General features: G+C 66.7%; 38 protein-coding genes (1 of these 38 running past the window's edge). 17 read left to right on the top strand and 21 right to left on the bottom strand.

Going from position 1 to position 57671, the window contains the following annotated elements:
* The 10 genes from DIE03_RS06345 to DIE03_RS06300 form a co-directional block, all read right to left on the bottom strand.
* Positions 1-1232: the 5' portion of a GMC family oxidoreductase gene (locus tag DIE03_RS06345; RefSeq protein WP_124448564.1), read on the bottom strand. 475 nt of this gene lie to the left of the window's left edge; 1232 of the gene's 1707 nt are visible here — the first part of the coding sequence; its start codon is at positions 1230-1232; its stop codon lies beyond the left edge, outside the window.
* A 72-nt stretch (positions 1233-1304) separates the two neighbouring features.
* Positions 1305-2069, bottom strand: coding sequence for an SDR family oxidoreductase (locus DIE03_RS06340; RefSeq protein WP_311767296.1), 765 nt, complete (start codon positions 2067-2069; stop codon positions 1305-1307).
* Between the two features lie 68 nt (positions 2070-2137).
* Positions 2138-2896 (bottom strand): cupin domain-containing protein, encoded by a 759-nt coding sequence (locus DIE03_RS06335; protein ID WP_124448560.1) that lies wholly within the window; start codon positions 2894-2896, stop codon positions 2138-2140.
* Between the two features lie 31 nt (positions 2897-2927).
* Positions 2928-4727, bottom strand: coding sequence for an FAD-dependent monooxygenase (locus tag DIE03_RS06330; RefSeq protein ID WP_124448558.1), 1800 nt, complete (start codon positions 4725-4727; stop codon positions 2928-2930).
* 13 nt (positions 4728-4740) lie between these two features.
* Positions 4741-5460, bottom strand: coding sequence for a class I SAM-dependent methyltransferase (locus tag DIE03_RS06325; RefSeq protein WP_185658114.1), 720 nt, complete (start codon positions 5458-5460; stop codon positions 4741-4743).
* 19 nt (positions 5461-5479) lie between these two features.
* Positions 5480-7900, bottom strand: a complete 2421-nt coding sequence (locus DIE03_RS06320; RefSeq protein WP_185658113.1) for an AMP-binding protein — start codon at positions 7898-7900, stop codon at positions 5480-5482.
* Between the two features lie 55 nt (positions 7901-7955).
* Positions 7956-8756, bottom strand: coding sequence for a class I fructose-bisphosphate aldolase (locus DIE03_RS06315; protein ID WP_124448552.1), 801 nt, complete (start codon positions 8754-8756; stop codon positions 7956-7958).
* A gap of 9 nt (positions 8757-8765) precedes the next feature.
* Positions 8766-10091, bottom strand: coding sequence for a 3-dehydroquinate synthase II (locus tag DIE03_RS06310; RefSeq protein WP_124448550.1), 1326 nt, complete (start codon positions 10089-10091; stop codon positions 8766-8768).
* Between the two features lie 72 nt (positions 10092-10163).
* Positions 10164-10433 (bottom strand): hypothetical protein, encoded by a 270-nt coding sequence (locus DIE03_RS06305; RefSeq protein WP_124448548.1) that lies wholly within the window; start codon positions 10431-10433, stop codon positions 10164-10166.
* Positions 10434-11526: 1093 nt separating this feature from the next.
* Positions 11527-11784: a DUF4148 domain-containing protein gene (locus tag DIE03_RS06300; RefSeq protein WP_124448546.1), complete on the bottom strand. Its 258-nt coding sequence runs from the start codon at positions 11782-11784 to the stop codon at positions 11527-11529.
* A 200-nt stretch (positions 11785-11984) separates the two neighbouring features.
* Here DIE03_RS06300 and DIE03_RS06295 point away from each other — a divergent pair, with 200 nt between their 5' ends.
* Entirely contained in the window at positions 11985-12662 is a 678-nt protein-coding gene (locus DIE03_RS06295) for a heavy metal response regulator transcription factor (RefSeq protein ID WP_124448544.1), read from the top strand.
* The gene (locus tag DIE03_RS06290; RefSeq protein ID WP_124448542.1) at positions 12659-14140 is read left to right on the top strand and encodes a heavy metal sensor histidine kinase; all 1482 of its coding nucleotides are present in this window, start codon (positions 12659-12661) and stop codon (positions 14138-14140) included. Before DIE03_RS06295 ends, DIE03_RS06290 begins: the two co-directional genes overlap by 4 nt.
* Here the strand turns inward: DIE03_RS06290 and DIE03_RS06285 are convergent.
* Genes DIE03_RS06285 through DIE03_RS06275 form a run of 3 tightly spaced genes read right to left on the bottom strand, consistent with a single transcriptional unit; the run spans position 14121 to position 20297 of the window.
* On the bottom strand, positions 14121-15653 hold the full coding sequence (locus DIE03_RS06285) for an efflux transporter outer membrane subunit (RefSeq protein WP_124448540.1): 1533 nt from the start codon (positions 15651-15653) through the stop codon (positions 14121-14123). The two genes, DIE03_RS06290 and DIE03_RS06285, sit on opposite strands and share 20 nt — an antisense overlap.
* Positions 15654-15688: 35 nt before the next feature.
* Positions 15689-17017 carry an efflux RND transporter periplasmic adaptor subunit gene (locus DIE03_RS06280; protein WP_124448538.1) on the bottom strand — a complete coding sequence of 443 codons (1329 nt, stop codon included), beginning with the start codon at positions 17015-17017 and terminating at the stop codon, positions 15689-15691.
* A gap of 49 nt (positions 17018-17066) precedes the next feature.
* Complete coding sequence (locus DIE03_RS06275; protein WP_124448536.1) at positions 17067-20297, bottom strand: efflux RND transporter permease subunit; 3231 nt, start codon at positions 20295-20297, stop codon at positions 17067-17069.
* A 269-nt stretch (positions 20298-20566) separates the two neighbouring features.
* On the opposite strand from DIE03_RS06275, the gene DIE03_RS06270 reads away from it, so the two are divergent.
* The 7 genes from DIE03_RS06270 to DIE03_RS06240 all read left to right on the top strand — a co-directional run bounded on the left by DIE03_RS06270 (position 20567) and on the right by DIE03_RS06240 (position 26380).
* Entirely contained in the window at positions 20567-20842 is a 276-nt protein-coding gene (locus DIE03_RS06270) for a DUF4148 domain-containing protein (RefSeq protein WP_124448534.1), read from the top strand.
* Between the two features lie 14 nt (positions 20843-20856).
* Entirely contained in the window at positions 20857-21084 is a 228-nt protein-coding gene (locus DIE03_RS06265) for a hypothetical protein (protein WP_124448532.1), read from the top strand.
* Positions 21085-21417: 333 nt separating this feature from the next.
* The gene (locus DIE03_RS06260; protein ID WP_124448530.1) at positions 21418-22380 is read left to right on the top strand and encodes an ABC transporter substrate-binding protein; all 963 of its coding nucleotides are present in this window, start codon (positions 21418-21420) and stop codon (positions 22378-22380) included.
* A gap of 60 nt (positions 22381-22440) precedes the next feature.
* Entirely contained in the window at positions 22441-23955 is a 1515-nt protein-coding gene (locus DIE03_RS06255; protein ID WP_124448528.1) for a sugar ABC transporter ATP-binding protein, read from the top strand.
* Complete coding sequence (locus tag DIE03_RS06250; protein WP_124448526.1) at positions 23952-24992, top strand: ABC transporter permease; 1041 nt, start codon at positions 23952-23954, stop codon at positions 24990-24992. The genes DIE03_RS06255 and DIE03_RS06250 overlap by 4 nt, the downstream gene beginning before the upstream one ends.
* Positions 24989-26092, top strand: a complete 1104-nt coding sequence (yjfF, locus tag DIE03_RS06245; protein ID WP_124448524.1) for a galactofuranose ABC transporter, permease protein YjfF — start codon at positions 24989-24991, stop codon at positions 26090-26092. The genes DIE03_RS06250 and yjfF overlap by 4 nt, the downstream gene beginning before the upstream one ends.
* An 18-nt stretch (positions 26093-26110) precedes the next feature.
* Positions 26111-26380, top strand: coding sequence for a hypothetical protein (locus DIE03_RS06240; RefSeq protein WP_124448522.1), 270 nt, complete (start codon positions 26111-26113; stop codon positions 26378-26380).
* 42 nt (positions 26381-26422) lie between these two features.
* Here the strand turns inward: DIE03_RS06240 and DIE03_RS06235 are convergent, their stop codons facing one another.
* Together DIE03_RS06235 and DIE03_RS06230 are read right to left on the bottom strand one after the other, a co-directional pair.
* Entirely contained in the window at positions 26423-28771 is a 2349-nt protein-coding gene (locus tag DIE03_RS06235; protein ID WP_124448520.1) for a sensor histidine kinase, read from the bottom strand.
* Positions 28764-29594 (bottom strand): response regulator, encoded by an 831-nt coding sequence (locus DIE03_RS06230; protein ID WP_124448518.1) that lies wholly within the window; start codon positions 29592-29594, stop codon positions 28764-28766. Before DIE03_RS06230 ends, DIE03_RS06235 begins: the two co-directional genes overlap by 8 nt.
* 1448 nt (positions 29595-31042) lie before the next feature.
* On the opposite strand from DIE03_RS06230, the gene DIE03_RS06225 reads away from it, so the two are divergent.
* Positions 31043-35599: a YadA-like family protein gene (locus DIE03_RS06225; protein ID WP_124448516.1), complete on the top strand. Its 4557-nt coding sequence runs from the start codon at positions 31043-31045 to the stop codon at positions 35597-35599.
* A 121-nt stretch (positions 35600-35720) separates the two neighbouring features.
* Entirely contained in the window at positions 35721-36383 is a 663-nt protein-coding gene (locus tag DIE03_RS06220) for an OmpA family protein (RefSeq protein ID WP_124448514.1), read from the top strand.
* A gap of 290 nt (positions 36384-36673) precedes the next feature.
* On the opposite strand, the gene DIE03_RS06215 is transcribed toward DIE03_RS06220, so the two are convergent.
* Both DIE03_RS06215 and DIE03_RS06210 read right to left on the bottom strand, forming a co-directional pair.
* Complete coding sequence (locus tag DIE03_RS06215; protein ID WP_124448513.1) at positions 36674-37144, bottom strand: MaoC family dehydratase; 471 nt, start codon at positions 37142-37144, stop codon at positions 36674-36676.
* Between the two features lie 55 nt (positions 37145-37199).
* Positions 37200-38288, bottom strand: coding sequence for a carboxymuconolactone decarboxylase family protein (locus DIE03_RS06210; protein WP_124448511.1), 1089 nt, complete (start codon positions 38286-38288; stop codon positions 37200-37202).
* Positions 38289-38543: 255 nt separating this feature from the next.
* On the opposite strand from DIE03_RS06210, the gene DIE03_RS06205 reads away from it, so the two are divergent.
* The 5 genes from DIE03_RS06205 to DIE03_RS06185 all read left to right on the top strand — a co-directional run bounded on the left by DIE03_RS06205 (position 38544) and on the right by DIE03_RS06185 (position 46020).
* Complete coding sequence (locus DIE03_RS06205) at positions 38544-39302, top strand: SDR family NAD(P)-dependent oxidoreductase (RefSeq protein ID WP_124448509.1); 759 nt, start codon at positions 38544-38546, stop codon at positions 39300-39302.
* A 74-nt stretch (positions 39303-39376) separates the two neighbouring features.
* Positions 39377-40654: a crotonyl-CoA carboxylase/reductase gene (ccrA, locus tag DIE03_RS06200; protein ID WP_124448507.1), complete on the top strand. Its 1278-nt coding sequence runs from the start codon at positions 39377-39379 to the stop codon at positions 40652-40654.
* A gap of 5 nt (positions 40655-40659) precedes the next feature.
* Positions 40660-44550, top strand: a complete 3891-nt coding sequence (locus DIE03_RS06195) for a type I polyketide synthase (protein ID WP_260434820.1) — start codon at positions 40660-40662, stop codon at positions 44548-44550.
* A gap of 80 nt (positions 44551-44630) precedes the next feature.
* Positions 44631-44960, top strand: coding sequence for an acyl carrier protein (locus DIE03_RS06190; RefSeq protein ID WP_124448504.1), 330 nt, complete (start codon positions 44631-44633; stop codon positions 44958-44960).
* Positions 44961-45027: 67 nt separating this feature from the next.
* A complete protein-coding gene (locus tag DIE03_RS06185) occupies positions 45028-46020 on the top strand; it encodes a beta-ketoacyl-ACP synthase III (protein WP_124448502.1) in 993 nt (330 codons plus the stop codon).
* A gap of 327 nt (positions 46021-46347) precedes the next feature.
* Here DIE03_RS06185 and DIE03_RS06180 read toward each other — a convergent pair whose 3' ends face one another.
* The gene (locus tag DIE03_RS06180; protein ID WP_124448500.1) at positions 46348-47151 is read right to left on the bottom strand and encodes an EAL domain-containing protein; all 804 of its coding nucleotides are present in this window, start codon (positions 47149-47151) and stop codon (positions 46348-46350) included.
* Between the two features lie 699 nt (positions 47152-47850).
* On the opposite strand from DIE03_RS06180, the gene DIE03_RS06175 reads away from it, so the two are divergent.
* The gene (locus tag DIE03_RS06175) at positions 47851-49920 is read left to right on the top strand and encodes a HAMP domain-containing sensor histidine kinase (protein ID WP_260434811.1); all 2070 of its coding nucleotides are present in this window, start codon (positions 47851-47853) and stop codon (positions 49918-49920) included.
* A 125-nt stretch (positions 49921-50045) separates the two neighbouring features.
* Here the strand turns inward: DIE03_RS06175 and DIE03_RS06170 are convergent, their stop codons facing one another.
* The 3 genes from DIE03_RS06170 to DIE03_RS06160 all read right to left on the bottom strand — a co-directional run bounded on the left by DIE03_RS06170 (position 50046) and on the right by DIE03_RS06160 (position 56976).
* Positions 50046-50855 (bottom strand): NYN domain-containing protein, encoded by an 810-nt coding sequence (locus tag DIE03_RS06170; RefSeq protein WP_185658112.1) that lies wholly within the window; start codon positions 50853-50855, stop codon positions 50046-50048.
* A 255-nt stretch (positions 50856-51110) separates the two neighbouring features.
* Entirely contained in the window at positions 51111-51905 is a 795-nt protein-coding gene (locus tag DIE03_RS06165) for an OmpA family protein (RefSeq protein WP_124448850.1), read from the bottom strand.
* Positions 51906-52011: 106 nt separating this feature from the next.
* Positions 52012-56976 (bottom strand): YadA-like family protein, encoded by a 4965-nt coding sequence (locus tag DIE03_RS06160; protein WP_124448496.1) that lies wholly within the window; start codon positions 56974-56976, stop codon positions 52012-52014.
* Positions 56977-57671 lie beyond the last annotated feature (695 nt).

The raw sequence follows: 57671 nt of genomic DNA, 5'->3' as shown, positions 1-57671 counted from the left end.
TTCGCGAGGAACGGGATCAGCGTGTAGCCTTCTCCCGCAGCCAGCGGGCCGCCGAACGGGTACTGCATGCCGGCCACCTGGATGGTCGGCGCGCTGGCCGCCGTGCCGCCGTAGTACGCCATCGTCGAGACGCCGTTCGACACCTGCGGTGCAATCGCCGTGCGCGCCTTGTACGTGACGCTCAGCAGCAGGTGGTCGTGGAAGTTGCGGCCGACGGCCGGCATGTCCTGCCGCACCTGGATATTGAGCGGCGCGAGCTGGTCGAGCGGCCCGAGGCCGGACAGCATCAGCAGTTGCGGCGACGCGGCGGTCCCGGCCGACACGATGGTCTCGCGGGTCGCGTGGATCGTCAGCGCGGACGAGCCGAGCCGCACCTCGACGCCGCGGCAGACCGTCCCCTGCAGGACCAGCTTCGAGACCACGACGTTCGACAGGATTTTCAGGTTCGGCCGGCTCAGCGCAGGCGCCAGGAAGGCCTGCGCGGGCCCGACGCGCCGCCCGTCGGCGGTCGCGTTCACGTCGGTCACGCCGGTGCCGTCGAGCCGCCGCCCGGCGTTCAGCTCGATTTGCCCGAGGCCCGTCGAGACGCCGGCCGCGAGATACGCGGCGGTGAGCGGATGCTGGTCGGCATACCGGCCGACCGTGATGCGGCCGCCGGCCGCACCGCAGGTATGCGATGCCTGCGTCACCTGCAGGTACGCACGGTTCAGCTCGGCCGGGTTCCATTCGGGCCCGACGAGCTGCTGCCACGCGCGATAGTCGCGCGGGTCGCCGCGCAGCCAGATCATCGCGTTGATGCTGCCCGAGCCGCCCCAGGTCCTGCCGGCCGGCGACGCCTGCGAGCGGCCGTCCAGTTGCGTCTGCGGCACGCTCGTGCGCGCCCAGTCGGTATCGCTGCCCAGATTGCGCAGCCAGTCGGCGACGAGCGCGACCTTCGACTGGCCGAGCTGGTTGCTGCCCGCCTCGATCAGGAGGACCGACGCCCCCGACGCGGACAGCCGGTCGGCCAGCAGGCTTCCTGCCGACCCGGCGCCGACGATCACATAGTCGTAGCTGTCGCGCAGCGCCCCGGCCTGGCCGGCTTCGGCCGTGTCGATGAAGCGGCTGAATTGGCCGACGCCGGCCGCGCCCGCGCCCAGCGCCGCCAGCTTGCCGAGAAAGGCGCGCCGGCTTCGCGGCCGGCCGTGGTCCAGATCGTTCGGTTGCGGATACTGTTCAGCCTCGTGACTCATGATGGTCCCGGCAATGGATGAAAGGAGTGGAAGGAGCGGGCGGCGCGGGCGCGCCGCCCGGTGAGCGAACGCTCAGGTGCGCGTGATCGACACGCCGCCTTCGACGAGCAACGTCGTGCCCGTGACAAAGCTGGACAGGTCGGACGCGAGATACAGCGCCGACTTCGCGATCTCTTCCGGATGGGCCATCCGCTTCAGCGCGTGAATGCTCTCGACGAACGCCTTCTGCTCCGGCGTGCTGGCCGCTTCGCGGCCCATCTCGGTGTCGGTCCCGCCCGGCATCAGCACGTTGACGCGCACGCCCGACGGGCCGTATTCGGCGGCGAGCGTCTTGGCCAGGCCGACGAGCCCGGCCTTGCTGGCGGCATACGCGGCCATCCCCGGAAAGCCGACCGTGTGACCGACGAACGACGACGTGAAGATCAGCGAGCCGCGCTTGCGCGCGAGCATGGCGGGAAGCTGATATTTCGCGCCGAGGAATGCGCTCGTCAGGTTGGTTTCGAGCGTGTCGCGCCAGCCTTCCGGCGTGATGTCGGTGACGCTGCCGAGCGCGCCCATCGTCGCCGCGTTGTTGAACGCCACGTCGAGCCCGCCGAACCGGCCGACGGCCAGCTCGACCGCTTCCTTCGCGCAGCGCTCGTCCTTCACGTCGCCGGCCAGCGCGACCGCCTTGCCGCCGAAGCTCGCGATTTCGTCGACCAGTGCATTGAGCTGTGCCGCACGGCGCGCCACCAGGACGACGCTCGCGCCTTCCTTCGCAAACAGCTTCGCGGCCTCGCGGCCGATACCCGAGCTGGCGCCGGTCACGATGGCGGTCTTGTCAGCGAGAAGATTCATGTTCTTTACCTTGATAAGCATGACGAATTGACAAGCCGTGCCGGGAAGCCCGGCGCGGCACTTTCCACTTACGAACCTTCGGCCGATTTGAACAGCTTGATCAGGCCCGGCAGGTTCTTGCCGAATGGAGCGGCACCTTCCTCGACTTTCTCGGCGTAGCTCCAGAAATCGGTGCTGAACATCATTCCGTACTCGCGCGCTTCGCTCACGGCCTTCAGCTGCACGATCGGATTGTTCAGTGCACCCTTCACGCCGGGCAGGATCGGCTTCGCGATCGACGTGAAGTAATCGAGCAGCGATTCGCCCGGTACGTCGGGCGTCCACACCAGCTGCACGACGACGGTCTTGTCCGTCACGTTCAGGAAGCCGTGGATGTGATTGCGCGGACCGAACACGAGGCTGCCCTTCTTCATCGGAATCATCCGGATCGTGTCGCGCCCGGAGACGTCGGGCGGTTGATCCAGGTCCCGGTATTTCTTCGTGCCCATCAGCATCACGATGCCGCCTTCCGGCGCGTAGAACCACTCGTCGGTCAGCGTATGCAGGTGCAGCGGCGGCCCCGATCCCGGCGGAATCTCGACCTTCGCCATCAGATACCGCTGGCCCGTGGTTGCGCCGGTGCGGACGAACTTGATCGACGCGCCTTCCGGCTCGCCGTTGACGACCAGCGGCTCGGGGTCGTCGTCGACCAGCGCGAACGCGGCCGCGTTGTCCTGTGCGTCGTCCGCCCAGTCCGATTCGACGTCGTGCTCCGCCCGGTGCTGCGGCAAGCCGGCGTGATCGGCCGGCTCGGTCGACGTTTGCGTTTCCTCCAGCATGTCACTCATGGTCGCTCCTCAGTTGAACTGCCGTGTTGAATCAGCGCGCTGCATCGGCTACCGGATGGCGGGTCGCGTGATCCGCGCCCGGTGCCCGCTGCAGGTTGCCGGCCGGTGAATCCGTCGTGCGCCCGGTCACGCGGTCGAGCAGCGCGCCCGCGTCACGCGGTACGACATCGCCGCGCCACGCGACATGCTGGTCGGGCCGGACCAGCACCAGGCGCCGCTCGTACAATGCCGGTGCCGCGTCCGACTCGATCTCGACGATCGACAGCGGAATGGCCCGCACGCGTGCTGCCTCGGCGAGCCGCTCGGCATCGTCGCCGGGGAAGGGCGGCTCGGCCGCGCTCCGCACCTGCAACAACGTGAACCCGACGCCCAGCCGGTCGAAGACCGACCGGCGCACGCCGTCGGCACCGGTCAGCCACAGATGCGGCAAGCGGCCGCCCGGCACGCTGCTCGGCCGGTAGATCAGCGGGTCGTCCTCCGGCGCCGTGCCGTCCGGCCAGACGATCGACGAGCCGTCGTAGCGTGCGCCCAGCTCCACGCCGATCGCGTCGAACTGCGCGCGAAATGCCTGCAGCGCGTCGCCGAGCCGCGCGCGCGCCGCGTCGCCGTGCGCGCCCGGCATCTCGACGTCCATCGGCACCTGCACCTCGCCCACGCGCTGCGTCAGGCGGCGCGCGGCCGCCGTGTTGCGCAGCGCGATCGGCCGGCGCTCCGCTTCATAGCTCGCGAGCAATGAAGTGCCGGCCCAGCCCTGCACCGCGCCGGCCAGCTTCCACGCGAGGTTCGCCGCATCGTCGATGCCGGTGTTCATGCCGAAGCCGCCGGTCGGCGAGAACAGGTGAATGGCGTCGCCGCACAGGAACACGCGGCCGGCCGAATAGCGCTCGGCCACCAGCGCGACGCCGCCTTGCCACGACGCATGGGCGAGCACGTCCACGTCGACCGGCCGACCCACGCCTTCGCGGATCCGGCCGATCACCGTCGCGTCGTCCGGCAGCGCCTCCCCGTCGTCCGCTTTCGACATCAGCAGGAACTCGTCCGCGCCGTCGAGGCTGATCAGCAGCATCCGCGAGCCGGGCGCCATCACGTTGTACATCCACGACTCGCGCCCCTTCAGCAACTCGCCGTGCAGCGCGGGAATCCGCACGTGGCTCGAGATCATCCGGCCGCTGAGGAAGCCGTCGCTCGCGCCGCCCGGGCCGAGATAGCGGATGCCGAGCGTACGCCGCACGAAGCTCTGCCCGCCGTCGCAGCCGACCAGGTACGCGGCCCGCCACCGCTCGGCCGTCGCGGGCTTGTCCACGGACTGGGCGTCGAGCGTGACGCCTGTTTCATCCTGTTCGAACCCGGTCACGCACCAGCCGAACCGCACATCGATGTTGGGCCGGGTGCGCGCGTGGGCGAGCAGGAACCGCTCCACATACATCTGGTTCGTGCGCAGCAGCGGTTCGGGCACCTGATCGATATCGTCGGCGGCGCGTGCCGCCCGCATCCGCTGGTACTCGGAACCCATGGCGAGCCGCGCCAGCTCCCAGTCGGCGAGCCGCGTGAAATACGCGATGTCGCGCGGATGATTGGACGGCAAACCCTGCGCGCGCACCGCATCCGAGATGCCCAGGCGGCGGTAGTGCTCCATCGTTCGGGCGTTGTGCGTGCTGCCTTTCGGATGCCAGCGGCTGTCCGGCTCGCGGTTGAACACGATCGACGCAACGCCGTGACGATCGAGGAACAGCGCGAGCAGCAGCCCCACCGGGCCACCGCCCACGATGGCCACCGGCCGCTCGTGTGTCGTGCCGGACCGGCGGCCAGCATCGGAGGCTACGTTCGACATGCCGGCTCCGGCGTCACGCCGCGCCGGCCGCGGACACCTGCCGGCCTGGCCACAGCCGCAGGATGTCGTAGCGGTGCGCGCCGGCGCCCTCGCCAAAGGCGGACGCCACGATCGTCGACGAGTAGTCGTGTTCGGCGAGCATTTCCGTCAGCGCCCGTTCGTCGCCGAGACTGCTGAAGCCGATCAGCAGTTCGCCGCCGGGCATCAGGTGCCGCGTCGCTTCGCGCAGGAACCGGCGGTGCGCGAGGTAGCCCGCGTCGCAGAACGCCTGCAGGATCGGCTGCTCGAACACGTAGTCCTCCGGAACGAAGACGAAGTTCGAATTCCAGAAGATCTGGTCGAATCGCTCGCCGGGCTGCAGGACGTCGAACAGGTCGCCGTGCCGCGTCGACACTTGCTCCGCCACGCCGTGCAGCAGCACGTTGGCCCGCGTGTTGAGCACGGCCGCCTCGCTGATGTCTGCCGCGACGACCCGCGCGCAGCCGGCGAGGGCGGCCGTCACTGCCGTCACGCCCGCGCCGCACCCGATCTCGAGGAAACTGCCGCCGCGGCGGTACGGCAGGTGCCGGGTGAAGATGCCGGTCGACTGGAAATGCGTCGGCGGAAACACCCCCGCATGCACGTCGAAGCTGCGGCCTTCGCATTCGTAGCGGACGATGCCGTCCGCCTCGGCGGCGGCCAGCCTGCGCCGCACCGATGCGAACGCGTCGGATTGATAGTCTTGTTCGTTCATGACTCGCGTTGTCTCCGGTTCAAACGCGCGCGGCAGATCCGCGCGCCACATACAGGACGTCGCGCGTGCCGGAAGCATCGTCGGCTGCACGACGCAGCAACGCCCCCGCCGAATCGCGCAACAGTCGCTTCAGCACCTTGCCGGTCGCGCCCACCGGCAGGAACGCCAGGCTGCGCACGATCGCCACGGCCACGCCGCGCTCCGGCAGCACGGCCCCGCATTCGGCGAGCAGCGCCTCGAGCACGCCTTCCGCGACGGCCGCCGGATCGGCGACGTGCCGGTCGGGCAGCACCAGCGCCAGCAGCGCCGGATCGTCGGCCGTGTCGCCGTCCACGCCGACCACGGCCACGTCGCACACGCCCGGCACCTGCTGGGCCACTTCCTCAAGCTGCAGCGTGTAGAGCCGGCCCGCGGGCGTTTCGACCACGTCGACTTCACGGTCGATCTGATAGAAGATGCCGTCCTCGCAGTACGCGACGTCGCCCGTCAGGAAATAGCCGCCTTGCCATGCGCCGGCCGTGCGTGCCGGCTGCTGCCAGTACCCGGACGTGATCGTCGGCGCGCGCACCGCGAGCAGGCCGCGTTGCCCCGGCGCGACTTCGTGGCCCGTCACCGGATCGAGGATCTTCGCGACAGCGATGTCCACCGGCCGGCCGATCGCGCGCTGCGGTGCCAGCTCGGCCGCGGTCGATTCGCAGCGGAACAGCGCCATGCCCAGTTCGGAACTGCCGAACGCGTCGATGAAGCGCGATTCCGGCGCACCGGCCAGCAGCCGGCGCGTATGGCTCTGGTGCGCCGCGTCGCCCATGCTGAACCAGCGCCGCACCGAATCGAATTCGCGCTCGCCGACACCGCCCTCGACCAATTGCATGTAGCTCTTCGGGAACGCGACGACCGTGGTCGGGCGAAACGCGCGGATCGCCGCGCGCACCGCGTCGCCTTCCTGCGTGCCCATCACATAGGTCGGAATGGCGTGCAGCACCGCGGTTTCGAGATGGCTGATCGCCGCCGAATGCGACTGGGGCAGCGCCGTCAGCAGGCGTTCGTCCGGGCCCTCGGCAAAGCGCCCGATGCGGGCGCGCTTGCCCATGAAGAACTGCCGGTGCTCGAAGCGCACCGCTTTCGGGATCCCGGTCGTGCCCGACGTATGGCTCAGCATCACCAGCGTCGAATCCTCCGGCGCCACCGGCCATCCGGCCGGCATGCGCGCGTCAGGCCGCAGCACCGCGCGCGACACGTCCACCAGCCGGTCGGGATGCGACGCGCCCCAGTGCCGCACGAACGCGCTCGCCGCCAGCGTATGCGTATCCGCCACCAGCCGGTCGAATCCGTTCTCGCTCATGTACGCCGCGCCGACTTCGGCCGGCATCGCGGGGTTGATCAGCGCGATCGCGGCGCCGAGGCTCGTCAGCGCCAGGTAATGGAGAAACGGCGCGATGCCGTCTTCCACGCACACGGCCACCACATCGCCGCGGCCCACGCCCTGGCCCAGGTACCAGTCCGCCAGCGCCGCGCGATACTGCTGCAGGGTCGCGAGACTGAAGGCCCGCACCGGCGCGCCATCGACGCCGGTCACCGGCTTGTCCAGCTGCAGGAATTCGACGTCCTTCGCCGGGTTCAGCGCGAGGCACAGATCGATGAAATTGCCGCTGCCGAGCGAGGCGTCCGCACGCAGTGCAGCCAGCCCGGCTTCCGGCAGTCGCGCCTCCGCCTCCGGCGCGTCGTTGCCCGGATACGCGAGCAGGTCGCTCAGCATCGCCATCCGGCGCCGCACCATCTCCTCGCCGACCGCGATCACGCGCGCCCGCCGGTACGGCTTCTCGGCCAGCATCCGGTCGATGATCTCGCGCATCACGATCGCATGCTGCTCGTCTTCCTCGACATGGATCTTGAAGAACCGCGTGGCCTGCTCCGGCGCATTGCGATGGCGCATGGCGGCCAGGATCGGACCGTAGACGATCGGCACGATCGCCTCCGCGCCGAGGCACAGCGCAGCCAGGCCGTCCAGCGGATCGGCGCCGCGGCAGTAATGGAACATGACGTCGATCAGCGCGCGCGTGCTCGACAGCATCGGCAGGCTGCGCGGCAACGCCGACATCGCCTCCATCGACTGCAGATACAGTTCCGCGTGCGAGACCTGATCCGTTCCGTCGCCGTGCAGCTCCTCGGTCAGGTTGTGCGACAGCGCCTTGAATTCTCCCGGCTCGGCCAGGCCGCCCATCATCGAGCACAGGTAACGTGTGAAGTACTGCGAATAATATTGGTGCTGAATAAGAAAGCCGCGCAGCTGCGCATCGCTGACCGTGCCGTCGCGACAGGCCGCGAGAAACGGGTTCGCGTTCAGTTCCTCGAGCAGCCCGGCCGGAAACATGTCCGACCAGAGCTGCGACAACTGCATGTGTCCGGGCAAGACGTGTCCCGCCACCGGTTGATGGTTCATTGCATTCATCGAATGGGTTCTCCACGGCCGCGCCCCCATGGCGCGGCGAACGGCATCACACGAGGTCGAGTTCGACCAGCTGCTCGGTCCGGCCTTTCACGCTGTCCGCCAGCCTTCGGAGCAGGGCCCGCGGCCGCGCGTGCTGGAACACGTTGCGGCCCACGCAGAGTCCGGTCGCGCCATGCCGGATCGCAGCCTGCGACATCGCCACCAGGACCTCTTCGTCCGCCTTTTCGCCGCCGGCGAAGAAGATCCGGATGTCGCGTCCATGAGCGGAAGCCAGCTGCTCGACTTCGTCCACCGACGCGTACGCGAGCTTCACGGCGTCCGAACCCAGCTCGGTCACCACTCGCACGAGATGGTGCAGGCGTGCCAGGCGCTCCGCGGCGTTGGGCGTCTGCACCTTGTCGTACAGCATCGTCAGCAGCGGCAGCCCGGCGGCGTGCGCGGCGTCCGTCACCGCGCCGAGCATCGCGAAGTTGTGCGCGAAATTGCCGGTCGTGAAGTTCACCTGGATCGACACCGCATCCGCGCCGAGCCGCAACGCCGTATCGATGTCGGCCACCATGACCTTGGTGTCCGCATCGGGCGACAGGCTCGCCATGCCGTTCAGGTGCACGATCACGCCCGTCGCAGGGTGCAGGCACTGCCGTACGATCAGGCGCTCGATCAGCCCCTTGTGACCGAGCACCGCGCTGAGGTCGGCACTTCCGACCCAGCTTTCCAGTGCCTCCGTTGCCTGGATGCCGGCGATCGGGCCGAGCGTCAGCCCGTGATCGACCGGCACGATCAGCCCGCGCTGCGAATCCGGGAACAGGATCCGGCGCTCTCTCAGTTTTCTACCGACGTAGCCCATCGACGTCTCCTACTTTTCGATGATCGTCTCGTTGATCTTGATGCCCACGTGACGCCCCGGCTCCGTCACGTAGCCCAGTACCTTGTCGCCCGGCTTCAGCTCGGAGATGTTGAGCGGCTTGGCTGCGTCGGAGAACACGCGCACGTGCCAGTCGTCCTGCATCAGGATGTTGACGCGCTCCTTGCCGGGGAACTCCACCTCGATCAGTCGCAGCGGACGCTGCTCGATCTTCATCCGGCCCACCGCCGCGCGCCGCACGCGGCCTTTCGCGTTTACGATCATCACCGGCGAGCCGGCCTTGAGCTCGCTCATGTAGTCGGTGCGGTTGCCGGTATTGAAGACATAGGAGTGCACGGCGCCGGCGTTGACGCGGAACGGGCGCAGCTCCATGTACGGCAGGAAGAACACTTCCGGGCAGGCCAGCAGGCCGCCCTGCGACGTGCTGCCGATCAGCATCCCTTCGTCCGGCGCGAACAGCGTCGACGTGTCGATGCAGGCGCGGTAGCCCATGCCCACCGGGCGGCTCTCGATCACCGTGCCGGTCTGGATCTGCAGGTTCTCGTGTTCCGCGTCCGACATCTGGTCGAGGAACGACGACATCACCCCATGGTCGCGCGGCGAGAAGATCACGCCTTCCGCGCCGTACTCCATCACGCCGTACGACACGATCGCGTCGTCGACGTTGGTCGGCTCGTTGATCTCCTTCATCAGGATCGTGCCCGTCGACTGCAGCGACGCGATCACCAGCTCCAGCGGAATGTTGGTCGGGTCGCGGAAGCGGATCCACAGATAGTCGAACGCGAGCCCGTCGTTGATGGCGCCGAGCAGGCTCTCGCGATCGTCCACGTAGCTCGTGTAGCAGGTCGTGATGCCCTCCGAGCCGAGCTGCCGCAGCGCAGCGAGATCCCGGCACGCGACGGTGCGCCGGCGCTTGCCGTCACCCTTGAACTCGGCGTACAGCGGCCCTTCGCGGAACGCCTTGACATCGGCGGCATTGCCCAGGCGCAGCACGACCTGCATCCGGTCCGGAATCGCCGGCAGCAGGTTGGCCGCGTTGTCCGGGTAGACCACCACACCGCTGTACAGCGAATTGACGACCCGCACGAACATGCTGTCGTCCGGATGCGGCCTGGCCAGTTGCGCCGTGTCGTACCACACCAGTTGCCCGTCCAGCGCCGTGCGCTTCGACTGGGCGCTCGCCGACACGTTGGTCAGCTTTACCGACGTCCGCCTGGCGACCGTCTCCTGGCTCTCGAACGGGACCGGCGTTGCCGTCGCCGGTTCCTTCGGCGCCGGCGTTTCCTTGATCTTTGCTGTCACACTCGCGTTGCTCATGCACATCCTCTTCAGGTGGATAAACAAAGGGCATGGCGCGCCTGTACGCGCCATGCAGCGGACTGTCGACGCTCAAGCCCGAATCGGCTCGCGACGCATCCCCGACGGTGATACACGGTCAATCTTGATATCTGAAATCAGTATTTCTTTCGGGGGCTCCTGTTTCAGGAAATGACGCAGCGCAGTGATTGCCGCGGCCATGCGTTCGGGAGTAAAACCAATCGGTTCACCTGGATAGCAGATGTAACTTTTACAGCAGCTGAAAAATACGTACCCGTAATTCGGAATATTCGACGAATCAAAAGATTCAACCACCCAGCGGATTTGCGGTGATTCATTCATCATTGACTCGCCAGAAAACGTACTCGATCGATACGGCGACCGAAGATTGTCCATTCGCAGTCGTCAATCCGAAGCGAACCGGATGATTCGACTGCAAACGAATCTGCGGTGATTAATTCCTCGGCAATTCCCGTCCTGGCGCGGCACCAGCACCGCCCCGACAGGCCTGCCTTTCTCGTTTCACCATGCCGGCTCTCCACGGCAGGTCATCGTCATTCGTCAAATCCTGCATGCACACATCGCTTCACGTAATGAAACAATGACTGTTGCCAGTTACTATTCGCGTGATAATCCGATTGATTCATGAAACCGGTTTTAATCAGGCGCTCCAGCGGCATTGCATAATAAAAATGCACCATTCGCATCGGTTGGTGACATTTTCAGGTTATCTGATCCGGCAAATTATTTACATTTCTTAAGCTTCGGTGGCATCGCGTCGCTAGTGTAAAGGCAAGTTGCCTCGTAGTTGAATATCAAAGCAAAAAAAATATCCGAATAAAAGAGCAAGAATGGTGTTGACGCAGGGCGGGATTATCTGTCTTTGAAAATCGCCGGTTTCGGGCGCCGCAAACCATGCTCGGACCGCGGCGGGCCTGCGGCGAAACTCGAAGACAAAAGCGTCGATGCGCGGGGGTGTGGGAACGGAACGCAGGAGGCAGGCGACGTGTGGTCAAACATCCCGGATATGACGCATTCCTAACCGAATCGAGAGAGCATCCCTGGCAGGACGTCACTCGACAGCTGGCTCGTTTGCGGTATCACTCATATCTTGCTGGCCGCGATGGGGCGTGTGGCTGGCAAGCAGCAGGCACTGTTCAAGGCGTCGGAACAAGGGCACCACGACGGTGCGGGGCGCGACCGGCCCGATGCTGGACGGAATGGGCGGCGTGTATTGCGAGGATGTCGACGTCGCGCAAGCGGTGCCGGCCGATCGCCAGCCGCGGGACGGCGTGTTGCCGCGGGCGAGCGATGCCGCGGCGGCCGAGCGGCCGAGCGTTCGCGGGTATTGAGCGAGCCGCTTACGGATAGTCGCTGAAGCGCGACGTCGGCGCGGGCAGCGCCGGCGATCGCGCCATGCGGGCCGGCCTTGGCGTCAATTTTCGGTCGACGCCGTTGCGACCGGCGCCGCATCGGGATGCTGGAGCGCGTAAAGCTGGCGGTTGCGCGCGATCTCCGCGTGCGACGGCGGATAGTCGTTGCGGTTCGACGGCAGCAGGCCGTCGGCTTCGGCGTCGATCAGTTGCTGGCGCACTTCCGCGCGCGTGATCGGCGCCTGCGTGGACTGGGCGAAGGCCTGCGTGCCGAACGGCAGGCTCAAGGTGGCAACGATGAAAGCGGCGACGAGTTTCATGGCGGACTCCTGGATGGTTGAACGAACGGGCAAGTGGGGTAGGCCCACATGTCCCATTCTGGTTTCCGCAGCCGTCACCACACTGACCGGCCGATTACAGTCTCGTAATCAGGCCTCCTCGCGCGGGCGCGGGGCGGTTGGCGCGGCCCGTTTCCCGGTAACATCGGCGCATGTCATCACCGAATGCGGCGGAGCCGATCATGCACATCCTGATAGTTGAAGACGAACCGAAGACGGGCGCGTACCTGAAGAAGGGGCTCGAGGAATCCGGCTTCAGCGTCGACCTCGCGAAGGACGGCGGCGAAGGGCTGACGCTCGCGCAGGAGGAAAGTTACGACGTGATCGTGCTCGACGTGATGCTGCCCGTGCTCGACGGCTGGAGCGTGCTGAAGCGGCTGCGCGACACGCATGAGACGCCCGTGCTGTTCCTGACCGCGCGCGACGACGTGCAGGATCGCGTGCACGGGCTCGAACTCGGCGCCGACGACTACCTCGTGAAGCCGTTCGCGTTCGTCGAGCTGCTCGCGCGGATCCGCACGCTCGCGCGCCGCGGGCCGCCGCGCGAGACGGAGCGCGTCGTCGTGGGCGACCTGGAGATCGACGTCGTGCGCCGCCGCGTGAAGCGCGGCACCGTGCGGATCGACCTGACGCCGCGCGAATTCTCGCTGCTCCAGCTGCTCGCGCGCCGGCAGGGCGAGGTGCTGAGCCGCACGCAGATTGCGTCGTACGTGTGGGACATGAATTTCGACAGCGATACCAATGTCGTCGAAGTCGCGATCCGGCGGCTGCGCGCGAAGATCGACGACGATTTCGCGGTCAAGCTGATTCATACGGTGCGCGGCGTCGGCTACGTGCTCGAATTGAAGGACGGCGCATGACGCTCGGCCGCTCGCTCGGCGCGACGCTCGCGCTCGCGTTCGGCGCGACCACTTTCGCCGCCTTTGCACTCGTCGGCACGTATGTGTACACCGGCCTCGAACGGCAGGTCAGCACGCAGGACGACCTCGACATCGTGCTCGCCGCGCGGCACACGCGCCGGCTGGCGGGCGAACTCGATTCGCTCGACGCGGTGCGCGCGCACGCGGACCGGCTGACGAGCCAGGTGCTCGGCAACGAAGCACTGTCGATGGCCGTCGTCGACGCGCAGGGCAAGGTGCTCGCACGCAAGAACGTCGAGCGGACCGGTGTCGAGGATCCACCGGAGGTCGCATCGGCCACGGCGTCGCCCGCGCTGCCCGCGCTACCGGATGCTGACCTGTTGCCGCCGCACGCGATGGCCGTGCCGGCGAGCGAACGGATCACGGCCGATCGGATCGCGACGTGGACCGCCGACGGCGGCACGCCCGTGCGCGGCGTCGTCGCCGAGGCCGAGTTGCGCGACCACGCGAAGATCCGGATCGCGGTCGCGCGCAACATGAGCGATCGCACCGCCTTGCTCGACGGCTACCGCGACAGGCTGAAGATCGCCGGCGGCGTCGGTGCGCTGTTCGCGATGCTGCTCAGCTATTGGCTGATCCGCCGGTCGCTCGCGCCGCTGCGCGAGATCGTCGCGAACACGGGCCGCATCACGGTCGACAAGCTCGATACGCGGCTCGACGCGTCGCGCGCGCCGCGCGAGTTGACGGCGCTCGTCGACGCGCAGAACGCGATGCTCGGCCGCCTTCAGCAGGCGTTCGGGCACCTGTCGCAATTCAGCGCGGATCTCGCGCACGACCTGCGCACGCCGCTGAACAACATGCGCGGCGCGACCGAGGTGGCGCTCGCGCGGCCGCGCTCCGTCGACGAATACCAGGCGCTGCTCGAATCGAATCTCGAGGAATACGACCGTCTCGCGCGGATGATCGAGAACGTGCTGTTTCTCGCGCGCGCCGAGCACCCGGGTTTCGTCACGCGGCAGCGCGCGTTCGACGTGCACGACGAGCTGGAGCGCATCGCCGGCTATTTCGAAGGGCTGGCCGACGAAGCCGGGTCGACGCTGCGGGTGGACGGGCATGGCCGGCTGACCGCCGACCTCGAACTGTTTCGCCGCGCGGTCAGCAACCTGCTCGCCAACGCGCTGCGCTACACGCCGGCAGGCGGCGTCATCGCCCTGACAGTCGACGAAACGGCGGACGCGGTGCGCGTCGTCGTCGCGAACCCGGGCGAGCCGATCGATCCTGCATTGCTGCCGCGGATCTTCGACCGCTTCGTCCGCGGCGATCCCGCGCGCAGCGGCGGCGTGCCGGGCGGCACGGCCGGGCTCGGCCTCGCGATCGTGCGCTCGGTCATGGAACTCCACGGCGGCACCGCCCGTGTCGAAAGCGACGCAGCCGGTACGCGCTTCATCCTCACGTTCATCAGGACGCCGACGGTGTAGCGGTTGCGTTCGCGTGCGCGGATTGATCCCAGCCGCCGCCGAGCGCCGTCAGCAACCCGACCGCCGCCTCCATCCGGCGGGCGGCGATCTGGTCGGCGAGGCGCCGGTTCGTCAGCGCGATCGTCTGCGCGGTCACGACATCGAGGTAGCTGACCGCGCCTGCGTTGAAGCGATTGGTCGTCAGCCGCAGCGACAGGTCGGCCGCATCGGTGGCGCGCTGCTGGCTGCCGGCTTCCGACGCGAGCGCAGCGAGCGTCGACAACCGGTCCTCGACCTGCTGGAACGCGACCAGCACCGTTTGCCGGTAGTCGGCGACCGCGCCGTCGTATTGCGCATGTGCGCCACGCAGCGATGCGCTGCGGCGGCCGCCGTCGAACAACGTGCCGACCAGTTGCGGGCCGATCGACCAGAACAGGCTCGGCGCGGTGAGCCATGGTGCGAAGAGCGAGCTTTCGAGCCCCGCGCTCGCCGACAGCACGAGATCGGGAAAGAACGCGGCGCGCGCTTCGCCGATCTGCGCGTTCGCGGCCGCGACGCGGCGCTCGGCCGCCGCGATGTCGGGCCGCCGTTCGAGCAGTTGCGACGGCACGCCGGCCGGGATCTCGGGCACGTCGAACGCCTGCACGCGCGGCGGCAGCGTGAAGGTCGACGCGCTTTCGCCGACGAGCGTCGCGAGCGCATGCCGGAGCTGCGCGCGCGACGCGTCGATGTCGGTGTCCTGCGTCTGCGTCGAATCGAGCTGCGTCTCGGCCTGCGCGACGGCCGACGCGTCGATCGCGCCGGCCGCGAGCTGCTGTTTCAGCAGCTTCAATGCATCTGCGTACGCGTGCACGGTGTCGTCGAGCAGCTGCTTCTGCGTATCGAGCGAGCGCAGCGCGAAATAGTCGGTCGCGAGCTCGGCCGTCACCGACAGCTTCACGGCCTGCAGGTCGGCCGCGCTCGCGTCGGCGTTCGCCTGCGCACCCGTCACGGCATCGCGCACGCGGCCGAACAGGTCGGGCTCCCAGCTGGCGGCCACGCCCGCTTGGTAGTCGGGCGTCGTCTTGCCGGCGAGCGACGAGCCGAGCTTGTTCTGCGACACGCGCGAGCGGCTCTGCGCGACGCCGGCCGTGACGGTCGGCAGGAACCCGGCATGCTGGTAGTCGACCATCGCGCGCGCCTGCTGGAGATCGGCAACGGCCTTCTTCACGGTCTGGTTCGAGATGTCGACACGTGCTTCGAGCGCGTTCAGCGTGGCGTCGCCGAAGACGGTCCACCATGGGCCACGCGATGCGGCATCGGCGGGCGCCGCAACGTTCCAGCCGGGGCGCGATGCGGGGGCACCCGATACCGGTATGCCCGCTGCCGGTACGCCCGATGCCGGTATGCCCGATGCCGGTATGCCCGCATAGTGCGCGGGCACCGCGACGGCGGGCGGCGAGTAGGCGGGCAGCGTCGAGCACGCGGCCAGCGCGGCGGCGATGCCGAGCGTGACGACGCGGCGGGCGAACGGAAGCGGACGGGGGAAGCGCATGGCAGGCATCTCGTGAAGGTTCGTGCGTGTTTGGATCAACCGCGGGCGGTCGTCGAGGCCGAGGCCGGCGTGGCGACCGCGGCAGGCGCCGAGGCTGCTGCGGGGCGCGCGGCCGGAGCAGCCCCGCGTGCAATCGAGATAATCTTCACGGCCTCGCCGGCGGCGATCGCATCGCCCGGGTTGTCGATCACGCGATCGCCCGCTGCGAGCCCCGACACGATCTCGACGCGCGTGCCGAAATCGCGCCCGATCTGCACGGTTTTCAGTGCGGTGGTGCCGTTCGCGGCGACGGTCGCGACCGTCACGCCGTTCGGCCGGAACAGCAGCGCGCTGACGGGCAGCTCGAACGCCGGCGCCGCGCTCGGCACGAGCAGGTGCGCCTGCGCATACGCGCCGGGCATCAGCGCACCGTTGCCGTTGTCGACGTCGATCTCGACGCGCAGCGTACGCGTGACGGGATCGATCGCGCCCGCGCTGCGTGCGACGCGCGCGGCGAAGCGCCGGCCCGGATACTGCTGCGTGGTGAGGAACACCGACGTGCCGGTCGTCACGCCTGCCGCGCTGTCCTGCGGCACGTCGACGAACACGCGCAGCGTGCCGGTCTGTTCGAGATGGAACAGCTCGCCGGAGAGCCCGGGGCTGCCGGGCGTTCCGCCCGCGGTGACGAGCGTGCCGACGTCGACGTTGCGCGCGGTGATCACGCCGTCGAACGGCGCGGCGACCGATTCGTACGACACGAGCTCGGTCAGGTGCGCGACGTTCGCCTGCGCGGATGCCAGCATCGCGCGCTTCGCGTTCATGTCGGCGACCTTCGTGTCGGTGTCCTGCTGCGATACCGATTGTGTCTTCAGCATGTCCTGCCAGCGCTGCGCGGTCGATTTCGCGTAGTCGTAGTTCGCCTGCGCGGTGGCCGCGTCGGCGCGCGCCTGCCGCAACTGTGCGTCGAGGTCGGGCGCCGTGATTTGCGCGAGCGTCTGCCCGGCCTTCACATGCGCACCGATGTCGGCGCTCCAGTGCGCGATATAGCCGCTCGTGCGCGCATAGATCGACGCCTCCGCGTACGGCATCACGGCGCCCGGCAGCGTCAACGTCTGGTCGGCAGGCGCGGTACCCGGCAGGATTACCGATACCGGCAGCGCCTGCTGTGCGGCCACCTGCACGCGCTGTGCGGCACGCGCATCGATGCGCGGCACGATGCCGATGGCCAGCAGCGCGGCCGCCGCCGCGATCGCGACGAGCGGCACGGCCAGCTTGCGGCGGCGTCGGGGCGGTGCGGCGGCGGGCGTCGCGTCGCGCGCGATGGGCGGCACGGGGGCCGCTTCGGCGGCCGGCGGCGGGGCGAGGGGTTCGGTCGTGTCGTTCATGATCGGGTCGAGGTCGGGCGAGTCGAAGGGAGTCGGGAGGGTGCTGCGCTCAGGGCAACGCCGGCGTGTCCTGTGCGCGGCGCGCGGCGGCCGCGTCGCGGCGCCGGTCGAGCCATGCATGGACGAAGCCGAACACGACGGGCACGAACAGCAACGTCGACAGCGTGCCGAACGCGAGGCCGCCGATCACCGCGCGGCCGAGCGGCGCGTTCTGCTCGCCGCCGTCGCCGAGGCCGAGCGCCATCGGCAGCATGCCGATCAGCATCGCGAGCGCGGTCATCACGACCGGGCGGAAGCGGCCGAACCCGGCATCGAGCGCGGCCTGCCACGGTGGCGCACCGCCCGCGATCAGCTCGCGCGCCGCGTTGACGACGAGAATGCTGTTCGCGGTCGCGATGCCGATGCACAGGATCGTGCCGGTCAGCGCGGGCACCGACAGCGTCGTGCGCGTGACGAACAGCATCCACGCGATGCCGGCGAGCGACGCCGGCAGGCCGCCGACGATCACGAGCGGGTCGAGCCACGACTGGAAGTTCACGACCATCAGCAGGTAGACGAGCGCGATCGCGAGCGCGAGGCCGCCGAGCAGCCCGGCAAACGATTCGTGCATCGCCTGCACCTGGCCCCGCAGCACGATCGACGAGCCGGGCGGCAACTGCGCGCGCGCATCGTCGACGAGCTTCGTCACGTCGGCCGTCACGCCGCCGAGATCGCGCCCCTGCACCGACGCGAAGATGTCGAGCACCGGCTGCACGTTGTAGTGCGATACGACGGCCTGCTGCGTCGCGCGCGAGAAGCTGCCGAGCGCGCCGAGCAGGTTCTGCGCGGGCGCACCGGCGGCCGGCCCGTCGGCCGGCGTCTGCGGCGAACGTGCGGTGCCGGCCGGCAGCGGCACGTTCGCGAGCGCCTGCAGCGAATCGACCGCGTACTGCGGCGTCTGCACCAGCAGCGGATAGCTGACGCCGTTGCGCGGGTCGAGCCAGAAGTTCGGCGTGGTCTGCGAACTGCCCGACAACGCGATCAACAGGTTCTGTGCGACGTCGCGTTGCTGGAGGCCCGCCTGGATCGCCTTGGTGCGGTCCACGTTCACGTTGATCGCCGGCTCGTCGCCGGGCTGCTGGATGCGTGCGTCGACGAGGCCGCGCACGCCGCGCAGCTTCGCGAGCAGCGCGTTGGCCACCGCGCGGTTCTGGTCGAGCTTGTTGCCGACGATCTGGATGTCGATCGGCGCGGGCAGCCCGAAGTTGAGGATCTGGCTGACGATGTCGGCCGGCAGGAACGCGAACGTCACGCCGGGGAACGACTGCGCGAGCAGGTTGCGCAGCTTCGCGACATATGCGGCCGTCGGCGCATGGTTCGGCTTCAGCGTGATCATCACGTCCGCATCCTCGGTGCCGATCGGGTCGGACGAGTCGTACGTGAGGTTGATCCCGCTCACCGGCACGCCGATGTTGTCGAGCACGCCGGCGATGTCGCTTGCCGGAATCACGTCGTGGATGCGCGCCTCCACTTCGTCGGTCAGGCGTGCGGTTTCCTCGATCCGCGTACCGGTCGGCGCGCGCAGGTGCAGGCGGATCTCGCCGGTATCGACCGCGGGGAAGAAGTCCTGGCCGGCGAACGCGAACAGCGCGGTCGATGCGGCGCACGCGAGCAGGAACGCCGCCGCGAACCGGCGCCGGCGCGCGATCGCCGCGGCAAGCAGCGCGCGATAGCGCAGCCGCACGGCTTCGAAGCGATGCTCGAATGCGGCCTGGAGCCGTGCGATCCGTGCGAACACGCCGCGCGGCGGCCGGCCCTGGCCTTTCGCGCGCATCAGCACCATCGCGAGCGTCGGCACCAGCGTGCGCGAGAAGAAATACGACGCGACCATCGCGAAGATCACCGCTTCGGCCATCGGCACGAACAGGTAGCGCGCGACGCCCGTCAGCATGAACATCGGCACGAACACGATGCAGATCGACAGCGTCGACACGAAGGTCGGCACCGCGATTTCGCCCGAGCCGGTCAGGATCGCGTCCTCCAGCGGCGCGCCGCGCTCGAGATGGTGCGTGATGTTCTCGATCGCGACGGTCGCGTCGTCGACGAGAATCCCCACCGCGAGCGCGAGCCCGCCGAGCGTCATGATGTTGATGGTCTGGCCGAGCGCGCCCAGCGCGAGCAGCGACGTGAGCACCGCGAGCGGGATCGTGATCGCGATGATCAGCGTCGCGCGCCAGCTGCCGAGGAACAGCAGGATCATCAGCGCGGTCAGGCATGCGGCGATCAGCGCCTCGCGCACGACACCCTGGATCGCCGCTTTCACGAACACCGACTGATCGCCGAGCGCCGCGATGTGCAGCGCCTTCGGCAGGCCGGCCGCGATCTTCGGCAGCATCGCCTTGACCTGGTCGATGATCGTCAGCGTCGACGCGCTGCCGGTCTTCTCGACGGTCAGCAGCGCCGCGCGCTTGCCGTTGGCGCGCACGATGTTGGTCTGCGGCGCATAGCCGTCGCGAACGTGCGCGACGTCGCGTACATAGACGACGCTGCCGCCGATCGTCTTCACGGGCAGGTTGTTCAGCGCGGCGACCGTCTGCGTGCTGCCGTTCATCTGCACGTTGTATTCGCGCGTGCCGATCTTCGCGGTGCCGCCCGGCAGGATCAGGTTCTGCGCGTTGATCGCGTTCACGACGTCGATCGGCGCGAGCCCCTTCGCCTGCAGCGCGCGCGTGTCGAGATCGACGACGATCTGGCGGATCTTGCCGCCGAACGGCAGCGGCACGGCCGCACCCTGGACGGTGGCGAGCTGCGTGCGGATGAAGCTGTTGCCGAGGTCGTACAGCTGCTGCTCGGCCAGCGTGTCGCTCGACAGCCCGAGTTGCAGGATCGGCACCGTCGACGCGTTGTACGTGATGATGTTCGGCGGCAGCGTGCCCGGCGGCAGGATCCGCAGGATCGACGCCGAGTTGCTCGCGGCCTCCGCGATCGCGCGATTGATGTCCGCGCCGGGGTGGAAGAAGATCTTCACCACCGACACGCCGTTCAGCGACTGCGATTCGATGTGCTCGATGTCGTCGACGTCGGAGGTCAGCGCGCGCTCGTAGTTCGACGTGATCCGCTTGGCCATGTCCTCGGCCGAGAAGCCGTTGTACGACCACACGATGCTGACGACGGGGATGTCGATGTTCGGAAAGATGTCGGTCGGCGTGCGCAGGATCGCGAGCGGTCCCGCAATGAAGATCAGCAGCGCGAGCACGACGAACGTATAGGGCCTGCGCAACGCCAGCCGGACGATCCACATGATGTTTTCCTCGAAGCAGGGCAGGGGCGCCGCATGCGATGCGACGAGGCTGCAGTCTGCCGGCGCGGCGTTGACCCGGCCCTGACTCGAAGATTACGAAGCTGTTATCTGCGCGCGAGGCGGCAGATTTCAGGATTGTCATCCGGGCGTCAGCGCCGTGCCGGCTGCGATGACCAGAATGAATGCGTCAGGCGGCGAATCGCATCCGCGGTTCCGCCGGCGGCGCATCGACGATGCGTCTTCATCGAACCGTTCTGGGGAGTTTCATCATGAATCGCAGACTGATCGCAGCGACCGCGCTGCTCGCCCTCGCCATCGGCACGCCGGTTGCCGCTTTCGCCCAGTCGTCGTCGGGCCCGACCCGCGCCGACGTGATCGCCGACCTCGTCCAGGCGCAGCGCGACGGCACCGTGCCGACGTCGAACTGGGACTATCCGCCGAGCACGCAGACGATCGCACGCAATCGCGAGCTCTATGCGATCGCGCACGGCGAGACGGGTACGGCGACCGCGTCGGTATCCGTACCGGCCCCCAGCGCGCAGTGAGCGGGAGCCGGGCGATGAAAAGCCTTTCCCGGCTGGCGATCGCCGCGCTGCTCGCGGCGGCGGTCGCGCCCGCGTTTGCACGCGGGCAGCCGCAATTGCCCAATGACGACGGCAGCCGCGCCAGCGTGCTGCAGGAACTGAACCCGACGCTTGCGGACGGCGACGCACGGACGCATACGGCCGGCGTCGCGCCGAAGGAGGGCCGCGAAACCGGCAGGCAGGCGGCGACTTGCCGGAGCTGAGTGTGGTCGAGCGCGGTCGCGGTCGCGGCCGGGGTCACCGGTGCGAACGGCCGCGGAGCGATCGCCTCCCGTCAGCCAGCCGAACCCCGACGCGGCCGGCGCATTCCCGCATGCGCCGGCCTTCGCGCGTTTAGGTGTTTATACGTATGCCGATTACGATATCGCCCCAATCCAATATTTCATTGGAAGGTTATCGGGCTTGTTCTTAGACTGATGCGGGGCAGGCAGACCGGGCCGGCCGCACGCGCCGGCCGGCGCAGCCCCGATCCGCGCCAGCGCCACGCAGAAACAGAACAGCGCCGCGGCACACAACGACATCATCGGAGACGGACCATGACATTCATCAGGAAGCTGGCGGCCGGCGCGATCGTCGCCGCGGCGACGGTGCTGGCAGGCGGCGCGCACGCGCAGCAAAAGCCGATCACGCTCGGGTTTTCGCAGGTCGGCGCGGAAAGCGCGTGGCGCACCGCGAACACTGTCTCGGTGAAAGGCGCGGCGAAGGACGCCGGCATCAACCTGAAGTTCTCCGATGCACAGCAGAAGCAGGAGAACCAGATCCGCGCGATCCGCTCGTTCATCGCGCAGAAGGTCGACGTGATTGCATTCTCGCCGGTCGTCGAATCGGGCTGGGAGCCGGTGCTGACCGAAGCGAAGGCCGCGCACATTCCGGTGATCCTGACCGACCGCGGCGTCGACGTGAAGGACCCGTCGCTGTACGTGACGATGATCGGCTCGGACTTCCTCGAGGAAGGGCGGCGCGCGGGCCACTGGCTCGAAGAGCGCTACAAGAACGACGCAGGCCCGATCAACATCGTCGAGCTGCAGGGCACGGTCGGCTCCGCGCCGGCCAATGATCGCCGCGCGGGCCTGCTCGAAGTGATCAAGAGCAATCCGAAATTCAAGGTGATCGCGTCGCAGAGCGGCGACTTCACGCTCGCCGGCGGCAAGCAGGTGATGGAAGCGTTCGCGAAGACCTACGGCAAGCAGATCAACGTCGTCTATGCACACAACGACGACATGGCGCTCGGCGCGATCCAGGCGATGGAGGAAGCCGGTATCAAGCCCGGCAAGGACGTGAGCGTCGTGTCGTTCGACGCGACGAAGGGCGGCTTCCAGGCGATGGTCGCCGGCAAGATCAACGTCGATGTCGAATGCAGCCCGCTGCTCGGCCCGCAGCTGATGAGCGCGGTGAAGGATGTCGTCGCCGGCAAGCAGTTGCCCAAGCGCATCGTGACCAACGAGACGGTGTTCCCGATGAACGTCGCGGCGCAGGTGCTGCCGACCCGGAAGTACTGACCTTGCCGCACGGGCGGCGGCCTGGCGGCGGCCGTCCGGCGACGCTTCGAGGGAGGAGGCATGGAGAGTCCGCCGGTGGTCGAGATGATCGGCATCGACAAGTCGTTTCCGGGTGTGAGCGCGCTGCAGCGCGTGAACTTCCGGCTGTTTCCGGGCGAGATCCACGCGCTGATGGGCCAGAACGGCGCGGGCAAGTCGACGCTGATCAACGTGCTCACCGGCGTGCATGCGCATGACGCGGGCGAGATTCGCGTCGGTGGCGCGCCGGTGAATTTCGCCGCGCCGCGCGAGGCCGAGGCGGCCGGTATCCAGACGCTTTACCAGGAAGTGAACCTGTGCGCGAACCTGTCGGTTGCCGAGAACATCTTCGCGGGCCGGCAGCCGATGCGGCGCGGCGCGATCGACTGGAACGCGATCCATGCGCGCTCGCGCGCGGCGCTGGCCGAACTCGACCTGTCGCTCGACGTCACGCGTTCGCTCGATGCGTATCCGATCGCGATCCAGCAGATGGTCGCGATCGCACGTGCGGTGTCAGTCGACGCACGCGTGCTGATTCTCGACGAGCCGACGTCGAGCCTCGACGACGGCGAGGTCGCACGGCTGTTCGACGTGCTGCGCCGGCTGAAGGCGTCGGGCATCGCGATCCTGTTCGTCACGCACTTTCTCGAGCAGACCTACGCGGTGTCCGACCGGATCACCGTGATGCGCAACGGCGAGCGCGAAGGCGAGTACCTCGCGCGCGACCTGCCGGTCGATGCGCTGGTCGCGAAGATGACCGGCCGCGAGCGCATGTCCGACACGCTGCAGGCGGGCGCCGCGGCGGTCGAGCATGACACCGCGACCACCGCGCCGTTCCTGTCGATGCAACAGGTCGGCCGGCGCGGAATGATGAGCGCGCTGGATCTGGACGTGCGCCCCGGCGAGATCGTCGGGCTGGCCGGGCTGCTCGGCTCGGGCCGCACCGAAACCGCGCAACTCGCGTTCGCCGCGGCGCGCCCCGATACCGGCGCGATCGAGATCGACGGCGCGCGCACGCGGCTCGCGTCGCCGCACGATGCGGTGCGGCACGGCATCGCGTATTGCCCGGAGGACCGCAAGAAGGAGGGCATCGTCGCCGCACTGTCGATCCGAGAGAACATCATCCTCGCACTGCAGGCGCGACGCGGCTGGTGGCGGCTGATCGGGCGCGCACGCCAGCGCGAGATCGCCGAGACGTACATCGCGCGGCTCGGCATCAAGGCGCGCGACGCGGAACAGCCGATCGGGCTGCTGTCGGGCGGCAACCAGCAGAAGGTGCTGCTCGCGCGCTGGCTCGCGACGGACCCGAAGCTGCTGATTCTCGACGAGCCGACACGCGGCATCGACGTCGCCGCGAAGTTCGACATCATGGAGCGCGTGCTGGCGCTGTGCGCGCAGGGGCTCGCGATCCTGTTCATTTCATCGGAGATCGGCGAGGTCGTGCGCGTGAGCCACCGGATCGCGGTGCTGCGCGACCGGCGCAAGGTCGCGGAACTGACGGGCGCCGATGCGTCCGAGGAGCAGGTTTACCGGTTGATCGCGGGAGGCCAGTCATGACGCGCTTGCGCACGCTGTTTCGTCATCCGCTTGCGTGGCCGGTGCTGACGCTCGCGCTGCTGTTCGCGCTGGATGTCGCGCATCGTCCGGGTTTCCTGTCGATCGCGCTGCTCGACGGCCACCTGTTCGGCGCGCCGATCGACATCCTGAACCGCGCGGCGCCGCTCGTGATCGTGTCGCTCGGGATGACGCTCGTAATCGCGACGCGCGGGATCGACATCTCGGTCGGCGCGATCGTCGCGATCGCCGGCGCGGCGGCCGCGATCGTGCTCGAGGCGGACCCGTCGCGGGTCGGCATGGCGCTGGCCGCCGCGCTCGGTGTCGGGCTGCTGGCCGGTGCATGGAACGGGCTGCTCGTCGCGTTCGTCGGGATGCAGCCGATCATCGCGACGCTGATCCTGATGGTGGCCGGGCGCGGTGTCGCGCAATTGCTGACGGGCGGCCAGATCATCCCGATCGGCGCGCCAGGCTACCTCGCGCTCGGCGGCGGCTATCTCGCGACCGTACCGTGCGCCGTGTGGATCGCGATCGCGACGATCGCCGCGATCGCGCTGCTGGTGAACCGCACGGCGCTCGGGCTGTTCATCCGCGCGATCGGCGTGAACCCGGTCGCGACCCGGCTCGTCGGGCTGCGCTCAGGCGCGGTCGTGTTCGGCGTGTATCTGTGTTCGGGCGTGATGTCGGCGCTGGCGGGCATCCTCGCGAGCTCGAACGTGCGCAGCGCCGACGGCAACAACGCGGGGCTGCTGCTCGAACTCGACGCGATCCTCGCGGTGACGCTCGGCGGCACGTCGCTGCTCGGCGGCCGTTTCAGCCTCGCCGGTTCGGTGCTCGGTGCGCTGATCATCCAGACGCTCACCTACACGACCTATTCGATCGGCGTGCCGCCGGAGGCGACGCTCGTCGTGAAGGCGGTCGTCGTGATCGTCGTGACGCTGATCCAGTCGGACGCGGCGCGCGAGCTGGTCGTCCGGCTTGCGTCGCGACTGCTGCCCGCCGCGCGTTCGCGCGCTACCTCCGGAGCGACCCCGCGATGACCCGATTCCCTGGCTGGCTCGCCGACCCGCGTACGCTGCCGATCGTCGTGACGATCGTGCTGTTCGCCGCGCTGTTCGGCTTCGGGTCCGTGATGTACACGGGCTTCTTCTCGATGCAGGTGCTGACCGGACTGCTCGTCGACAACGCATTCCTGCTGATCGTCGCGATCGGGATGACGTTCGTGATCGTGTCGGGCGGCATCGACCTGTCGGTCGGCTCGGTCGTGGCGCTGACGACGATCTTCTGCGCGGTCGGCGCCGAGCGGCTGCACTGGCCGGTGTGGGTGATCGTGCCGCTCGTGCTCGCGTTCGGCGCGCTGTACGGCGCGGCGATGGGCGCGCTGATCCACTATTTCCGGCTGCAGCCGTTCATCGTCACGCTGGCGGGGATGTTTCTCGCGCGTGGCGCGTGCTTCCTGATCACGACGCAGTCGATCACGATCAACGATCCGGCGTTCCATGCGATCGCGGGCATCAGCGTACCGGTCGGCGGCGGGACGCTGAGCGCGGGTGCGCTGATCGCGCTCGCGACGCTGGCCGTCGCGATCTACGTCGCGCATTTCACGCGATTCGGCCGCAACGTGTATGCGATCGGCGGCAACGAGCGCTCGGCGCTGCTGATGGGCTTGCCGGTCGCGCGCACGAAAGTCGGCGTCTACGCGCTGAGCGGGCTGTGCTCGGCGCTCGGCGGCGTGGTGTTCACGCTGTACGTGCTGTCGGGTTACGGGTTGCAGGCGCAGGGGATGGAACTCGACGCGATCGCCGCGACCGTGATCGGCGGCACGCTGCTGACGGGCGGCGTCGGCTACGTGGTCGGCTCGGTGTTCGGCGTCGGGATCCTCGGCACGATCCAGGTACTGATCACGTTCGACGGCACGTTGAGCTCGTGGTGGACGCGGATCGTGATCGGCGCGCTGCTGTGCGTGTTCTGCGTGCTGCAGCGGGTCATCGAACGGCACGCCGCGCGGCGGCGCACGGGCGGCACGGGGCTCGGCGAACGAAGGCCGGCGCGCGGCGTCGCGCCCGCGCGGCGCGCACCGCCGCAAGACGATCCGGCGCGGGTGGCGACGATGCGGCGGCTGCAGGGCGACCGGCCATGACGCGGCGAGGAGAACGCCATGAAACGCAATGACATGATGGCTGGTGGTGCCGAGACGCTGGCCGTCGAACCCGGCACCCGGCCGCTGCTCGATCTCGGCGATTCGCGCGACTGCCGGATCGTGGCCGATGCGCTGCGCGTGCTGCTGCGCGAGCGCTCGGAAGCGCTGGCGTTCGCGATGCGCGTGGCCGACGAGCATGGCCGCCCGCGCCCGGATGCCGGCGAATTCGGGCTGACCGACATCATTCGCCTCGCGCGCGTCGTCGAGCGGGCCGACCGTCGGCGCTAGCGTACTGCGGTTGAATGGCGCGTGCGCCGCGCCGCTGCACCGTCAGGCCGGGCCGGCCGCGCCCGTCGCGGTGTCGATCGACACCTCCGCGACACGCGAGCGCTTCAGCGAGCCGGCCAGTTTCTCGATCGCGTGCAGGTCGAGCGCATCGAGCTGTTCGCGCACGTGCTGCACGAACACGGCGTAATCCGGCACGTCGGCAACCGGACCGAGCCAGTCCTCGATATCGGTGAGCCGCCCGTCGCGGGCGAGCAGGATCAGTTCGTCGAGCGCGTCGTCGGGCGGGCCGTCCATCGCGGGCGCGACGCGTTCCGGTTCGGCCTCGTCGTCCGGATGAAACCGCCGGACGAGTTCCGACACCGGCACGAGCGCATGTCCGACGGCCGGCGCGACGACCGGGAACGAGAACGCGGTGCCGACACCCGGCTGGCTCGCGACGGCCAGTTCGCCGCCCATCGCGCCGACGATGCGCTGCGCGATGAACAGGCCGAGCCCGGTTCCGCCGTTGACGGCCTGCACCTGCTGGTACGCCCGGAAGATGTCGCGGGTGCCGCTGATGTCGATCCCGATGCCCGTATCGGCGACCTCGAACAGCAGGCGCCACGCATCGCCTTCGTGCGCGGCGTGCACCGACAGCGTGACCGTGCCGTCGCGCGTGAATTTCGACGCGTTCGACAGCAGGTTCAGCAGCACCTGCTGCAGCCGCATCCCGTCGATCGACACCGTGCGCGGCAGCGCCGTGGCCGGCCGGTATACGAACCGGTTATCCTGCTGCGAGCACAGCGCGAGTGCGTAGTGGCCGATATCGTCGAGCAGGCCGGGCAGGTCGGTCGTGTCCGGCGTCACGCCGAGCGGCTGCAGCTCGGCTTTCGTGAACGCGAGCAGTTCGTCGATCAGCGTGAGCTGGTAGCGGATGCTGCGGTCGATCGAGCGGATCAGCCGCGCCTGGCTGCGTGTCGCGCTTTGCAGCAGCAGCTTCGCATAGCCGTTGATCGTCGACAGCGGCGCGCGCAGGTCGTGGCTGACATAGCCGAGCGTTTCGACCTTCTGCTGCATGTGGGTCGTCACCTGTTGCAGCGCGTCGTTGAGCGCGACCGTGCGTCTCGCGACTTCGTCGCGCAGGCGATCCTGTTCGGTGAGCTGCCAGTGTTCGAGCCGCTTCCTGGCCTCGGTGCGCTGGCGGCCCACGTGGTGGATCCACGCGGCCAGTACCAGCAGGTGCGTGGCGAGCCCGATCATCGCGATGACGGGGTTCGGATGGATATCGGACTTGAGCCAGGACAGCACCGGCGGCAGCGCGTTCGTGCCGTCGAGCACGCGGATCAACATGTTGACGGTGGCGAACGCGACGGCAATCAGCATCACGCGGCCGGTCGGCGTCCGGCGGATCGCGAGCATCAGCGCGAGGCTGATGTTGACGATTCCCAGCACGGCGTTCAGCCGCAGGCAGAACCACGTGAAGGTCAGCAGGTCGCCGCCCGCGGCGCCGGCCACGCCGATGCATTCGAGCGCGAGGAAGGCCATGTAGACCGCACGCATCGGCAGCCTGGCCTGCTCGCGCCGCGCGACCATCAGGATGAAGACGATGAAGCAGGCGATCGCCACGTACGCGGAGATCACCTCGCCGCGCGCCGACCACTCGCGTAGTGCGGGCGGCAAGGCCATGGCCGTATAGCCGCGGTAAGCCGCCTCGAACAGCGTCGTGCCCAGCGCCAGCGCGGCCAGGACATGGAACACGCCGCTGCGCGAAAAGAACCCGATCAGCAGCGCGCACCACACGAGTGCAAGCAGGCCGCCGAAGAAACCGAAGTCCCACATCGTCGCGCGCCGCTCCAGCGCATCCCATGCCGCGCGCGTGAACGCGGCCGGCGCGAGCCGCATTTCCTTGCGCGACGTGACGCGGATCAGCACGGGGATGCTTGCGCCAGCGGGCAGCGTGACGTCGAGTACCGGGTAGCGTGATGGCTGCCGGACCGCGTCGGCGCCGGCGTCGGCGGCCGGGAAACGGCTGTCGGGCGTCCACCGGCCGTCGTGGCCGACATAGAAGTCGGCATGGTCGACGCGCGCGTCGCGAATCGCCAGCACCAGCGGACGGGCCGCGTTGCCGCGGTTGGTCAGCGTCGCACGGACCCACCAGGCCGACCGCGAGAACTCGACGTTGAACGTCGACGGGCTTGCCGCAGGCGCGCGTTGACCGGCCCCGGCGAGCCATGCCGCGACCTGTTCGGCGGTCATCGTCGTGCTGGCGTCCTCGTACACCGACACGCCGTCCAGTTGCGCGGGGTTCGGCGCCGACGCCGCGCGGGCCGTTGCGCAGGTGACGGCCAGTGCGATCAGAAGCAGCAGCACCGCGCGCCATCCGGCTGCCCACGCCGCGTCGCGCCTAGGCATCGTGACGGTGCCCGCCGGGCGTGAGCGGCGCGTGGACCTGACGCTGGCGCCGCCAGTCGGACGGCGTGATGCCGAAGCGCTCGCGGAACGCCGTCGCGAAGTTGCCGGGCGTGGAGAAACCGATCTCCTCGGCGATGTCGCCGATCCCCATCGATGTTTCGGCGAGGAAGTGCATCGCGGCGCGCAGGCGCGTATCGCGCAGGTACTCGAACACGGTCTGGCCGAGATGGTCGCGGAAGATGCGGGACAGGCGCTTTTCGTGCGTGCCGACCTGTCGCGCGAGATCCTCGAGCGCGGGCGGATGGCGCAGGTCGCGCAGCAGCACGTCGCTGGCCGCACGCACGAGGGCCGCGTCGGGGTTGTCGGGCAGTTCGGGCAGACGGGCGAACGGCTGGCTGCGGCGCGCCCGCTTCAGGTGATTGCGGATCCGCGCAATCACTTCGGCCGGTTCGAACGGCTTGACGATGTAGTCGATCGCGCCGGTTTCGAGCCCTGCGATGCGGTCCTCGAGATCGCCCGCGGCCGTCAGGATGATGACCGGGATCGATTGCGTGGACGGTGTCGACGCCAGCAGCCGGCACGCGGCGAAGCCGTCCATGCGCGGCATGCGGACGTCCATCAGGATCAGGTCGGGCGCGATCGCCTGCGCGCGATGGTAGGCCTGCAGCCCGTCGAACGCGACGCTGATCCGGCAGCGCGCGGCACGCAGGATTTCGGTCAGGAGCCGCAGGTCGTTCGGGCGATCATCGACGATAAGAATATGTGCGTCACCGAGATCCGGCGTGGTACGAGGCGGCGCCGAACTGGACGAGCGGGATGACATGGTTGCGGATGCGATGGAAGGGTGGCCTGTCAGGTTGAAAGCGTCGCTATCTGCGCGATTGTTGCGAAAAATTATATGTCGACAACACGGCTGATAGTGAGGATTCCGTGCCGCTCGTGGGGGCTTGTGCGGCAGGAGCGGCGCGTGTGCGGCAGGCGGCTCCGGCCGGAAACGCGAAAATGGAAAAATATGCCGAACTCATTGTGGAAATGTCGGTCTTTATTTCCGCATTTATAATCATTTAATCGGAATGGCCCGGATGATGAATTTATTCTTGGGGTGTCGAATGCATGATTCACATTCCGTGTAAATGGCATTTGCAGATTCGCGGTCGGCACGATCGATATCGAGGTGATGGTCGGTCAGAATTCCTCTCATTCATCAATGGTATTTCGATCGGAAATGTATGAATGTGAATGTCGTCCGCTCCGGAAAAGTATTTTTCCGCTCGGGAAAAGGTTTGTTTGGACGAATGCCAGCACACTAGCCCTGGAGCGGCTGGAATCGGTTCTGCGGAGGTGAGCGGTTCCGGGCTGATTGATAACCGCTGCTGCATCCCGATGCTCGCTACATTCAATGTGACATTGAATGATGGCATTCTCAAAATATGAACATGCGGCAGCGGGCGAATGACTGGCACGAGGGTAATGCAAACTTCATAATTCGTCGAATACGTTGATATATAAGATAAGTCGGCAAATTGCGAGGATTGTTCGGGTGTGATGCACCGGGCGAGAAAAAATCGTCAAGAAAATTCGATCGATTAATTCGGTGCAGGGGTCGTTCGGCGTGTCGGCGCTCTTCCGGAAATCCGGAAAGCGTTTGACGGCCGGACGGAAAGGGTAAGTGGCTTCGCGTTGGCAGCCTGGCGGTTCGATCCATCCGGGGCAGTCGCGTGCGGTGCGCTATCGAATCAGGCGGGCATGAAAATTATGAAATCAACAGGCGTGGCAGATCACAGCACCGGTTCGCCCGAACCGGAGTCGGCTGTCGGCGACCGCATTCCGGCGGCGCACGCTTCCATCCCGGGGACCGTACGGCGTCATCCGCCTCCCGAATGACGTGACGGATGACGGGTTGCCGGCCAGCACCCGTCCATCCCGCGTCTGAACGACGCATTTCCGTGAAATACGATGTCGCCCCTGGCACGGGGCGCCGGTGCCCGCACGCGCGCTTTCGCGGTGTGGCTGGCATCGTGCGGCCGTCTGGCCGGCGACGTCGGCTTCCTTGATTCGATCACCGGCGAGCGCCGTTGCACGTCGCGTCGGCAGGCGCGCGCAAACGGCGACCGCGTGTTCACGCGCTGTTTCGTGAGAGTCGTACAGCACCATTCCGTTATTTAGTTAGATATCCGAAGTTGTAGAGGAGCGGCGCAAGGCAACCCGTCGTCGGCGGCCAACGCGCGCGCTGTTGCGTCATCCAGCACATGAGAACCGAGGGAATACAAGATGAACAAGTCGTTCAAGTCGATCTGGAACGAAGCACTGGGGGCCTGGGTTGCGGCTTCGGAACTCGATCGGGCACGCGGCAAGCGTGTCGCGTCGTCGCGCCGCGCGTCGGAGCATGCAGCGAGCGCGGGCGGGTCGGCGCTCGCGGGCATGCCGTCGCCACGGCGGTTGGCCATGCTGATGGCGGCCACGTATCTCGCGTTGTTCCATGTGGGCGCACATGCGCAGTACGCGCCGGACGGCGGTACCGCGAACGGCGGCGTGACGTCGATCTCGATCGGCGTCGGTTCGACTGCCGCGCAGCAGAATTCCACCGCGCTGGGCAATCTCTCGACGGCACAGGGCGTGTCGGCCACGGCGCTGGGCCCGGGCGCGCATGCGATGGGCGACGCGTCGACGGCCATCGGCATCAACGCGCAGGCGACCGGCGTCAACAGCGCGTCGCTCGGCGTGCAGGCAATCGGTTCGGGCGACTACTCGGTTGCCATCGGCAACCTGTCGAGCGCGACGCAGAGCGGTGCGGTAGCGATGGGCAGTGGCGCGGCGGCGACCGGTGTTTCCGCCGTCGGGTTGGGCAACAACGCGCTGGCGTCCGGCCAGTACGCGGCGGCGGTGGGGCTCGGTGCGAGTGCGGCAGGCGCGCAGAGCGTCTCGCTCGGCTATGCGTCGCATGCCACGAACACGGGCTCCGTCGCGCTCGGCAACCAGTCGACCAGTTCGGGCGCGGCAGGCGTGGCCGTCGGCAGCGGCGCGCTGACGACCGGTAATTCAGGCGTTGCGATGGGCGTGAACAGCGGCGCGAAGGGCACGGCGTCGATTGCGATCGGCTGGGGCGGCACCGCGGGCGTACCAGGCTCGGGCACGCAGTCGCTCGGCCAGAGTTCGATCGCGATGGGCTCGAACACGACGGCCGGCGCGGACAACGCGATGGCATTCGGCGTGAACGCCAATGCGTCGGGCGTCAGTTCGGTCGCGATGGGTGTGCAGTCGACCGCGACGCAGCAGTTCGCGGTTGCGCTTGGCAATCTCTCGCTCGCGACGGGCACGTCGGCAACCGCACTGGGCGCCGGCGCGACCGCGGCGGGCGTCGGGGCGACCTCGGTCGGCATCAACAGCGTGGCGGCGGCGGACTGGACCGTCGCGATCGGCGCGAGCAACTCGGTCGCAGCCACTGCCGGCGCAGGCTCGATCGCGGGTGGCAACAACTCGAAGGTGCTGGGCGGCACGGGCGCCGTCGCGCTCGGCCTGGGGCAGACGGTGAGCGGCAACGGCGCGGTCGCGATCGGCGATCCGAGCACCGCGATCGGCACCGGCGCGGTCACGATGGGCTCGAACAACACCGCGAACGGCAACGGCGCGGTGGCGATCGGCAATACCAACAACGCGCAGGGCACGGGTTCGCTCGCGCTCGGCAATACGTCGACGGCGGCGGCGGCGGGGGCTGTCGCGTTCGGCGCGTCGGCCGTGGCCAACAACGCAAACGATGTCGCGCTCGGCTCGGGATCGACCACGGCCGCGCCGAATCCGACGGCCAGCGCGGTGATCGGCGGCGTCACGTACAACTTCAACGGTACGACGCCGACCAGCGTCGTCAGCGTCGGCGCAGCGGGCACCGAGCGCCAGATCACCAACGTCGCGGCCGGGCGCATCAGTTCGGCGAGTACGGACGCGATCAACGGCTCGCAGCTTGCCGCGACGAACACGGCGCTCGATTCGCTGTCGACGTCGACGGCGTCGAGCATCACGTCGCTGTCGACCGGGGTTTCGTCGTTGTCAACCGGTCTGAGTTCGACCAATAGTGCGGTGACGTCGCTGTCGACTTCGACGTCGACGGGCATCAGTTCGTTGTCGACCGGCTTGAGCTCGACCAATAGCGCGGTGACGTCGTTGTCCACATCGACGTCGACCGGCATCAGTTCGCTGTCGACCGGCTTGAGTTCGACCAACAGCGCGGTGACGTCGCTGTCGACCTCCACGTCGACGGGCATCAGTTCGCTGTCGACCGGCTTGAGCTCGACCAACAGCGCGGTGACGTCGCTGTCCACGTCCACGTCGACGGGCATCAGCTCGCTGTCGACCGGTCTGAGTTCGACCAATAGCGCGGTGACTTCGTTGTCGACGTCGACGTCGACCGGATTGTCGTCGGCGAACAGCGCGATCACGTCATTGTCCACGTCGACGTCCACCGGCCTGAGTTCTACGAACAGCTCGGTCGCGTCGCTGTCGACCTCGACGTCGACGGGCATCAGCTCGTTGTCGACCGGCTTGAGTTCGACCAACAGTTCGGTGACGTCGTTGTCCACCTCGACGTCGACGGTCGTCGGTTCGCTGTCCACCGGCCTGAGCTCGACCAACAGCGCGGTGACGTCGCTGTCGACGTCGACCTCGACGGGCATCAGCTCGCTGTCGACCGGCCTGAGTTCGACCAACAGTACGGTGACGTCGCTGTCGACGTCGACCTCGACGGGCATCAGCTCGTTGTCCACCGGCCTGAGTTCGACGAACAGCAACCTGACCTCGCTGTCCACGTCGACATCGACCGTCGTCGGCTCGTTGTCGACCGGCCTGAGCTCGACCAACAGCAACCTGACGTCGCTGTCCACGTCGACATCGACCGTCGTCGGTTCGCTGTCGACCGGCTTGAGCTCGACCAACAGCTCGATCACTTCGCTGTCGACGTCGACCTCGACGGTCGTCGGCTCGCTGTCCACCGGCCTGAGCTCGACGAACAGCAACCTGACCTCGCTGTCGACCGCCACGTCGACCGGGATCGGTTCGCTGTCGACGGGCCTGAGCTCGATCGCGAACAACAACACGAACCTCGGCAACAGCACGGCCGGCGCGATCGGCGGCGGGGCCACCTACGATCCGACCACCGGCACGATCTCGGCGCCGTCGTACGTGACGTACAACAGCGATGGATCGACGACGATCAACAACAACGTCGGCTCGGCGATCGACAACATCAACGCGCACGGCATCAAGTACTTCCACGCGAACTCGACCGCGCCGGACAGCCAGGCGGTGGGTGTCGACAGCGTCGCGATCGGCCCGAGCGCGATCTCGAAGGTCGATGGCAGCATCGCGCTCGGCTCGGGTTCGGTGGCCGACCGCGCCGTGGTGCCGTCGTCGGGCGTCATCCGCAACGGCACCGCGTCGATTCCGTTCAACACGACCGACCAGACGCTGCTCGGCGCGGTATCGGTGGGCGATGCAACGAACAAGACGTATCGCCAGATCACCAACGTCGCCGACGGTACCGGCCAGCAGGATGCGGTGACGGTGCGGCAGTTGACCGGCGCGCTGCAGTCGTTCGCGGTCACGGGCCAGAAGTACTTCCACGCGAATTCGACGGCGGGGGATTCGCTCGCGGTCGGCGCGGAATCGGTCGCGGTGGGCCCGACGACGGTCGTCAACGGCGACAACGGCGTGGGGATCGGCAACGGCGCAATCGTCGACCAGACGGCGCCGGGCGGGATCGCGATCGGGCAGGCGGCGAGTTCCGCGCAGGCCGACGCGATCGCGCTGGGCAGCGGCGCGACGGCAACCGGCGCGCAGTCGGTTGCGCAGGGCGCCAACGCGGTGGCGGTCAGCGTGGGCAGCGTCGCGCTCGGCTCGGCTGCGCGCAGCAATGCGACCGACGCACTTGCACTCGGCGCCGGCGCATCGGCGACGTTCGCGAACAGCGTGGCGCTCGGCGCCGGTTCGTTGACCACGGTCGGCGCGCTGACGAACTATGTCGCGTACGGCCTGGGCAGCCCGCAATCGTCGGCCGGTGAAGTGAACATCGGCAACCGGCAGATCACCGGCCTCGCCGCCGGCAAGAGCGGCACGGACGCGGTGAACGTATCGCAGCTCGATTCGGTCGCGAACCAGTTGACGACGCTGATCGACCAGCGCACGACCAACCTCGGCGGGCAGTACACGACGAACCCGAACGGCGCGAACGTGCCGCCGGGATCGACCGGCGCGAATTCGTCGGCGGGCGGTTCGGGGGCGGTGGCATCGGGTTCGAACAGCACGGCGGTCGGCAACAATGCGCTCGCATCGGGCAACGGTTCCTCTGCGATCGGCGTGGGCGCGACGGCATCGGGCAATAACTCGTCCGCGATCGGCACGGGCAGCAACGACGGCGGACGCTCGAACGTCGTCGCGGTCGGCTCGGCGGATTCGGCACGCCAGGTCGTGAACGTCGCGGCCGGCACGCAGGGCACCGATGCCGTGAACGTGAACCAGCTGAATGCGGTATCGAACCAGTTCACGCAATCGCTGAACACGGTCAACAACCAGCTCACGCAGATGCAGCAGCAGATCCAGCAGACCGATTCGATGGCCCGCGAGGGGATCGCCGCGACCGCCGCGATGGCGTCGATCCCGCACATGGACCGCGATTCGAACTTCGCGATGGGGGTCGGCACGGCGACGTTCCAGGGCCAGAAAGCCATGGCGGTCGGCGTGCAGGCGCGCGTCACGGAGAACCTGAAGGCGACGCTGAACGGCGGTTTCGCCGGCAGCCAGCGCGTGGTCGGCGCGGGCATGCTGTATCAGTGGAAGTGATCGCGCGCAGCGGTTCGTTCCGGCCCGCGTGGCCGGAGCGGACCGCGCCTAACGCAAACGCAAACGCATGCGCGTGCGGCCGCGCCGCACGCTGCGCCCATCGCATTCTCGGAGTAATCAAGTGAAAAACATCCATCTTGCACTGCTGGTGTCCGTCGTTTCCCTCGCGGCCTGTTCGAGTGCGTCGGGGCCGACGTACAACGCATACGAATTGCAGTCGCGAAACGGCGTCCGCACGTTCCAGGTCGACTGCCACGGCATCCTGTCGACCGCGAAGACCTGCATGAAGGTCGCGACGCGCATGTGCGGCAACGAGCCCGTGCTCCTGGTCGACACCACCACGCCGTACCGCGACGGCGCCGATCCGCATTCGATCGTGTTCCAGTGCGGTGCGGCGCCCGCGCCGGCCGCCGCGGCCGTAGCACCCGCACCCGCACCGGTCGAGAAGGTGAGCCTGAACGGAGATGCGTATTTCGCGACCGACTCGGCCGTGCTGACGACGGAGGCCACCACCGCGCTCGATACGCTGCTGAACCAGCAGGGTGATCGGCATTTCGCCAGCGTGGAGGTGGACGGTTATACCGACGCGACGGGCTCGAACGCGCACAACCAGGCACTGTCGAAGCGCCGGGCGGACGCCGTCGCGGGGTATCTGCGCGAGCATGGGCTGCAGGCGGATTCGTTTGCCGCGACCGGTCACGGGGAAGCCAATCCGGCGGCATCGAACGATACCGCCGAAGGGCGAGCACGCAATCGTCGCGTGGAAATCTCGCTGCGGAAGTAGGACGTTTCGGCCAGGTTGCCGCAAGCGTGGCCGTCGAAGTCGGGCGGCTCGCTTGCGGCAATGATGCTCGACGCAGACAACCGCGGCGGGAACGGCCCGTCGCTGCGTGCGCATGCGGTGTCCGTCGCATGCGCGCCGCCGCACGGCGATTCACGTGCCGCGATCGGTCACGGGGAAGGCAACTCGGCAGCGTTCCGCACCGCGACGCAGCGGGGCTTCAGCCGCCGCATCCGGTCGCGCCGCGGCATGCCGGCAACAGCTGAATCCGACACGCCGGACCCGTACGATCGTCAGGCTTCCTGATCTCGTGCGGTCGATGCTTCTTGCGACCGCGCTGCCGCGTTGGTGGGCATGACCACCGCCGTGCCTTCCACGACCACGTGCCCGTTCACGTGGCAGCAGGTTTCCAGCACGACCCGACGCCGGCTCGCGAGTATCTCCTTGACTGTCACGGTCGCGCAAACCGTTTCACCGAGCTTGACCGGGCGGCGGAACTGCAGGTCCTGCGACAGATAGATCGAGCCGGGCCCCGGCAGATGCGTTGCGATCGCCGCCGAGATCACCGACGCGGACAGCATGCCGTGCGCGATGCGACCGCCGAAGCGCGTTTGCTGTGCATAGGTTTCGTCGAGGTGCACGGGATTCCGGTCGCCGGACGCGCTCGCAAACAGGAGCACGTCGTGCTCGGACAGGGTTTTCGAGAAACATGCGTTCATGCCGGGCATCAGGTCCTCGAGGTCGTATCCGCCTTCGTCGTTCATCGTTTGCTCCTGTGTCGTTCGTGCAGCATGGTGTGGGTGGAGGGTTCGAGCGTCGTCATCCCGATGCCTCCACGTTGTCGTGCTCGCGCGCCGCATGCGGATCTGTCGATGCAAACGATCGGCTTGCCACAGCCAGCGCCCATTGCACGGCGAGCACGCCGGCATGAGGCAGTGCGCCGACGATGGCGTCGACGATCTCGTGCTGCGACGTGCCCGACAAGCGCGCGTCGACGATATGCGTGGCGAGCGCGTCGGCATCTGCATTTCGGGCAAGGCAGGTCAGGCACGCGATCGCCGTCAGGTGCCGTGCCTTCACGTGTTCGACCGATTCGACGCGTGACGCAGCGTCGGCCATCCGATCGAGACAACCTGCGATCGCCGCCGGCATCTCGGGCCGGCCGGCCGACGCTTCCGGCATACACGGATCGCGCTCCAGCGCATTCCGTCCGGTCGATGCGTCCGCTTGTCCGACCGTTGCGCCGCCCTGTGTCGCGGCGAACTCGTCGAATATGTCGAGCGCAATGCGCGACACGGGCAGGATGAGCGGCCAGCCGATATAGCCGGTGAGTTGAATCAGCACTTCAGTCAGTTCGCTGCGCGTCCAGCCGACATGCAGACATGCGTTCAAGTGGACCCGAACCTCGTCGTGACGATTTTCGCGAGCGATGACGATGGCGAGTGTGGCGAGCCGGCGCTCCTTTGGCGTCAGCGCGTCGAATGGCCGTTGCCGCCGCTCGAGCATGTGTGCGGTTGCCGATTCGTATCGTCCGAGACGATCGACGTCGCGACCGATATCGATGTCACGCTCGCGTAACAACGCCACGAGATGACGGATGCCGGCCGTGGCCACCGGCACGCCTGCATAGTAGAGCGTATCGAAGACCGTTTCGAGCACCGCTTGCGGTGCCCAGCCGGTATTCAGCATGCCGCCCGCATGGTATTTCAGCGCGGAATCGGCATTGCCCATCGTTGCGAGAACCGCGACCGTCACGAGTTCCCGATATTTCAGCGAGAGATTGGGCCGGGCAATGATGTCGGCATACGCGCCCTCGACGAGCAAGCGTTTGAAATCTGGGTCGAGGCGGTCGAGCGCCGCGCTGAGGCTGTTGAAACCTTCGTCGCCGATCGCGTGGATGACGGACATGCCAAGTTCATGCCGGGTGATCGTATTCGCACGCATAGTGAGCCCGTGGATTGGACGCGAAATGGAGTGACGTGAGCGATGATATTCGTCCGGCCGAAAATCAAATTTGAACTTTTTTCACTTTTCATCGGTACGTGCTTTTCGCCATCTAGAATCATTTCCGTTGCAAGCCGGAAATTACATTTTCCATCTGAAAAACGGGATTGCCGGACAGCGGCAACGATGCATGCATCTCAGTGCAACCGGGAGAGCACAGTGAAAAAGCTTCTTGAAAAGGTTGCCCTCGTGACCGGGGGGAGTTCCGGGATTGGACGGACGACGGCATTGCTGTTTGCCGGCGAAGGTGCGCGGGTTGCCATCGCATCGCGCCGTATCGACGAAGGTCTGGCGGTGGTCGAGGAAATCCGCAAGGCCGGCGGCGAAGCGCTGTTCGTGAGGACCGATGTGTCCAGGGCCGAAGACTGCGCCCGCATGGTCGAGGAGACCATGCGTGAATTCGGCCGGCTCGATGTCGCCTTCAATAACGCCGGCGTGGAGGCATTCGGCAAAACCGTAGCCGATACCGACGTGGAGAGCTGGGACCATGTCGTCGATATCAACCTGAAGGGCATGTTCCTTTCGATGAAGTACGAAATTCCGGCAATGCTGAAAACGGGCGGCGGTTCCATCGTCAATATGTCGTCCACTTACGGCCTCGTCGCATCGGCATTCGGCGGCTGCGGATATCACGCTTCGAAGGCGGGCATCATCGGACTGACGAAAGCGGCTGCGCTCGAATATGCGAAGCAGAATATCCGCGTCAATGCGATTTGCCCTGCGTTCGTTGCAACCGCGATGGTGGAAAAGTTTCTCGACGAGACCCGCATGACCGATCAGATCAAGCGTTTTCATCCGATCGGTCGCTTGGGGACGGAAACGGAAATTGCGGAGGCTGTCACGTTCCTCGCATGCGACGCCTCCTCTTTCATGACCGGTACCGCGTTGTCGGTGGACGGCGGAATGGCCGCGGCGTGATGCGGATGGCGTCGTCACGGGCGCCCTAGCACGAGTGCACTGTTTATCGAATCAACTCTTACAGGAATATTGATATGGATACCAAAATATTTGAATTGGTTGTCGAGGCGAGAAGCAACCAGCCGGAGTTGTTCGAGATCGGTGAGCCGATTCCGTTGGGTGTGGTGCCGAAGCGAATGCACGCGTGGACGATTCGCCGCGAGAACCATGGGGAGCCGCAGCGGGCATTCACAAACGAGATCGTCGACGTGCCGTCACTCGGCCCCGACGACGTTCTGGTCCTCGTGATGGCAGCCGGCGTCAACTACAACGGCGTGTGGGCCGCCCTCGGTCAGCCGTTCTCGGTGCTGGACCTGCATGACGATCCCTATCACATCACGGGCTCGGACGCCGCGGGCATCGTCTGGGCCGTCGGGTCGAACGTGAAGAAGTGGAGAGTCGGCGACGAGGTGGTCGCGCACTGTTCGCAGGTCGACGGCGACGACGAGGAATGCAACGGCGGCGATCCGATGTTGTCGCCGTCGCAACGGATCTGGGGTTACGAAACGTCTCATGGCTCGTTCGCGCAGTTCGCGCGCGTCCAGTCGACTCAACTGATGCCGCGCCCGAAACACCTCACATGGGCTGCCAGCGCCTGCTATACGCTCACGCTCGCTACCGCGTATCGGATGCTGTTCGGCCACAAGCCGCACGTGCTTTCGGCGGGGCAATCGGTACTCGTATGGGGGGCGGCGGGCGGGCTCGGAACGATGGCGATCCAGCTCGCGGCGCTGGTTGGGGCGCGCCCCGTCGCCGTGGTCTCCGACGATTCGAAGATCGAGTTCGTCAAGCGTCTCGGCGCGGTGGGCGCGATCAATCGCTCGAATTTTTCGTGCTGGGGCGCGCCACCGCCGGTCGATGCGCAGACCGCGTACGCGGCCTATGTCGATGCGGTCAAGAAGTTCGGAAAAGCGATCTGGGACGCGCTCGGCGAGAAGCGCGACGTCGACATGGTGTTCGAACACCCGGGCCGGAATACGTTCGCACCGTCCTGCTATGTCGTGAAGCGCGGAGGCATGGTCGTGTTCTGCGCGGCGACGAGCGGCTACGACCTGACCTGCGATGCGCGCTACGTGTGGATGCGACAGAAGCGCATCCAGGGCAGTCACTTCGCGAGCCTCAAGGAAGCCGCACAGGCGAACCGTCTCGTGATGAGCGGCAAGATCGATCCGTGCCTGTCGGAAGTGTTTCCGTGGAGCCGCTTGCCGGAGGCGCACGCGAAGATTCGCGCGAACCGGCACCTGCCGGGCAACATGGCCGTGCTCGTCCAGGCGAGCAGCAGCGACGATCTCGCCGCGGCAACGCGCCACTAGACCCGATGAACGCCTCTGGCCGAGAAAATGCGATGGACCAATCGAACCCACATCCGCAACGCGTCGCCGTCATCGGCATGTCATGCCGCTTCCCCGGCGGGGCATCCAGTGCATCGAGCTATTGGGCACTGCTGAATTCAGGGCAGACGGCCATTTGCGAAACACCGCGCGAACGCTTCGATATCGACGCGTTTTATTCGCCGGATACGGACGAGCCCGGCACCACGTATTCACGCGTGGCCGGCTATGTCGACGATCCGTTCCGCTTCGATCGCAAGCTGTTCCGTACTTCGGCGGCCGAGGCCATGGAGATGGATCCGCAACAGCGCTGGATGCTCGAGCTGACCTGGGGCGCGCTCGAGAACGCAGGCGTCGCACCCGGCGGGCTGCGCGGCACGAACGTCGGGGTATTCATGACGATCGGCGAGGCGGACTATGGCCGGCGCACGGTCTGGTCCGGCGATCCCGCCCGCATCACCACCTATTCGAAGCTCGGCAACCTGCGCGCGATGGCGCCCGGGCGAGTCGCGCACATACTGGGATTGAACGGACCGGCAATCTTCGTCGATACGACCTGTTCGTCTTCGCTGGTCGCGATCCATCTTGCCGCGCAGAGCCTGCAGGCCGGCGAGTGCGACGTGGCGATCGCAGGCGGGGTGAACCTGATCCTGGGGCCGGAGGAAACGATCGGCATTGCGCGGCTCCAGGCGATGTCCCCCTCCGGCCGGTGCCGTCCCTTCGACGCGAACGCCGACGGCTACATTCGTGGCGAAGGCGGCGGCGTGATCGTGATGAAGCGGCTTGCCGACGCGCTATCGCATGGCGACCGTGTCGATGCGGTGCTGGCCGGTTCGGCAGTGAACAGCGACGGCGCGAGCAACGGCCTGACCGCGCCCAACGGTGCGGCTCAGGAAGCCGTCATTCGCCGGGCGATGACGCGCGCGGGCGTTCGTCCGGAAGCGGTCGCCTACGTGGAAGCGCATGGGACGGGCACGGCGCTCGGCGATCCGATCGAGCTTTCCGCGTTGCGCAACGTCTATGCTCGCGCCGTCGTGCGCGACAAGCCGATCCTCGTCGGCTCGGTGAAGTCCCAGCTGGGGCATCTGGAGGGAGCCGCGGGCATGGCCGGCTTCATCAAGGCGATGCTGATCCTGCGGCACCGCCATGTACCCGCGCAGGTGAACTTCGAGACACCGAACCCGCGTTTTCACTGGGAAGGTTCGCAGCTCGAGATTCCGCGCGAGGGAGCGCCGCTCGCCGAGGGCGATACGGTCGTCGGCGTGAGCGGTTTCGGCATCACCGGGACCAATGTCCACCTGATTCTGGTCGCGCCGGAGCGCGTAGCAGACCTCGGCGCTCCGATTGCCCGCGAACGCGTGCTGACGCTTTCCGGGCGTTCGCCCGACGCACGCCGGCGTGTCGCGTCGGCATGGCGGGCCTGGCTCGCGGACATGTCCGCACCACTGCGCGATGCGTGTCACACGTCGAACGTACGACGCGATCATTTCGACCATCGCGTTGCGCTGGTCGGCACGACGAAAGCGGACTTCGTTGCCGCGCTCGACGACTTTCTCGCGGAGAATCCGTCCGGGGGATGGCACGCCGGCGAACACCCGCGCAAGCCCCGCCTCGCGTTTCTGGTGCCAGGCCAGGGAGCCTGGCAGCCAGGCGTCGGAGGGAACCTCTACAACGGCAACGGATTGTTCCGCAAACATGCGGACGTGTGCCTGCGCGCGCTCGACGGCGAGACGGCGCGCGACGTGCTCGATGCGATTCTCGGCCACAGCGCGCAACCGGTGCGCCATCATCCGGGGCAACTTGCCCATTTCGTCGTGTGCTACGCGCTGGCGCGGACATGGATGGAGCTGGGCGTACAGCCCGACCTGCTGATCGGGCATTCGCTCGGCGAGCACGTGGCCGCGGTGATCGGCGGCGTGATGTCGCTTGGCGATGGCCTCAAGGCAGTGGAGGCGCGTGGTCGCCTGTTCGATACCGAGACGCCGCGCGGCGCGATGCTCGCCGTCGCCGTCAGCGTCGACGAATTCGCGGGGCGGTTCGCGTTCGGTACGGATCTGTTCGTCGCCGGCATCAACGGGCCGGGGCAGACGGTCGTGAGCGGCACGCCGGAAGCGGTCGGGCGGGTGCATGACGCGATGGTCGCCGCGGGCAAGCGGGTGTCGCTGCTCAAGACCTACGGTACGCCGGGCCATTCGCCGATGTTGCGTTCGATGCGCGAAGCGTTCCGGCGAGCGCTCGAACCGCTGACGTTTGCGCCGCCGTCGATTCCGATCGTCTCCACGCTCACGGGCGACATCGCGACCGACGCGATCGCCGGCGTCGAGCACTGGCTCGATCTTGTCGAGCAACCGGTGCGTTTTCACGACGCGCTGCTGGCCGCGTCGGACGGCAGGACGATCTTCGTCGAAGTGGGCCCCGGCGCGGCACTGGCCAAGCTCGCACGCGCCGCGGCGGGGGGCGACTGGCACTGTGCGATCGCGTCGCTCGCGGACGGTCCGGAGGGAGACGAGGAAGCCGAGGCGACCGGCTTCGCGCATGGCTGCGCACGCCTTTACAGCGAAGGGCAGAAGATCGCATGGAGCAAGCTGTACGGCAAGGCGCCGCGACCGGCCGATGCGCCGGGTTACTCGTTCGATCCGGAGCGCTTCGAGCTGCCGTTCCCGGACCTTGCGGAGGCCGCGCGCGGCGCGGTGCGACGACAAGGCGGCAACGCGTCGAACGACGGGACCGGGGTGCCGGGACCGGGAGCGGCGGATCGCGTCGAGGCCGCACCGGCGGATGCCGCGCAGACGCTCGCGATGCTGCGTGCGGTCGCGGCGACGGTCGCACCGGATACCGTCGTGCTCGACGACGGTCTTTCGCTCGTCAGCCAGGGCTTCGACTCGCTTGCATTGACGGAACTGCGCGTTCGCCTGCATCAACAGCTCGGCACGATGCCGCCGATCTCCATGCTTGTGCGCGGGGCATCGCTCCGGACGCTGGCGACGTGGTTCGGCACGACGAACGGCGCCATGCCGGCGCGCGAAGCGGTGTCGAACGACATGCGGAAATCCGCCGGGACGGACGATGACCGCGAGCTGGTCGTGACGCTGCGCGACGGGGCCGGGCCGCTCGTCGCGCTCGTCCACCCGGTCGGCGGAAACGTGCTCTGTTATCAGGAACTGGCTTCGTCATGGCCCGGCGATCCGACGGTCGTCGCGATCCGCCATCCGTACGCGGACCAGGGCCACGCACCCGAGTATCTTTCGATCGCGCAACTGGCGTCGCGCTATCGCGCGGCCTTGCTCGCAATACACGGCAGACAGCCCGATCTGCTCGGCGGCTGGTCGTTCGGCGGGATCGTCGCGCATGAAATGGCCGCGCAATGGGAGGCGGAGGGCGAAACTGCGCCGCCGCTGATGATCGTCGACAGCCCGCTCCACGACGGCGAATTCACCCTGCGGTTGCGTGCACTGGCCGATGATCTCGCGTCCGGCGACGGCAGGCAAACGGTCGATCGATGGCTCGCCGATCCGCGTTTCGACGCCATGCTCGACCAGGACTTCTACCTCGCCGACGTGCGGCGCCGTGCCCACCCCGCGACGTTCGACCATATCGCGCGTCTGCACGCCGCGAGCGCGGCGGCGCTCGCCTGTCATCAACCCCGACAGGTGCATACGCGCATCGGATACGCGCTTGCCGCACGCGACAAGCGGGGAGTGTCGAGCACCCAGGTGGAACAGCATCTGGGCCGCCTCGCGCGCGGCGGCGTGGCGGTGGGTGTGTTCGATGACGATCACAACTCCATCGTGCGCGAGCCTTCCGTGCAGCGTCTGGCTCGCTTTCTCGGTGGAGGCTGCGCCGACAACGAACCGCGTGTGCATGCGACGCCCGCATAGGCACTGCGTTTCGGTTTCCCGGGCGCGGCGTTGCCGCCGTGCCTTCATCGTTCTCAATCCGACTTCAAGGAATCGATACCATGAGCGATCAAATTCAAGCCGCGGCCGTCAACGGGTCGAACGTGACTGCCGAAGCCATTCTTGCGTGGATTCAAGAGTGGACCGAAGCAAACAATCTTCAGGTGCCGACCGATCTCGAGCAGACCTTCGCCGACGCCGGATTCGATTCGATGCATTCCGTCGAACTCGCGTTCTTCCTCGAAGAGCGGCTCGGAATCAAGATCGACGATACGGTCCTTTACGACTATCCGACCTTCAATTCGCTGGCGGCGCATCTCGTCTCGCTGCAACGGAAGGACACGATCCCGGCCGCGGAGCCGGGTGAAGACGCGAACGTCGGAAGCTGGTAATACGTGTACGCCGGCAGCGAGCGTTCAGGCGGCCGGCGCCTCATCGACTTCAATCGGAGTACGGAAGATGGTGCAAATCAATCGCGCGGACGCATGGACGTCGCGCGTCGTCGGCTGCGGTTCCGCGTTGCCCGAGCACCGCATGACGAATGATGACATCGCGCGCATGGTCGACACCACGGACGAGTGGATCACGCAGCGCACGGGCATCCGTGAGCGCAGAATCGCGGCGCACGGCGAGAACACGTCCGATCTCGCGATCGGCGCCGCCAGGGCCGCACTGAATCGCGCCGGCATCGACGCAGCCGAGGTCGATCTCATCGTGCTCGCGACCTGCACGCCCGATCGCACGATGCCCGCGACGGCCGTCCGTGTTCAGGAAGCGCTCGGCGTGCGGCGCGGTGCTGCGTTCGACGTGCAGGCAGTCTGTTCGGGCTTCGTCTTCGCGCTGTCGGTCGCCGACAACATGATCCGTCTGGGCCAGGCCCGCACCGCGCTGGTGATCGGGGCGGAAACGATGTCACGTATCGTGGACTGGCAGGACCGCAATAGCTGTGTGCTGTTCGGCGACGGTGCGGGTGCGCTGGTGTTGCGCGGCGAACGCAACGAAGGCGACAAGCCGCGCGGCGTGCTCTCCACGCATCTGCATTCGGACGGACGGTACTGGGACAAGATTCACACGGACGGCGGGGTGTCATCGACGCAGAGCGCCGGCAAGATGCATCTCGAGGGTCGCGATGTATTTCTGCATGCCGTCGTCAACCTCGCCGACGCGTCGCAGGAAGCGCTCGCGGCACACGGCCTGACCCAGGACGACCTCGACTGGATCGTCCCGCATCAGGCAAACCAGCGGATCGTGCTAACGCTCGGCGGAAAACTGAACCTCCCGATGGAGAAGGTCGTCCTCACCGTCAGCAAGCACGGCAACACATCGGCAGCGTCGATTCCGCTCGCGCTCTGCGAAGCCGTATCCGACGGGCGCATCAAGGAGAACGATCTCGTTCTGACGCCTGCAATGGGCTCGGGATTCACGTGGGGCGCGGCGTTGATCCGGTGGTAGTCGACGCGCACCGTATCGGCGTGCGCGTCGGTACGGTGCGACGTGGGCGCGGATCGCGGCTGTCTCGGGTACGCCGAACCGGCGTTGTCCTGATATGTGGGAATCCTGCGGATTTGCTCGAGAAAGTGACAAAAGTTCACTTTGCGTCCTCGGAACGCCGTCTTATGCTGGCTGCATGTCGCAAGCAGCGGCTCGAAAGAACCGCCTGATCGGAGCGTAAACGGTGCCCCGCGTTCTGAAGGCGTCGCTGCATGTCGCATCGTTCGCCGTGTTGCGGCACCCGGTGCTCCGACGATGGGGCGAGATCGGCCTGCAGGCGCGTGGATGCTAGGAGGAACGGATCCGGCGATGATGCTCGGCAATGAAAGCGTCGACATCGGTTTCGTGAAGCGGCTCGCCGAGGTAGAAACCCTGGCCGTCGACGTCCGGCAGTGTGCTTGCCCATTCGAACTGTTCGGCGGTTTCGATGCCCGTCATTACAACGTGTTTGCCATGACTTTTCGCAAGCTGCACAAGGGTTTCGACAATCCGCATGGACTCGCCGTTTTGCAGCACCTCGCGAATCAGCGATCGATCGAACTTGACGATATCCACCGGCAACTGCTGCAGGAGCGTCAGCGAGTTGAAGCCGGCTCCGAAGTCATCCAGTGCGATGCGCACGCCGATCGCCTGCGCCGCATGGATGGCTTCCACCAGCCAATCGAGCCGGGCGGGGGGGACGACGTCGGTCAGTTCGATTTCGACACGGCCTGGCTCGAGCCCGAGCGACGCCAGCCGTGCGGAAAGTTGCGCGGGAAACTCCGCGTGCCCGAGCTCGGACGGCGACAAATTGATCGCGAGCGACAACTCGCCGTACCCCGCCGCCTTCCACTGCGCCAGCCTGCACGTCGCGCGCCGGGTGAGCAGGTCCGTGAATCCGGTGGCAAGGCATGAATCCTCGATCATGCTGATGAACGACGCGGGTTCCAGGACCCCACGCTCCGGATGATGCCAGCGCATCAGGTATTCGAAGCCCGCCAGGCGAACCCCGTGGAGTGCAAATTTGGGTTGGAGGAGGAAAAAGAACTCGTCCTGACGAAGTCCTCGCGCGGCATCGTCGAGTGGATCAGTTGACGCGAATGGGTGACTCATGAAGTAGGGTAGGCCGATTGAAATATGGGGAAGATGTTTTCGGTTGATTCATTCTATGGAGTGAGTTGAAAATTTTCAACTTGTGAAAAACGAACAAATGTAAATTCAGTTACCAATAGTCGTATCGTTGGCTTGGTTTTTATTGAATTATAATTGTGAGTGCAAATATCTTTTTGCATTGATGCTTGTGTTTGATTAATTGATATTGATTATGATGGCGTGTTGGTTTTTTTTGGATTCGGATTGGCGCAATTTTTACCGGTATTGCGCTTGAATATACCGAAATTCAGTAGTTCGTGCTGGCTGATGAGGGTGGGGTAGAATTTTCATTGAATGTAAATTTAATTGTAATTAAATATTAAATTTAATTGCGAAAATAAATAACGTATAATAATTGCATGTTAATTGCGAAATGTAATGGGCCGAGTCAGAATGGCAGGGCGTGTCGGCGAGGCTCGTGCAGGGTGGAGAGCGGTGGATAAGTCGTAATGCGCGTTCGGTTTGCATCGTTTGTCAATGCTTTTTGAAATGAGTTCTTGGCGTTGGATAGGGTTATTTCAAACGTCGATCAATGCAATATCGATGGGGCGTCATCTAATCGACATGTTCGGAAGATTTTTGGGGCCGGGGCGGCGCCGTTCATGTGATGAGGGAAAACGGGCGACCGGGCATGCGTCCTCGCCACGCTCGATGGAATGGATGCGCCTGACGTCTGCGCTTGTTCTGGTATGCGTGGTGCTGACAGCGACGTCCGCGTTGCATCACATCGACCGGGCGTGGTTCGGGTTCGTGTGGCAGTCCGTCCGACACGGAGCCATCAAGCCGCTCGCGGTGATCATGGTCGACGATCGTACGACCGGGCGCCTGGGCGACTGGCCGTTCAGCGTGGAAACACGGGAGCGGATGATGGAGCGGCTCGCCGGAAGCGGCGTCGCGGTCGTCAGTTTCGACCTGACCGGCCTGCGGGACGTCGCACGCATTCGCGCCGGCCATTCGGCCATCGGTGGGACGGCAAGCCGCGACGCCGGACGGACGCAGGCGCGGGCGGCCGGCAACGCCTGCGTGCGCGACACTGCGTTTCAGGCGGGCGGACCTTGCGCACTCTACTCGTACGTCAATGTGCTGGACGGCAAGGTGCCGTCGAGCCGTCTGCGCGGCAGCGTGGTCCTGATTCGCGCGGCGATCGAGAACCCGGACAGCGGGGCGATCGTGTCGCCGGACGCTACCTTGCCGATCGGCGACGTCGTCGCGGCAGCCGGCGCATCGGATGCGCCGGCGCGCCAGATCGGTCTCACGTGGGTGCTGCTCTTCAACGAGACCGTTGTTTGCTTGACGTGCCTGTTGCTCTTCCGGTTCGGTCCTCGCACAGGCCTGGCTGCGTCGCTCGGGGTTGCCGGTGCGATTGCGGGGATCTCGTTCGTCATGTTCGTTTTCGGAGGCGAGGCGTTGCCGCCCGCCACCGGCATGCTGATGTGCGGACTTGCCTGCTTGCTGTGGTTTTGGCGATGCGTCGAAGTGTTGTCGCGCTTCATTGGCCGCCTGGCGGACCGGATGGCTGCAGAACCGTCGCTGCATGTGGAGCCGGCGGAGGCCGTGCGGTCCATGGACCCGGTTCGCCGGCAACTTGACAGGACTGCGAATCTTGAGGTGCGGGTGCGTCGTTATCGTGCGCTGATCGATGCATGGGTCGACAGTCTTCCGGAGGCAACGCTGATTGCGTCGGCTGCCGGGGTCGTCCTGCTGGCGAACGAGCGAATCGCCGCATGGTGCGCGGATCTCGACGAGCATTCGGTTTCCGGCGGGCCGCCGGTGGGACGGCTGGTCTCGGACGTGCTGTTTCAGATCACCGCGTCGCATCGGGCGAGTGAATTTGTCGCGCAGGCAATGGCGTCGCTGGATGACTGGCCCGATGGCGATGCGCTGTCGGCGCAGACGAAATCCCAGCTCGATCAGGGGATCGAGATTGCCAATGCCCGATGGGGCCGCTCGCTGCTGATCAAGTGCGCGCCGATCCGCCCGTCCGTTTACGGCGAGAATGCGCTGGTCTTTCATGTCGCGGACGTCTCGTCCGTGCGGATGGCCGAACGGCAGCGCGACATGGCCTTGCGATTCCTGTCGCATGACATGCGGTCTCCGCAGGCCTCGATTCTCGCGCTCGTTTCCCAGATACAGCGGGATCCGTCGCGGTACACGCCACAACGTTTCTCGGAACTGGTCTCGCAGTATGCGACGCGCGCGCTCAGCCTGTCCGACGATTTCCTCTTTCTTGCCAGGGCCGAGAATCTGCCGCCGAAGCTGACCGCCGTGGATCCCGCACTGGTGCTTGGCGATGCCGTCGACGATCTGCTGCCGCAGGCGAGCGCGAAATCCACGACCGTCAACCTGATGGCGGAGCCCGGGCTCAGTACGATCGCCGATGTGCAGCTGCTGCGGCGGGCATTCGTCAATCTGATCGGCAACGCGATCAAGTTCGGTCGGGAAGCGTCTACGGTCGACGTGGAACTGTCGGCAACGGATCGACACGTGAAGATCACCGTGACGGATTATGGCGCCGGCATATCCGAGCGCGACCAGGAAAAGCTGTTTCGCGAATTCACGCAACTGGACGGAAAAGCGACGATGTCCGGGCATGGACTGGGCCTGGCGTTCGTCAAGACGGTCGTCGATTCGCTTGGCGGCAAACTGCAGGTCCGGTCGACGCTCGGGGAGGGCACGACCTTCCTCATGTTTCTGTCGAAGCATGATCACGACGCCGCGCTGGGGCGTTGATCCCGGTGCGGGTACTGGAGGAGCTGCGTAAACCACAAGGCGGGGCAGGCGCTCTCCGCGGCAACGGCGTGCGACGACGCGGCTGCTGCGCATCGCGTAGGGCGCCGGCAGAGGTCCATCGGCCGCTAGGCGGCGGAAACGACCTGGATCCGGCGCGCTTCAGGCGCGCCGGTCTGTTTCGCGGGCATGGCAAGGTCGAATTCCAGGATCGTGTTTCTGGAGGGCAGCCGTGAGAGAACTGACGGATCCTGGAGACTGCTGCCGCGAAAGTAGGCCGGACTCGTTTCGGCCGCCGCGAGCAGCGGCGTATCGGGCAACGTTGCCCAGAACGCGATGAAACCGTATCCGTCATCCGGCTCGAACCGGTTGCACACGCCGCGCACGCGCGAGCCGACCTGGCCCCAGGCGGACAAGCCGGCGGCCGCATCGCGAACCGGAAGCAGGCCGGGGACCAGATAGCCGCTGATGAACTGGTCGGCGGTATCGCGCAACTCGAACGGCACGTTGTCGAAACCGAGGACTTCGACCCGGCAGCCTTTCTTCTGAAGTGCTCGCACGACTTCGACGAAATCGCCGTCGCAGGTTGCGACGAGCACGGTGTCCAGCCGGTCCGATTCGGATAGCGCGTCAACGGCCATGCCGAGATCCGAATTGGATTTGACGGTCTCGGTGCCGTCCTCGTCTGCAACGTGCCTGAGCGGCTTGACCGTGACGCGGAACCCCTTGTCGCGGAGCGCCGCCTGATATCCCTTGATCCGCGCATCGTAGTCGGCGGAGCGCGCGGCGCGGCGTTCGTCGACGCTCAGATACGCATGCAGCCGCTGAATCGTGGCGTCGGCCCGGCCTGCGAGCGCGCGCAGCACCTCGTATCGCATCTGGTGGCCGCCATTTGCGTCGATGCTGCTTCCATCCACATACACGCCGACCCTTCTCATTGTCGTCATCCGGATTGCTGGTGGGTTGTCGCTCGGGTAACTGAATCAAGCGCCGTCGAACCGTGCCGCTCGTCTACGCTGCAGCAGTACGGCGCTTTGCGGGCGTGCGGCCGTTACGGCGGGCGGCCGGATGTCGCGCGCAACGCGGGGGGAAGCGCAATGCGCGGCCCGCTGCCCGCAAGCGCGTCCTGTCGGTCAATGGCGGCACCCGTCACGCGGGCGAAGCGTGATTGGCGCCACCGGCGTCGCCGTCCGTCAATCGCGCCCGCTTACGGTGATCGAGACCCGCCGATCGGGTTGCAGACACGCGATCACGGCGCTGCTTCGGCCTGGCGGGCAATGCGTGACAGGCTCGCGCGACCCCACGCCGTCTGCCTGAATGACGTTGCCGTCCAGGCCATGCGAGATCAGATAGCTGCGAACCGTTTGCGCGCGTGCGCGCGACAGCGGGTCGTTGATCTCGCTGGTGCCGATACGGTCGGTATGACCGACGACGGCGATTCGCGTGATCGCCTGGTGACGCTTGATTCGTTCGATTGCATCGTCGAGCTGCGCCCTGCCGGCGGGCTGCATCGATTCGACGCTCGATTTGCCGAACGCGAACAGCGCGTCGCTCTGCAACGTGAATTGCTCGAGCGTCGAGGCCGGCGGCTGTGCCGCAGCTGCCGGCGCGGCCGATTTCGGCCGCACGAAGTCCGCGCATGCGGGATCGCGCCAGTAGGTGTCGCTCACCTTCATGTGCGCGTCGTATCGCACCTGGTACTGACACGCGACGACTTCGTTGCCGCGGCGGAAGTCGAACAGGTAGTTCCAGACATGACTCCCGACGAACCACTCGTTGAAGTGAGGGGGGCCGAGAAGATCGAACATCTGGTCCTTGTTCAGGCCGGGCCCGACGTTACGCAGGTTGTCCACGTTCACGAACGTGCCGCCTTTCGGGCTGGCGGATTGCGGATCCGGAAAGCGGGGCGGTCCGTCGACGGCACAGCCTTCCAGTGATGCAACGGAAAACAAGGCGACAGACAACGCAAGTACCCATTGGATTTTCATGATCAGTCTCTCATCGTATAAGGAGCCGCGTATCCGGCGCGGCGGCAACGATCGCTCGTTGCGGGCCGCTGCCGCATATCGCTGCAGGACATCGGTTTTCCCGCGATCACCACTGATAACCCGCGCCGATCACGGCGCCGTAGTCGTTGCGGGTGTTGGTCGTGACGGCGGCCTTATAGATCCAGTGATTGTTTTCGGAGATCGTCGAGATGCCGATTGCCTGGCCCGACTGGCTGCGATAGACGCTGCCGGCGATCGCGACCATGCTCTTGCCCGGTCCGGACGGCTGCGGCAGCCCCGCGACGGCCATCGCACTGGCGGTGCCGCCGTCCGCGTCGCGTCGCAGGCTTTGAATCTTCGCGTCGGTATACGCATTCGCGTTTCCGACGGCGGCATTCAGCTGCTGGACATTCACGCCATCGGTCGGCGCGGTGCCGGCCGCGACGTTTGTGAGCTGCCGCGTCGAATTCGCCGTGCCGATCGAGACGACGTTGTTTCGGCCACCGTCGTTGCTGCCCGAGCCGATCGCCACGGAGCTGTTGCCGGAGGACGTCGCGCCCGCGCCGATCGTCGTCGAGCCGGTGCCGGACGCGGTCGAGCCGTTGCCGACCGCCGTGCTGTTCGAGCCGGACGCGACGGCGCCGTTGCCGCCGGCCGACGAGTTCGAACCCGTCGACGCAGGCGGGGTCGACGATCCCGGTGTCGAGGGGAAGCCGCCGGTCCCGCCGTTGGTATTGCTGATGTTCTGGATCAGGGTCGTCAGGTTCTGGTTGACGGCTTCGAGCTGGCTGACGTTGACTGCGTCGGTGCCGGCCGAGCCGGCGGCGAGGCCGGTGATCTTGCGGTTGCCGATGTTGATTTCGCCGGCCGACGATTGCGGGCTGCTCAAGCCGTAAGCAATGTAGTTCGACTGCGCACCGACCGTCGTGACGGATCCTGCGCCGAGCGCGATGCTGTTCGCGAAGTTCGCGCTGGCGCCCGAGCCCAGCGCGATGGCGTCGGCTGCGCTGCTGTTTGCCCCCGAGCCGATCGCGATACCGCCCGACGTGCCGGCGACGGCGTTGGCGCCCTGTGCGATCGATTGCGGCCCTGTTGCGTTCGCGCCGCTGCCGAGCGCGATGGCGTCGGCCTGCCCGGAATTCGCGGCCTGGCCGATGGCCACGCCGCCGGGCGCCGTTTGCTGCACGATCGCACCGTTGCCGATCCCGACGCCGTTATCTCCGTTGACGACCGTCGTGGGTCCCACCGCGATCGACTCGGCGCCTACGGCGAGCGAATCGGCTGCGGTCGAGTTGGCGTGGAAGTACATCGTCGGCGTCACGGAGAACGATTGCAGCGCGCCGGTCAACTGCCGGACCGTTACCGCATCGTGCGCATCGGTCCCGTCGGCCACGTTGACCAGTTGCCGGTAGGTATTGCCCGATGCGCTGCCGAACGACACGGCGCCCAGCAGGGTCGCGTCGGACGTATTGAACGGCACCGTGTGGCTGCCGGCCGGAATCGTACCGCTGCCTGCCGCGATGGCGCGATCCGACACGGAGCCCGAGCCGATCGCGACACCGCCGTTGATCGAAACGGCCGTCTGCGCGCCGAGTGCTACGCCGTTCGCCGCGCTCGCCTGCGCACCGGTGCCCGCTGCAAGGCTGCTGGCTGCGCTCGCCACTGCCTGAGGGCCGACGGCAATGCTGTCCGTGCCGGTCGCCTGACTGTCGGCCAGCGTCGAATTGGCGTGGAAGTACTTGATTCCGGCACCGTTGCTGATGTTCGAGATGGCCGTCGTGTTGGACGTCACCTGCTGATTGGTGGCGAACAGCTGCGAACCGTTGACTGCGTCGGTGCTGGTACCGCTCAACTGGCCGGCGGCGACGTTCTGGATCTGTCGTTCCGCGCCCGCCGAGCCGACGCTCACGACGCCTGCGGGCGTCGCGCCCGCGAAGTTGTAGGTCACGCCGCCGATGACGGCGTTCGACGTCGGCGTGGCCGCGGTCGTTGTCGCGTTCGCGCCGAGTGCGACCGAATTCGCGAGCGTCGCTTGCGCGTTGCCGCCGATTGCCACCGAATCGGCACCGCTCGCCGTCGAGTCGGGATCGGTGGAATTCGCGTGGAAGTACTTGATGCCGGCGCCGTTGTTGATGTTCGAGATGGCGGTGGTATTCGACGTGACCTGCTGGTTGGTGGCGAACAGCTGCGAGCCGTTGACTGCGTCCGTGCTGGTGCCGCTCAACTGGCCGGCGGCAACATTCTGGATCTGTCGTTCCGCGCCCGCCGAGCCGACGCTCACGACACCCGCAGGCGCGGCGCCCGCGAAGTTGTACGTTACACCGCCGATCACGGCGCTGGCGGTCGGGGTGGCCGCGGTGGTCGTTGCATTCGCACCGAGCGCGACCGAGTTCGGCTGTGTCGCCTGGGCGTTGCCGCCGATCGCCACGGCATCGGTGCCGGTCGCCGACGAGTCGGGAGCCGTCGAGTTCGCGTGGAAGTACTTGATGCCGGCGCCGTTGTTGATGTTCGAGATGGCCGTCGTGTTCGCCGTCACCTGCTGGTTGGTGGCGAACAACTGCGAACCGTTGACCGCGTCGGTGCTGGTGCCGCTCAACTGGCCGGCCGCGACGTTCTGGATCTGTCGTTCCGCGCCCGGCGCGCCGACGCTCACGACGCCTGCGGGTGCGGCGCCTGCGAAGTTGTAGGTCACGCCGCCGATGACGGCGCTGGCGGTCGGGGTCGCGGCGACGGTCGCCGCATTCGAACCGAGCGCGACCGAATTCGGCTGCGTCGCTTGCGCGTTGCCGCCGATTGCCACCGAATCGGCACCGCTCGCCGTCGAGTCGGGATCGGTGGAATTCGCGTGGAAGTACTTGATGCCGGCGCCGTTGTTGATGTTCGAGATGGCAGTCGTGTTCGCCGTCACCTGCTGGTTGGTGGCGAACAACTGCGAGCCGTTGACCGCGTCGGTGCTGGTGCCGCTCAACTGGCCGGCCGCGACGTTCTGGATCTGTCGTTCCGCGCCCGGCGCGCCGACGCTCACGACGCCTGCGGGTGCGGCGCCTGCGAAGTTGTAGGTCGCGCCGCCGATGACGGCGTTCGACGTCGGCGTGGCCGCGGTGGTCGCCGCATTCGCGCCCAGCGCGACGCTGTTGGCCACGCTTGCCGTCGCGCCCGATCCGAGCGCGACGCCGCCTGTTGCAGCGGCCTGGACGTTGGCCGAATCGCCGATCGCGATCGCGCCCGCGACATTGGCCTGCGACGTGTTGCCGAGCGCAACCGAGCCCTGTCCGGTCGCGACGTTCGTGTTGCCCAGCGCGATCGCGCCGTTGCCGTTCGCGGTGTTGTTGGCGCCCATCGCGACTGCGCCGTTACCGGTGGCCGTATTCGGATCGCCGATCGCCACCGCGCCGTTGCCGCTCGCGGTCTGCCCTTCGCCGAGTGCGACGGCGCCGGTGCCGCCCGTCACTTGCGAGTTGTGGCCGCCGGCGATGGAGCCGGTGCCTGCGGCCGCGGCGACGGTGTTGGTGTCGCCGATCGCGACGGTCGATGCGGCAAGCGCCTGGGACGTCGAGCCGATCGCGACGCCAGCGACGCTGGCGGCTTTCGCATTGATGCCGACGGCCACCGTGTTGTCGGCGCTGGCGGTCGAACCTGAGCCAAGTGCAACGGCAGAGACGCCGGCAGCGGTGGCCAGGTTGCCGACGGCAATGCCGGACAGCGTGGATGCCGTGGCGGTATCGCCGATGGCGATCGAACTCGTTCCGCTGGCCGTTGCCTGATTGCCGGATGCCTGGGAATGGAGGCCGCTGGCGAGCGCGTTGTTGCCGAGCGCAACCGCCTGATCGCCGGTTGCCTGCGTGCCGGAGCCGGGGACGCCGGCCGTGCCGCCGGGGCCGATTGCGATCGAGCTCGTACCGGACACGCCGCTGTTGACGCCGATCGCGATGCCGGACGCGCCGCTGACCGACGCACCCGAGCCGAGCGCCATGCCGGCGGCGGCGGTGTTCGTCGTGATCGATTTGAAGCCCACGGCGATCGAATAATCGCCTGCTGCAGTCGACAGCGTCGTGAACGCGGTCGAATGATCGCCCGATGCGGTGCTTCCGGCGCCGAGTGCCGTCGCGGAATTGTTGGATGCAACCGACGCGTTTCCGAGCGAAATCGATGAAATGCCGGAAGCGGCCGCGTTCAATCCGGCGGCTACGGCGTTGTCGGCGCTCGCACGGGCGCCCGGACCCAATGCCGTGCTGCCGACGCCGGACGCCGTGGCGAAATCGCCCAGTGCGTTCGCGTTTTCCGCAGTGGCGGCGGCCGACGTGCCGAGGGCGGAGGCGTTCGTGCCGGTCGCTACCGACGCATGCCCGATGACGGTTGCGCCAATACCGCTTGCCGTGGCGCTGCCGCCGATGGCGGTCGCGCTGCTGGCGGACGCCGTCGAGGCCTGCCCGAATGCGCTTGCGCCTGTGTCGCTCGCGATGGCGGTGGCACCGATCGCCGTCGCGTTGAACCCGCTCGCACCGGTATTCGAGCCGATTGCGATCGAGTTGCCCGATCCAGTGGCTGCGGCTCGTACCCCGAGCGCTACGCCACCGCTGGACGTCGCGATCGTCGCGGCACCAATCGCAGTCGCGGCGTTCCCGTTTGCCTGCGAGTTTTCCCCGACGGCCACTGCATTGCCGCCGCCGGCACCGGCTGCGAAACCGAGTGCCATCGATCCCTGCCCGGCGGCATTGGCTGAGCACCCGGCAGCAATCGCGTTGGTGGTTGCTGCAGCCGCGCCGCAGTTGAAGCCGTTCAACGTGGCGGACCCTTGTGCCTGTGCATACCCTAACGTAGGCGTGCCTATGGCGAAGAGGCCGATCGAAGCGGCGACGATCGCCCGCCGGGACGGTTGCTGTATGCGTTCGATCGACAGGGCAGCCGATGCACGATGCTTGGCGGTGAATTCACGCTCAACGGCTTTGCCGCGTCGGTCGACGGTGCCCGACGCCCCCGGTTTCCCTTTTCCGCCGGCCCCGTCGACTTCCGATACCGCGACCAGCGCACCGCGCGTCTTGCTCCATATGATCTTGTGCATTCTGTTCATGTTGATGCTCCATGTGAAATGATCACGTTCTGTTGGAGTAAATTATGTAGTGATGCTAATTTTATGGTTGAAGTAAAAACAACTTCATAATCGATCAGTGATTCGATCCGAAATTGATCGTCAAGGATTGAGGTGGTGGAGTTTATTTTTCGTATGGAAGAGTTGATTTTGAAGGGGCGTGAAATGGCCGCGCGTCTTACGGAAGCGGGTATCACCCCATCGGCTCCGGGATGACGGGCGTGTGCGAATGCCACCCTTGTCCTCGGCGACGCAGGCCGATCCGGGTGAGCGATGTCCTGGGCAACGGCAGGCACTTTTGACGACTATGGATCGTCTCGGGAGGTTCGACATCTCGGCATCTCGATAGGAACAAATCACGACCGGCGATGGGGCGCCGTTACTTTATAAACCCGCTGCTATGCCTGATTGCTTTTCAGATGGGAGTGCCGTCATGGCGCTCATCTTTAAAAAATCAAAATCCATTGTTTCGACGAAAATTTGGTAATTTATTTTCGGATTTAATGAATTAAATTTGATGGGTATTGCGATGGATAGATGTTAGGAGAGGATTTGAAAATCAAAAAGTGAACATTTGTCACCCTTGCGAAAACTGTGGAACGACGATGACACCGGTCCGTTGCGGTGGATTGAAACACCCATCTATCGCGAACGAACTGACCTAGATCGGCAGGGGG

The sequence above is a fragment of the Burkholderia sp. Bp8992 genome (genome assembly GCF_003853705.1).
In the GTDB taxonomy this organism is placed as follows: Bacteria; Pseudomonadota; Gammaproteobacteria; order Burkholderiales; family Burkholderiaceae; genus Burkholderia.
Note: the sequence above shows the minus strand (reverse complement) of the source record. Positions and strands in the feature narration are given on the sequence as shown.

Coding starts and splice junctions, on each gene's coding strand:
- DIE03_RS06340 (WP_311767296.1), bottom strand. CDS start 2,069: ATGAATCTTCTCGCTGACAAGACCGCCATCGTGACCGGCGCCAGCTCG.
- DIE03_RS06335 (WP_124448560.1), bottom strand. CDS start 2,896: ATGAGTGACATGCTGGAGGAAACGCAAACGTCGACCGAGCCGGCCGAT.
- DIE03_RS06330 (WP_124448558.1), bottom strand. CDS start 4,727: ATGTCGAACGTAGCCTCCGATGCTGGCCGCCGGTCCGGCACGACACAC.
- DIE03_RS06325 (WP_185658114.1), bottom strand. CDS start 5,460: ATGAACGAACAAGACTATCAATCCGACGCGTTCGCATCGGTGCGGCGC.
- DIE03_RS06320 (WP_185658113.1), bottom strand. CDS start 7,900: ATGAACCATCAACCGGTGGCGGGACACGTCTTGCCCGGACACATGCAG.
- DIE03_RS06315 (WP_124448552.1), bottom strand. CDS start 8,756: ATGGGCTACGTCGGTAGAAAACTGAGAGAGCGCCGGATCCTGTTCCCG.
- DIE03_RS06310 (WP_124448550.1), bottom strand. CDS start 10,091: ATGAGCAACGCGAGTGTGACAGCAAAGATCAAGGAAACGCCGGCGCCG.
- DIE03_RS06305 (WP_124448548.1), bottom strand. CDS start 10,433: ATGAATGAATCACCGCAAATCCGCTGGGTGGTTGAATCTTTTGATTCG.
- DIE03_RS06300 (WP_124448546.1), bottom strand. CDS start 11,784: ATGAAACTCGTCGCCGCTTTCATCGTTGCCACCTTGAGCCTGCCGTTC.
- DIE03_RS06295 (WP_124448544.1), top strand. CDS start 11,985: ATGCACATCCTGATAGTTGAAGACGAACCGAAGACGGGCGCGTACCTG.
- DIE03_RS06290 (WP_124448542.1), top strand. CDS start 12,659: ATGACGCTCGGCCGCTCGCTCGGCGCGACGCTCGCGCTCGCGTTCGGC.
- DIE03_RS06285 (WP_124448540.1), bottom strand. CDS start 15,653: ATGCGCTTCCCCCGTCCGCTTCCGTTCGCCCGCCGCGTCGTCACGCTC.
- DIE03_RS06280 (WP_124448538.1), bottom strand. CDS start 17,017: ATGAACGACACGACCGAACCCCTCGCCCCGCCGCCGGCCGCCGAAGCG.
- DIE03_RS06275 (WP_124448536.1), bottom strand. CDS start 20,297: ATGTGGATCGTCCGGCTGGCGTTGCGCAGGCCCTATACGTTCGTCGTG.
- DIE03_RS06270 (WP_124448534.1), top strand. CDS start 20,567: ATGAATCGCAGACTGATCGCAGCGACCGCGCTGCTCGCCCTCGCCATC.
- DIE03_RS06265 (WP_124448532.1), top strand. CDS start 20,857: ATGAAAAGCCTTTCCCGGCTGGCGATCGCCGCGCTGCTCGCGGCGGCG.
- DIE03_RS06260 (WP_124448530.1), top strand. CDS start 21,418: ATGACATTCATCAGGAAGCTGGCGGCCGGCGCGATCGTCGCCGCGGCG.
- DIE03_RS06255 (WP_124448528.1), top strand. CDS start 22,441: ATGGAGAGTCCGCCGGTGGTCGAGATGATCGGCATCGACAAGTCGTTT.
- DIE03_RS06250 (WP_124448526.1), top strand. CDS start 23,952: ATGACGCGCTTGCGCACGCTGTTTCGTCATCCGCTTGCGTGGCCGGTG.
- yjfF (WP_124448524.1), top strand. CDS start 24,989: ATGACCCGATTCCCTGGCTGGCTCGCCGACCCGCGTACGCTGCCGATC.
- DIE03_RS06240 (WP_124448522.1), top strand. CDS start 26,111: ATGAAACGCAATGACATGATGGCTGGTGGTGCCGAGACGCTGGCCGTC.
- DIE03_RS06235 (WP_124448520.1), bottom strand. CDS start 28,771: ATGCCTAGGCGCGACGCGGCGTGGGCAGCCGGATGGCGCGCGGTGCTG.
- DIE03_RS06230 (WP_124448518.1), bottom strand. CDS start 29,594: ATGTCATCCCGCTCGTCCAGTTCGGCGCCGCCTCGTACCACGCCGGAT.
- DIE03_RS06225 (WP_124448516.1), top strand. CDS start 31,043: ATGAACAAGTCGTTCAAGTCGATCTGGAACGAAGCACTGGGGGCCTGG.
- DIE03_RS06215 (WP_124448513.1), bottom strand. CDS start 37,144: ATGAACGACGAAGGCGGATACGACCTCGAGGACCTGATGCCCGGCATG.
- DIE03_RS06210 (WP_124448511.1), bottom strand. CDS start 38,288: ATGTCCGTCATCCACGCGATCGGCGACGAAGGTTTCAACAGCCTCAGC.
- ccrA (WP_124448507.1), top strand. CDS start 39,377: ATGGATACCAAAATATTTGAATTGGTTGTCGAGGCGAGAAGCAACCAG.
- DIE03_RS06195 (WP_260434820.1), top strand. CDS start 40,660: ATGAACGCCTCTGGCCGAGAAAATGCGATGGACCAATCGAACCCACAT.
- DIE03_RS06190 (WP_124448504.1), top strand. CDS start 44,631: ATGAGCGATCAAATTCAAGCCGCGGCCGTCAACGGGTCGAACGTGACT.
- DIE03_RS06185 (WP_124448502.1), top strand. CDS start 45,028: ATGGTGCAAATCAATCGCGCGGACGCATGGACGTCGCGCGTCGTCGGC.
- DIE03_RS06180 (WP_124448500.1), bottom strand. CDS start 47,151: ATGAGTCACCCATTCGCGTCAACTGATCCACTCGACGATGCCGCGCGA.
- DIE03_RS06175 (WP_260434811.1), top strand. CDS start 47,851: ATGCGCCTGACGTCTGCGCTTGTTCTGGTATGCGTGGTGCTGACAGCG.
- DIE03_RS06170 (WP_185658112.1), bottom strand. CDS start 50,855: ATGAGAAGGGTCGGCGTGTATGTGGATGGAAGCAGCATCGACGCAAAT.
- DIE03_RS06165 (WP_124448850.1), bottom strand. CDS start 51,905: ATGAAAATCCAATGGGTACTTGCGTTGTCTGTCGCCTTGTTTTCCGTT.
- DIE03_RS06160 (WP_124448496.1), bottom strand. CDS start 56,976: ATGAACAGAATGCACAAGATCATATGGAGCAAGACGCGCGGTGCGCTG.